Source organism: Micromonospora sp. NPDC127501, assembly GCF_040302185.1.
In the GTDB taxonomy this organism is placed as follows: domain Bacteria; phylum Actinomycetota; class Actinomycetes; order Mycobacteriales; family Micromonosporaceae; genus Micromonospora.
On sequence record NZ_JBEORJ010000005.1, the window covers coordinates 451095 to 508470 of the forward strand.

The 57376-nt window shown below is 71.9% G+C and carries 52 protein-coding genes and 1 tRNA gene (1 of these 53 running past the window's edge); 35 read left to right on the forward strand and 18 right to left on the reverse strand.

Annotated elements, in window-relative coordinates; all coding sequences use genetic code 11:
• The first annotated feature begins 57 nt into the window (after positions 1-57).
• Positions 58-360: a helix-turn-helix domain-containing protein gene (locus ABTW72_RS14825; protein ID WP_350858746.1), complete on the forward strand. Its 303-nt coding sequence runs from the start codon at positions 58-60 to the stop codon at positions 358-360.
• A gap of 233 nt (positions 361-593) precedes the next feature.
• On the opposite strand, the gene ABTW72_RS14830 is transcribed toward ABTW72_RS14825, so the two are convergent.
• Positions 594-669: transfer RNA gene (locus tag ABTW72_RS14830), tRNA-Arg, on the reverse strand.
• Positions 670-829: 160 nt separating this feature from the next.
• Here ABTW72_RS14830 and ABTW72_RS14835 point away from each other — a divergent pair.
• Positions 830-1525 (forward strand): hypothetical protein, encoded by a 696-nt coding sequence (locus ABTW72_RS14835; RefSeq protein WP_350858749.1) that lies wholly within the window; start codon positions 830-832, stop codon positions 1523-1525.
• A 21-nt stretch (positions 1526-1546) separates the two neighbouring features.
• Here the strand turns inward: ABTW72_RS14835 and ABTW72_RS14840 are convergent, their stop codons facing one another.
• Together ABTW72_RS14840 and ABTW72_RS14845 are read right to left on the reverse strand one after the other, a co-directional pair.
• A complete protein-coding gene (locus ABTW72_RS14840; protein ID WP_350858752.1) occupies positions 1547-2623 on the reverse strand; it encodes an alpha/beta hydrolase in 1077 nt (358 codons plus the stop codon).
• Between the two features lie 173 nt (positions 2624-2796).
• Complete coding sequence (locus ABTW72_RS14845) at positions 2797-3216, reverse strand: HPF/RaiA family ribosome-associated protein (RefSeq protein ID WP_091405546.1); 420 nt, start codon at positions 3214-3216, stop codon at positions 2797-2799.
• Between the two features lie 305 nt (positions 3217-3521).
• On the opposite strand from ABTW72_RS14845, the gene ABTW72_RS14850 reads away from it, so the two are divergent.
• From ABTW72_RS14850 to ABTW72_RS14860, 3 genes are all read left to right on the forward strand, one after another.
• The gene (locus tag ABTW72_RS14850) at positions 3522-4319 is read left to right on the forward strand and encodes a single-stranded DNA-binding protein (RefSeq protein WP_350858755.1); all 798 of its coding nucleotides are present in this window, start codon (positions 3522-3524) and stop codon (positions 4317-4319) included.
• Between the two features lie 294 nt (positions 4320-4613).
• Entirely contained in the window at positions 4614-5672 is a 1059-nt protein-coding gene (locus ABTW72_RS14855; protein WP_350858949.1) for a cobalamin biosynthesis protein, read from the forward strand.
• Entirely contained in the window at positions 5669-7228 is a 1560-nt protein-coding gene (locus ABTW72_RS14860; RefSeq protein WP_350858757.1) for a cobyric acid synthase, read from the forward strand. Before ABTW72_RS14855 ends, ABTW72_RS14860 begins: the two co-directional genes overlap by 4 nt.
• A 161-nt stretch (positions 7229-7389) precedes the next feature.
• Here the strand turns inward: ABTW72_RS14860 and ABTW72_RS14865 are convergent, their stop codons facing one another.
• On the reverse strand, positions 7390-7791 hold the full coding sequence (locus ABTW72_RS14865) for a rhodanese-like domain-containing protein (RefSeq protein WP_350858951.1): 402 nt from the start codon (positions 7789-7791) through the stop codon (positions 7390-7392).
• Between the two features lie 300 nt (positions 7792-8091).
• Between ABTW72_RS14865 and ABTW72_RS14870 the strand changes: the two genes are divergently transcribed.
• The 5 genes from ABTW72_RS14870 to ABTW72_RS14890 all read left to right on the forward strand — a co-directional run bounded on the left by ABTW72_RS14870 (position 8092) and on the right by ABTW72_RS14890 (position 13261).
• Positions 8092-8706 (forward strand): uridine kinase family protein, encoded by a 615-nt coding sequence (locus tag ABTW72_RS14870; RefSeq protein WP_350858760.1) that lies wholly within the window; start codon positions 8092-8094, stop codon positions 8704-8706.
• A 67-nt stretch (positions 8707-8773) separates the two neighbouring features.
• Positions 8774-9919, forward strand: a complete 1146-nt coding sequence (locus ABTW72_RS14875; protein ID WP_502892202.1) for a M48 family metallopeptidase — start codon at positions 8774-8776, stop codon at positions 9917-9919.
• Positions 9920-9955: 36 nt separating this feature from the next.
• Entirely contained in the window at positions 9956-11299 is a 1344-nt protein-coding gene (locus ABTW72_RS14880; RefSeq protein WP_350858954.1) for a dipeptidase, read from the forward strand.
• A gap of 77 nt (positions 11300-11376) precedes the next feature.
• A complete protein-coding gene (locus tag ABTW72_RS14885; RefSeq protein WP_030333429.1) occupies positions 11377-11583 on the forward strand; it encodes a hypothetical protein in 207 nt (68 codons plus the stop codon).
• 85 nt (positions 11584-11668) lie between these two features.
• Positions 11669-13261 carry an ATP-dependent DNA ligase gene (locus tag ABTW72_RS14890; protein WP_350858763.1) on the forward strand — a complete coding sequence of 531 codons (1593 nt, stop codon included), beginning with the start codon at positions 11669-11671 and terminating at the stop codon, positions 13259-13261.
• 10 nt (positions 13262-13271) lie between these two features.
• Here the strand turns inward: ABTW72_RS14890 and ABTW72_RS14895 are convergent, their stop codons facing one another.
• Positions 13272-14093, reverse strand: coding sequence for an SURF1 family cytochrome oxidase biogenesis protein (locus ABTW72_RS14895; RefSeq protein ID WP_350858766.1), 822 nt, complete (start codon positions 14091-14093; stop codon positions 13272-13274).
• 205 nt (positions 14094-14298) lie between these two features.
• On the opposite strand from ABTW72_RS14895, the gene ABTW72_RS14900 reads away from it, so the two are divergent.
• Positions 14299-15702: a cobyrinic acid a,c-diamide synthase CobB gene (locus ABTW72_RS14900; RefSeq protein ID WP_350858769.1), complete on the forward strand. Its 1404-nt coding sequence runs from the start codon at positions 14299-14301 to the stop codon at positions 15700-15702.
• Positions 15699-16268: a GNAT family N-acetyltransferase gene (locus ABTW72_RS14905; protein ID WP_350858772.1), complete on the forward strand. Its 570-nt coding sequence runs from the start codon at positions 15699-15701 to the stop codon at positions 16266-16268. The genes ABTW72_RS14900 and ABTW72_RS14905 overlap by 4 nt, the downstream gene beginning before the upstream one ends.
• A gap of 95 nt (positions 16269-16363) precedes the next feature.
• Here the strand turns inward: ABTW72_RS14905 and ABTW72_RS14910 are convergent, their stop codons facing one another.
• On the reverse strand, positions 16364-18493 hold the full coding sequence (locus ABTW72_RS14910; protein WP_350858775.1) for a transglycosylase domain-containing protein: 2130 nt from the start codon (positions 18491-18493) through the stop codon (positions 16364-16366).
• A gap of 121 nt (positions 18494-18614) precedes the next feature.
• Here ABTW72_RS14910 and cobC point away from each other — a divergent pair, with 121 nt between their 5' ends.
• The 3 genes from cobC to cobA are packed head-to-tail and all read left to right on the forward strand — an operon-like array spanning position 18615 to position 22085.
• Positions 18615-19700: an Rv2231c family histidinol phosphate aminotransferase CobC gene (gene cobC, locus ABTW72_RS14915; RefSeq protein ID WP_350858778.1), complete on the forward strand. Its 1086-nt coding sequence runs from the start codon at positions 18615-18617 to the stop codon at positions 19698-19700.
• On the forward strand, positions 19700-20800 hold the full coding sequence (gene cobT / locus ABTW72_RS14920; protein WP_350858956.1) for a nicotinate-nucleotide--dimethylbenzimidazole phosphoribosyltransferase: 1101 nt from the start codon (positions 19700-19702) through the stop codon (positions 20798-20800). Before cobC ends, cobT begins: the two co-directional genes overlap by 1 nt.
• 40 nt (positions 20801-20840) lie before the next feature.
• The gene (cobA, locus tag ABTW72_RS14925) at positions 20841-22085 is read left to right on the forward strand and encodes a uroporphyrinogen-III C-methyltransferase (protein ID WP_350858781.1); all 1245 of its coding nucleotides are present in this window, start codon (positions 20841-20843) and stop codon (positions 22083-22085) included.
• Positions 22086-22216: 131 nt separating this feature from the next.
• Here the strand turns inward: cobA and otsB are convergent, their stop codons facing one another.
• Positions 22217-24781 (reverse strand): trehalose-phosphatase, encoded by a 2565-nt coding sequence (otsB, locus tag ABTW72_RS14930; RefSeq protein WP_350858959.1) that lies wholly within the window; start codon positions 24779-24781, stop codon positions 22217-22219.
• Positions 24782-24822: 41 nt separating this feature from the next.
• On the reverse strand, positions 24823-26223 hold the full coding sequence (locus ABTW72_RS14935; protein ID WP_030333449.1) for an alpha,alpha-trehalose-phosphate synthase (UDP-forming): 1401 nt from the start codon (positions 26221-26223) through the stop codon (positions 24823-24825).
• Positions 26224-26540: 317 nt separating this feature from the next.
• Here ABTW72_RS14935 and ettA point away from each other — a divergent pair, with 317 nt between their 5' ends.
• The 4 genes from ettA (at position 26541) to ABTW72_RS14955 (ending at position 30114) form a co-directional block, all read left to right on the forward strand.
• Entirely contained in the window at positions 26541-28217 is a 1677-nt protein-coding gene (gene ettA, locus ABTW72_RS14940; protein ID WP_203123467.1) for an energy-dependent translational throttle protein EttA, read from the forward strand.
• A 12-nt stretch (positions 28218-28229) separates the two neighbouring features.
• The gene (locus ABTW72_RS14945; protein ID WP_091405490.1) at positions 28230-28676 is read left to right on the forward strand and encodes an acyl-CoA thioesterase; all 447 of its coding nucleotides are present in this window, start codon (positions 28230-28232) and stop codon (positions 28674-28676) included.
• Positions 28673-29398 (forward strand): DUF8185 domain-containing protein, encoded by a 726-nt coding sequence (locus tag ABTW72_RS14950; protein ID WP_350858786.1) that lies wholly within the window; start codon positions 28673-28675, stop codon positions 29396-29398. The genes ABTW72_RS14945 and ABTW72_RS14950 overlap by 4 nt, the downstream gene beginning before the upstream one ends.
• A gap of 131 nt (positions 29399-29529) precedes the next feature.
• Positions 29530-30114 (forward strand): type III secretion system chaperone family protein, encoded by a 585-nt coding sequence (locus tag ABTW72_RS14955; protein WP_350858789.1) that lies wholly within the window; start codon positions 29530-29532, stop codon positions 30112-30114.
• A 21-nt stretch (positions 30115-30135) separates the two neighbouring features.
• On the opposite strand, the gene ABTW72_RS14960 is transcribed toward ABTW72_RS14955, so the two are convergent.
• The 3 genes from ABTW72_RS14960 to ABTW72_RS14970 form a co-directional block, all read right to left on the reverse strand.
• Positions 30136-30525: a globin gene (locus ABTW72_RS14960; protein ID WP_350858792.1), complete on the reverse strand. Its 390-nt coding sequence runs from the start codon at positions 30523-30525 to the stop codon at positions 30136-30138.
• Positions 30526-30687: 162 nt separating this feature from the next.
• On the reverse strand, positions 30688-32073 hold the full coding sequence (locus ABTW72_RS14965; protein WP_350858795.1) for an MFS transporter: 1386 nt from the start codon (positions 32071-32073) through the stop codon (positions 30688-30690).
• A 233-nt stretch (positions 32074-32306) separates the two neighbouring features.
• Complete coding sequence (locus ABTW72_RS14970; RefSeq protein ID WP_502892208.1) at positions 32307-33299, reverse strand: mechanosensitive ion channel family protein; 993 nt, start codon at positions 33297-33299, stop codon at positions 32307-32309.
• A 480-nt stretch (positions 33300-33779) separates the two neighbouring features.
• Here ABTW72_RS14970 and ABTW72_RS14975 point away from each other — a divergent pair, with 480 nt between their 5' ends.
• A complete protein-coding gene (locus ABTW72_RS14975) occupies positions 33780-34316 on the forward strand; it encodes an HNH endonuclease (RefSeq protein ID WP_030488239.1) in 537 nt (178 codons plus the stop codon).
• 15 nt (positions 34317-34331) lie between these two features.
• Here the strand turns inward: ABTW72_RS14975 and ABTW72_RS14980 are convergent, their stop codons facing one another.
• The gene (locus tag ABTW72_RS14980; protein ID WP_350858798.1) at positions 34332-35927 is read right to left on the reverse strand and encodes a DUF6194 family protein; all 1596 of its coding nucleotides are present in this window, start codon (positions 35925-35927) and stop codon (positions 34332-34334) included.
• A 54-nt stretch (positions 35928-35981) separates the two neighbouring features.
• Between ABTW72_RS14980 and ABTW72_RS14985 the strand changes: the two genes are divergently transcribed.
• A complete protein-coding gene (locus ABTW72_RS14985) occupies positions 35982-36755 on the forward strand; it encodes a MerR family transcriptional regulator (RefSeq protein WP_350858801.1) in 774 nt (257 codons plus the stop codon).
• Here ABTW72_RS14985 and ABTW72_RS14990 read toward each other — a convergent pair.
• The 3 genes from ABTW72_RS14990 to ABTW72_RS15000 all read right to left on the reverse strand — a co-directional run bounded on the left by ABTW72_RS14990 (position 36698) and on the right by ABTW72_RS15000 (position 38636).
• A complete protein-coding gene (locus tag ABTW72_RS14990; protein ID WP_502892203.1) occupies positions 36698-37537 on the reverse strand; it encodes a class F sortase in 840 nt (279 codons plus the stop codon). The genes ABTW72_RS14985 and ABTW72_RS14990 overlap by 58 nt on opposite strands.
• 12 nt (positions 37538-37549) lie before the next feature.
• Positions 37550-38074, reverse strand: coding sequence for a hypothetical protein (locus ABTW72_RS14995; protein ID WP_350858804.1), 525 nt, complete (start codon positions 38072-38074; stop codon positions 37550-37552).
• 97 nt (positions 38075-38171) lie between these two features.
• On the reverse strand, positions 38172-38636 hold the full coding sequence (locus ABTW72_RS15000) for an Lrp/AsnC family transcriptional regulator (protein ID WP_112676060.1): 465 nt from the start codon (positions 38634-38636) through the stop codon (positions 38172-38174).
• A gap of 148 nt (positions 38637-38784) precedes the next feature.
• Here ABTW72_RS15000 and ABTW72_RS15005 point away from each other — a divergent pair, with 148 nt between their 5' ends.
• From ABTW72_RS15005 to ABTW72_RS15070, 14 genes are all read left to right on the forward strand, one after another.
• A complete protein-coding gene (locus tag ABTW72_RS15005; RefSeq protein WP_350858967.1) occupies positions 38785-39687 on the forward strand; it encodes a tryptophan 2,3-dioxygenase in 903 nt (300 codons plus the stop codon).
• A gap of 19 nt (positions 39688-39706) precedes the next feature.
• Positions 39707-41014 (forward strand): kynureninase, encoded by a 1308-nt coding sequence (gene kynU, locus ABTW72_RS15010; protein WP_350858807.1) that lies wholly within the window; start codon positions 39707-39709, stop codon positions 41012-41014.
• Positions 41011-42348, forward strand: a complete 1338-nt coding sequence (locus ABTW72_RS15015; protein ID WP_350858810.1) for an FAD-dependent oxidoreductase — start codon at positions 41011-41013, stop codon at positions 42346-42348. Before kynU ends, ABTW72_RS15015 begins: the two co-directional genes overlap by 4 nt.
• A 23-nt stretch (positions 42349-42371) precedes the next feature.
• On the forward strand, positions 42372-43853 hold the full coding sequence (locus ABTW72_RS15020) for a 2-hydroxymuconic semialdehyde dehydrogenase (RefSeq protein WP_350858969.1): 1482 nt from the start codon (positions 42372-42374) through the stop codon (positions 43851-43853).
• 20 nt (positions 43854-43873) lie between these two features.
• A complete protein-coding gene (locus ABTW72_RS15025) occupies positions 43874-44671 on the forward strand; it encodes a 2-keto-4-pentenoate hydratase (protein ID WP_091405443.1) in 798 nt (265 codons plus the stop codon).
• Positions 44668-45600, forward strand: coding sequence for an acetaldehyde dehydrogenase (acetylating) (locus ABTW72_RS15030; protein WP_350858813.1), 933 nt, complete (start codon positions 44668-44670; stop codon positions 45598-45600). The genes ABTW72_RS15025 and ABTW72_RS15030 overlap by 4 nt, the downstream gene beginning before the upstream one ends.
• A complete protein-coding gene (gene dmpG / locus ABTW72_RS15035) occupies positions 45597-46661 on the forward strand; it encodes a 4-hydroxy-2-oxovalerate aldolase (protein WP_350858816.1) in 1065 nt (354 codons plus the stop codon). Before ABTW72_RS15030 ends, dmpG begins: the two co-directional genes overlap by 4 nt.
• Positions 46658-47431: a 2-keto-4-pentenoate hydratase gene (locus tag ABTW72_RS15040; RefSeq protein ID WP_350858818.1), complete on the forward strand. Its 774-nt coding sequence runs from the start codon at positions 46658-46660 to the stop codon at positions 47429-47431. The genes dmpG and ABTW72_RS15040 overlap by 4 nt, the downstream gene beginning before the upstream one ends.
• Positions 47428-47850: a RidA family protein gene (locus ABTW72_RS15045; protein WP_091405437.1), complete on the forward strand. Its 423-nt coding sequence runs from the start codon at positions 47428-47430 to the stop codon at positions 47848-47850. The genes ABTW72_RS15040 and ABTW72_RS15045 overlap by 4 nt, the downstream gene beginning before the upstream one ends.
• Positions 47847-48371, forward strand: a complete 525-nt coding sequence (locus ABTW72_RS15050; protein ID WP_350858821.1) for a 3-hydroxyanthranilate 3,4-dioxygenase — start codon at positions 47847-47849, stop codon at positions 48369-48371. Before ABTW72_RS15045 ends, ABTW72_RS15050 begins: the two co-directional genes overlap by 4 nt.
• Positions 48371-49372 (forward strand): amidohydrolase family protein, encoded by a 1002-nt coding sequence (locus tag ABTW72_RS15055; protein ID WP_350858824.1) that lies wholly within the window; start codon positions 48371-48373, stop codon positions 49370-49372. The genes ABTW72_RS15050 and ABTW72_RS15055 overlap by 1 nt, the downstream gene beginning before the upstream one ends.
• Positions 49373-49495: 123 nt before the next feature.
• Positions 49496-50959 (forward strand): amidase, encoded by a 1464-nt coding sequence (locus ABTW72_RS15060; RefSeq protein WP_350858827.1) that lies wholly within the window; start codon positions 49496-49498, stop codon positions 50957-50959.
• Between the two features lie 57 nt (positions 50960-51016).
• A complete protein-coding gene (ctaJ, locus tag ABTW72_RS15065; protein ID WP_428842198.1) occupies positions 51017-51331 on the forward strand; it encodes an aa3-type cytochrome oxidase subunit CtaJ in 315 nt (104 codons plus the stop codon).
• Positions 51318-51725 (forward strand): DUF5130 family protein, encoded by a 408-nt coding sequence (locus tag ABTW72_RS15070; protein ID WP_350858830.1) that lies wholly within the window; start codon positions 51318-51320, stop codon positions 51723-51725. Before ctaJ ends, ABTW72_RS15070 begins: the two co-directional genes overlap by 14 nt.
• A gap of 71 nt (positions 51726-51796) precedes the next feature.
• On the opposite strand, the gene ABTW72_RS15075 is transcribed toward ABTW72_RS15070, so the two are convergent.
• From ABTW72_RS15075 to pepN, 3 genes are all read right to left on the reverse strand, one after another.
• Positions 51797-51982 (reverse strand): hypothetical protein, encoded by a 186-nt coding sequence (locus ABTW72_RS15075; RefSeq protein ID WP_350858833.1) that lies wholly within the window; start codon positions 51980-51982, stop codon positions 51797-51799.
• 52 nt (positions 51983-52034) lie between these two features.
• Positions 52035-55307, reverse strand: coding sequence for an RHS repeat-associated core domain-containing protein (locus ABTW72_RS15080; RefSeq protein ID WP_350858836.1), 3273 nt, complete (start codon positions 55305-55307; stop codon positions 52035-52037).
• A 249-nt stretch (positions 55308-55556) separates the two neighbouring features.
• A protein-coding gene (gene pepN, locus ABTW72_RS15085; protein WP_350858839.1) for an aminopeptidase N crosses the window boundary here: on the reverse strand, positions 55557-57376 show its 3' portion. The gene runs 730 nt beyond the window's last position; the window shows 1820 of its 2550 coding nt (coding positions 731-2550); its start codon lies beyond the right edge, outside the window; it ends in the stop codon at positions 55557-55559.

The window sequence follows — 57376 nt, forward strand, 5'->3', positions numbered from 1 at the left end:
CCACAACCCTTGGGCCCCGGTGCTTCCGAGCACCGGGGCCCTCGTGACGGAGGTTCCATGGCTCAACCCGATGACATGCTCGACGATGAGGACTACCCCGCCTACACGATGGGCCGTGCCGCCGAGATCGTCGGCTGCTCGCAGGACTTTCTACGCCGACTCGGCGATGCGAAACTGATCGACCCGCAGCGCTCCAGCGGAGGGCACCGCCGCTACTCCCGCTACCAGTTGCGCCTTGCCGCGCGAGCTCGGGAGATGTGCGACCAGGGCACAGACATTGCCTCGGCCTGCCGGATCATCATTCTTGAGGACCAACTCGAAGAGGCCCTTCGGCGCAATGAGCGCCACGAGCAGGGCTGAGCACACCCTCCGTGCGGGCCTGCCCCCGAGGTGAAGCCGAGCGCCATACGGTCCCTCCCGTCAGGGCAGGGGCCGTCTGTCGTCTGGGAAAAGGTCTCGGTCGTCTGGATGGGCGGGTTCGGCGGCAGCGCTCGATTGTGGTCCCGTGCCTGCGGCTTCCGGATGACCAACTCTCCAGGCGCGACCCTGGCCGTGGTGAGCTTCTCGGTGGAGCGGAAGCCGCAAGTCAGCGGTGGCGCGCCCGGCAGGATTCGAACCTGCGGCCTTGGGATTAGAAGTCCCCTGCTCTATCCGCTGAGCTACGGGCGCGTGTGGCGTGGATGTCGCGCCCAGAGGGTACCGCCGTCCCACTGCCCGACGGCGAAAAGGGTGCCCGCGTCCACGTTGCCGAGCAGAGTCTCACGTCCGCCTCGGAGTAGGCATCCGGGTTACCGCGGACCGGCCTGGCCGTGGACCGTACCTTTGGCTGGTGTTGCTGGATTCCGACGCCGAGAGCGACGTCGCCTACGAGCTGTGCCAGGTCGTCGGTCGCGCCATCCTGCCGTACCGGTCCTCGGGCGACTTCGGTACCGCGTTCTTCTTCCAGGGCGGCGACGACCCGGTGGGGGAGTCGCTGCTGACGGCGGCCGACCTGGTGGGCGGTTCGGGTGGTGAATTGGGCCTGCGGGCGAGCGTCACCGAGCCGGCGGGGGTGGCCCCGGCCGTCATTGCCGAGGCCGAGATCGTGCCCGGGTGGGCCCGCTTCCCGGGCGACGGGGTCGCGGTGTTGCCGACCGCTGGCCTGCACCGGTATGCCGGCGACGGCGGCTGGCGGTGGCGCGTCCAGCCGGTGCCGGCGGGGATCGCCGCCGGGCCCGAGGTGGTCGCCCGCCTCGGCGCCGACGCCAGTTCCGCCTTCGTGCTGGCCCATGGGGTACGCGAGGACGGGTCGCGGCCGCTGGAGGTCGCGATCGAGCGGGTGGTCCGCGACGGGGACGCCGTGCTGATCACCACCGAGCTGCCGCAGGGGTACGTCGGCGCGCCGGTCTTCATCGTTCAGGCAGAGCCCACCGGTGAGGTCTCCCCGTACTGCCTGGGCCTGGTCCTGCCCGGTGTCGGTGCGCACCCGGTGGCGACCTTCGACCGGATCCGTGCCGTCCTCCCGGCTACGCCCGGCGACGTCTGAACCGCGCGTCGTCCGGCCTGGTCAGCCGCCGAGCGTCGCCGCACCCGCCGCGTCGGCCGTCTGCGCGTTGGCCGGCGCTGTGTCGGCGTCGGCCGGGGAAGCGCCTGACCGTACGGCGTCGGTCGGCGCGGCGTCGGCCGGGGCGGTGGGGCCGGCGGCGAGGAACGCCTCGGCCCAGCGACCGACCTCGTCGAAGACCTTGTTCCGTACGGCGGGGCCGGAGAGCGTGAGGTCGTGCAGCCCGCCGTCGAAGCGGGCCACTGTGACGTGGCGGCCGAGGCGCGGCGCGTAGCGGACCATGTGCTCGACGTCCAGTACGGCGTCGGCCAGGGTCGCGTTGTCATGCCACTTGGTGCCCCGGAAGGACCGGGTCGAGCAGGCGAGCAGCACCGGCACCTGGATGTCCAGCCCGGCGCGCAGCCGGCGTTGCCCGGTGCGGATCGCGTTCAGCCAGCCGGCCCGGACCGGGAACCCGGCCAGCGGCTTCCACGCCAGGTCGTAGGTCCACTCGCCGCGGTGGTCGGAGTGGATGCTCTCGCCGTACACCGTGCCCAGCCCGAACGGGAGGATGCGGTGCGGCGCCCTGCGGCCCAGCCGGGACGCGGCGGCCGCGAGGGGCCGACGGACCGCCCAGGGGGCGTTCAGGTCGAAGAAGGGGCTGTTGAGCACCAGGCCGTCGATGGTGCCGGTGTCGCGGCGGGCGTCCGCCCAGAGCGAGATGATCAGGCCGCCGGTGGAGTGGCCCATCGCCAGCAGGGTGTCGTGCCCGTCGTCGGAGCGGATGATCTCGGCGGCGGCGTCCAGCTCGGGGAAGTAGTCGCTGATGTCGCGGCAGAAGTTGGGGGTCTGGGCGGGGAGCAGACTGCGGCCGTACTTGCGCAGGTCGAGCGCGTAGAAATCCCAACCTCGCTCGGCGAAGAAGTCGGCCAGGTGCGTCTGGAAGAAGTAGTCGACGAAGCCGTGCACGTAGAGCACGGCCCGTCCGGTGGGGCGCTCGGCCCGCCGCCGGACCAATGTCGCGACAACGGGGCCTTCGTCGTCGGTGCCCAGGTCGATCGTCTGCCGCTCGTACGGCGGCCCCAACACGTCCGGTTCCACGAACGCGACGCTACGCCGCCAACCTACCCAGCGGTAGCCCGCGCGTCCCGCTCGCCCCGCTCGCCCCGCTCGACCCACTCACCCCGCGATCTTGCACTTTCTGTCCCGACAAAAAGGGGCAACAGCCGCTGATCCGGAGCCGAAAGTGCAAGATCGCGGGGGTGGGGCGTGGGTCAGGCCGTTTCCGCGTCGGCGCGGGGGGCCGGGTTCTCCGACTCGTCGGCCTCCATCTGCGGCTGCGGGAGGTCACGCAGGTGCTTGTTGTGCCGCGGCTCCTGGCGGGTCTTGGCGTCGTTGAGCCGACGGCGCAGGTCGTCACGGACGTCGTTGAGGGCGGCGTGCAGGTCCTCCTCTGCGGAGGTGGTGACGATCTTCTGCCGGCCGGCGATCCAGCACTCCAGGGTGACCTTCTGACCACGCGCCTCCCGGTCCTTCACCGACACCTCCAGCTCGGTCGCGTCAGCGTGGAAGCTGGCGAGCCGGGCGTCGAGGGTGGCGAACTGCTCGGCGATCCAGTTGCGGTCGCCCTGGGAGAACCCGGCGCCCACCCGCAGGCACTCAGCCACGGTGGCCGGGTTCGCCACGGCGCTCATCGCTGCGCCTCGGAAGCGTTCGCGGAGTCGATGGTGGTGATCGTCATGGCGCTGACCTCTCGTCGACGTGGAGCTGTCGGTGGTGCGTTGATCAAGTCCTTACCCAGTTCGGGTGGCCTGGGAAACCGTGGACGGCGCGTCGGGCGGGTCGGGCGTACCACATGGGTGCGTGATCAGGGCGTTGTCCACAGGTGGGTTCGTCATCCACAGGTCGGGGATGGGCGCCTTACGAGGGGCGTCCTCAGTGTCGATGCTCGGTGTCGAGTCGACTCGCGCTGGCAGGCCCCGATCCCCCTGGAGGGACGATGTTCGACACTTACGTGACAATCGTCGGCAATGTGCTGACTACGCCCGAGTGGCGGCGTACGACCCAGAGCAACACCCTGGTGGCCAACTTCAAGGTCGCCTCGACCGCCCGCCGACTCGATCGCGACAGCGGCCGCTGGGTCGACGGCAATTCGCTCCGCGTCCGCGTCAACTGCTGGCGCAAGCTCGCCGAGGGGGTGGCGGCCTCCGTCATGGTCGGCGATCCGGTGGTGGTCTGCGGGCGGCTCTACACCCGCGACTGGACCGACGACGGCGGTAACCACCGCACGCTCTACGAGCTGGAGGCGGTGGCCGTCGGCCACGACCTGTCCCGGGGTCGCGCCCGCTTCCTGCGCAACCGGCCGAGCATGGCGACCAGCACCGTCGAGGACGCGGAGGCCGAGAGCCGGGTGCACGGCGAGCCCACCGAGCCGGTGCCGGCCGGGCAGGCGCCCGTGCTGCCCGACGACCGTCCGCTGGACGACGACTTCGAGCTGCCCGACTACGCGGAGCTGCGGACCAGCCCGTTCGGCCACGTCGCGGCGGGCGACGACAGCTCCCCGAGTGGCGGGGTCTTCGGTGACGGCGGAGCGCCCGCGAACGCCGGGCAGGCCGGGCAGGCCGACGTTCCGCCGGACCTCGACGACGAGTTGGCCCCTCCGCCCGAGGCGGACGACGACAACGCCGACGGTGACCTGGACATCGAGTTGGGGCCGGTGCCCGACGAGGGGCAGCCGGAGCCGGCGCAGCCCGGTCGAGGGCGGCGTGGTCGGGGCCGGATCCCGCAGCCAGCCTGACCGATCGGCTCGGCCGTCGCGGGTTGGGCGGCGGTCGAGCTGGCCAGGGCGCCGTCTCGGTCGCGGGTGCTGCGGCGAGAAACGGCATACCCGGCACGGCGCGGTGCGGCACGACGGGGGCGGGGTGGCGGCGCGACCAGCGTCGTCACCCCGCGTGACGGGACGTTGGCGGGTTGGTCTCCGTTCGCTCCACGGGTTCTCGTTGCCGGTGCGGGACCGTGGACTGCGCTGGTTCACGGAGTGCTCGTCTAGGCTGGCCGGCCGGAGGTGGTGCGGGTGCGACGGACAGCGCCGATGGCGAACGCGGTGGGGCTACTGGCCGGGTACGCACTGGACAGGGTGCTCGGCGACCCCCGCCGGTGGCATCCGGTGGCCGGCTTCGGGCAGGCCGCGGGCGCGCTGGAGCGCCGCCTCTACCGCCCGGACCGAACGGCGGGTACCGCATTCACCGCGCTGGCCGTCGGCGGGCCGGTGTTGCTCGGGGCGGTCGCCGCGGCGGCCACCCGGCACCGGCCGGTGACCCGCGCGGTGCTGGTGGCGGCCGGCACGTGGACAGTGTTGGGCGGCCGCACGCTACGGCACGAGGCGACCGTGATGGGTCGTACGCTGCGTGACGGTGACCTGCCCGCAGCCCGGCGACGCCTCGGTCACCTCTGCGGGCGGGACCCGTCGACGCTGGGCGAGTCGGAGTTGGCCCGCGCCACCGTCGAGTCGGTCGCGGAGAACACCTCCGACGCGGTGGTCGCTCCGCTGCTCTGGGGTGCGGTCGCCGGTCTGCCCGGGCTGCTGGGCTACCGCGCGGCGAACACCCTCGATGCGATGGTCGGGCACCGGTCGACGCGCTACGCGCGGTTCGGCACACCGGCCGCTCGGCTGGACGACGCGCTCAACCTCGTGCCGTCCCGGCTGACCGGGCTGCTCACCATCGCCGTCGCGCCGGTCGCGCACGGGGACCGGCAGCGCGCCTGGCAGGTGTGGCGGCGGGACCGCAACGACCACCCGAGCCCCAACGCCGGTCAGTGCGAGGCGGCGATGGCCGGTGCGCTCGGGGTCCGCCTCGGTGGTCGAAACGTCTACTTCGGGCGCTCCGAGGTACGGCCGTTCCTCGGCGACGGTCCCCGCCCGGAGGCGCGGCACCTGAAGCGGGCCGCCCGGATCTCCGGCGCGGTGGGGCTGGCCGCCGTCGGGTTGGCCGCCGCGTACCCGGTGACGCTCGGCCGGCTGGTTGGCGCGGTGAGCAGGCGTGCGCTGATCGGCGCGGTGGGCCGGCGAGGGCCCGTAGAGGCGGCCGGAGGGCGTGGGCTGGTTGGCGTGGCCGGGGCCGTCGGGGTGCGACGGGGGAGTGGGCGGTGAGCGGCGGGCTGCTGGTGGCCGGCACGACGTCCGATGCCGGCAAGAGCGTGCTCACCGCCGGCATCTGTCGTTGGCTGCACCGGCAGGGCGTGAAGGTGGCGCCGTACAAGGCGCAGAACATGTCGAACAATTCGGCGGTGGTCGTCGGGCCGGACGGGCGCGGCGGCGAGATCGGGCGCGCCCAGGCCATGCAGGCCGCGGCGTGCGGGCTCGCACCCGACCTGCGGTTCAACCCGGTGCTGCTCAAGCCGGGCAGCGACCTGGCCAGTCAGGTGGTGCTGCTGGGCGAGGCGGTCGACACGATCACCGCGGGCACCTTCCGGCAGCTACGCCCCCGGCTCGCCGAGACCGCGTACACCGCACTGGCCGAGCTGCGTGAGACGTACGACGTGGTGATCTGCGAGGGCGCCGGCAGCCCCGCGGAGATCAACCTGCGGGCCGGTGACTACGTCAACATGGGGCTGGCCCGGCACGCCAACCTGCCCACCATCGTCGTCGGCGACATCGACCGGGGCGGTGTCTTCGCCTCGATGTTCGGCACCGTGGCACTGCTCGACCCGGCCGACCAGGCGCTGATCGCCGGCTTCGTGATCAACAAGTTCCGGGGTGACCTCGGGCTGCTCCAGCCGGGTCTGGACATGCTGCGTCAGGTCACCGGCCGCCCCACGTACGGGGTGCTGCCCTGGGCACTGGACCTGTGGCTCGACGCGGAGGACTCACTCGCCTACGGCCGGGTGCTCGGCCGGCCCGCCGCCCCGCACGGGAGCGAATGGCTGGACGTGGCCGTCGTCCGCCTACCCCGGATCAGCAACGCCACCGACGTGGAGGCGCTCGCCACGGAACCGGGCGTCCGCGTACGCCTCACCATCGAACCGGCCGAACTGGCCGCCGCCGACCTGGTCGTCCTGCCCGGCTCCAAGTCCACCGTCGCCGACCTCGGGTGGCTGCGCGAAACCGGTCTTGCCGACGCGGTGGCCACCCATGTGGCGGCCGGCAAGCCCCTGCTCGGCCTCTGCGGCGGTTTCCAGATGCTCGGCCGCGCCATCCACGACCCGGTGGAGAGTCGGCAGGGCAGCGTGCCGGGTCTCGGTCTGCTGCCCATCGACATCACCTTCGACCCGCGCAAGACCGTCCGGCAGTCGGTGGGCACCGGCCACGGTGGCCTCCCGGTGCGGGGCTACGAGATCCACCACGGGTACGTCTCGCAGGCCGACCCGGGCCTGACCCCGCTGCTGACCAGCGACGACGGTGTCGGAGAGGGCGCCGTTCTCGGCGTCGTGCACGGCACGCACTGGCACGGGGCGTTCGAGTCCGACGAGTTCCGCCGGTGGTTCCTCACCGAGGCGGCTCGCCTGGCCGGCCGCAGCGGGTTCCGGGTCGCCCCGGCCACCAGCTTCGCCGCCGCCCGGGAGCGCTCGCTCGACCTGCTCGGCGACCTGGTCGAGGAACACCTGGACACCGATGCCCTCTGGCGTCTCATCGAAGCCGGCCCACCCGCCGGCCTCCCCTTCATCCCACCCGGCGCTCCACCAACCGCCACCTCGTCCCAGCACTAGCTGCACCGCCCAGCCCGCCACCGTCGCCCGCTGTGAATCCGCCAACCCCGGTCGATCATGGAGCTGTGGTGCCCGTTGTGCCTCGAACAGCCCTTTTGTCCCCAGCACAACTCCATGATCGCTGGGGTGGGTGGGGTGGGGTGGGGGCAAGGTCGGGGGAGTCAGGGGCGGATGTCGGCGGGACGGTCGGTGGTGGGCAGGCCGGCGGCGAGCCAGGCGTCCACGCCGCCGATCATGTCGGTGGCCCGGCGCAGCCCGAGGGTCTGCAGGCTGGCGGCGGCAAGGCTGGAGCTGTAACCCTGTCGGCACACCAGGATGATCTCCCGGTCGTACCCGGTGGCTTCCGGGATCCGCCAGGCGCTGGCTGGATCGAGGCGCCACTCCAGTACGGTCCGGTCGATGACGACCGCGCCCGGCAGGTCGCCCTGTTCGCGGCGCTGTGGTTCGGTACGGGTGTCGACCAGCAGCGCGCCGCCGCGGACCGCCTCGACGGTCTGCTGCGGAGTCAGTCGGTGCAGCCCGGCGCGGGCCTGTTCGAGCAGGGCGTCTATACCGGGGCTCATCACGTCTCGGAGCACCACCCGATCATGCCGATTCGGTGGCACCCCGGGCGGCGAACGGGCCGCCCGTCACCCGTCGCCGCACCAATTCCCCCGGACGTGACGGTGGCCGGCCGGGGCGGTCAGCCGGACGTGTCAACGTGGCCCACGCCGACCCCGCAACCGGCACGATCGACACGGGCTGACAGGGATATCGCGACTTCGATGAACCCGAGTCGATCAGCCTGCCCACCAGCGGTGGCGGCATACTTCGGTCATGCACCACGGGAGGCTGCGCTGAACCCGGGAACTGGCCGACCGACCGTGGCGGTTGTCGAGGCGTACGCCGAACTGGCTCGTCGGGTGCTCGCGGGCCCGGCGCGGTTGGGGCGGACCCGGCTGGTCGCTGTCGACGGGCCGAGCGGCGCGGGTAAGAGCCGGTTCGCCGCGCAGCTCGCGGATGCCCTGGCGGGGCCGCTCGGCGGCCGACCGCCGGTGGTGCACACCGACGACCTGCTCGACGGGTGGGACGACCAGGTCACCTTCTGGCCCCGGCTCGACGAGGGGGTGCTCGCCCCGCTGCGCGACGGGGAGCCGGGCGCCTACCGGCGGTACAGCTGGGTCCGGCAGTGTTTTCTGGCCCGGCCGATCTCGGTGCCGGTGGCTCCGGTGCTGGTGGTCGAGGGGGTCAGCACCGCCCGGGCGGTCGTCCGGCCGGAGCTGACGCTGGCCGTGTTCGTCACCGCGCCCGCGTCGCTGCGGCTGGCTCGCGCGGTCGCCCGGGACGGGCCGGAGATCCTGCCCGAGCTGCGCCGCTGGCATGACGGGGAGCGGGCGCACTTCGCCGTCGACGAGACCGCGACCCACGCCGACCTGTTGGTGGATGGCGCGCCGACACTGCCGTACGACGCGGACCGGTACTACGTGCGGCTTCGCTGAGCGGGGCATGGACGTGCGCCACCGACTGCGGCACGATGCGGAGAGCTACGGCGAACGGGGAGCCACCATGACGGCAGCGGACGCGCCAGCGCGGCGTCGGATCACCCTCACCGGCATCAGCTCGCGGGCCTGGGAGCATCCGGCCGACCGGGGTGCCCTGGTCGCGCTGCGCGAGCTGCGCGGTTTCGACGACGTGGTGCGGGCGTTCTTCGGGATGTGGAACGAGCGGGGGTTCCGGCTGTCCGTGCTGGCCTCCGGCATCCGGGTCGACCACCGGCAGTACCCGGCGGTGTGGCAGCGATACACCGAGGCCGCGGCGGCGCTCGACGTGGCCGAACTGCCCGAGCTGTACGTGACCCAGTCGCCCTGGTTGGGGGCCGAGGCAGTCGGGCTGGAACGGCCGTTCATCGTTCTGAACTCCGCCTGCGTGCAGCAACTCGACGAGGGCGAGCTGCGCTGCCTGCTCGGCCACGAGTTGGGGCACGTGGGCAGCGGGCACGCGGTCTACAAGACCATGCTCATGATCCTCACCCGGTGGGCGGCCAACCTGAGCTGGTTGCCGGTCGGCGCGATCGCGCTGCGCGCCATCATCGCGGCGATGCTGGAGTGGTGGCGCAAGGCGGAACTCTCCGCCGACCGGGCCGGCCTGCTCGCCGGGCAGGATCCGGCCGCCGCGCTGCGGCTGCTGATGAAGCTCGCCGGCGGCGGTGACCTGTCCCAGGTCGACACCACCGCCTTCCTGGAGCAGGCCGCCGAGTACTCCGGTGGCGGCGATCTGCGCGACAGCCTGCACAAGATCCGGATGACCGCGTGGAGCACCCACCCGGTGCCGGTGGCGCGGGCGGCGTCGCTGCGCCAGTGGATCGACTCCGGGGCGTACGGGCAGGTGCTGGCCGGGGACTATCCCCGCCGCGAGGACGACAGCTCGACAAGCGTCTCCGAGGAGATCAAGGCGGCGGCCGCGTCGTACCGGGAGGAGTTCAGCCGTTCCACCGACCCGCTGGTCGGGTTGCTGCGCCGGCTCGGCGACGGCGCGAGCGACGTCGGCGAGTGGGTGGGCGGCACCGCCGGTCGGGCCCGTTCCTGGATGGACGCCGCCACCGAGGCCGCTGGCCGCGCACACCGCGCCGGGCGGGCCGCACCGGGCGCGCGGGCCGGCGCAGGCCCCGCGGACAGCGGTGACGGTACGGGCTCCGCCGGCACGCCCCGGTAAGGCCGGCATACGATGCCGGTCATGACCTCACCGATCATGTCCGAGTCCGAGGTGCGGGCCGCCGTCGAGCGGGAGATGCCCGGCGTCCGGGCCGACCTGGAGCGCCTCGTCCGCATTCCCGGCATCGCCTTCGACGGCTTCGACCACTCGCACGTGGAACGCTCCGCCAAGGCGGTCGCCGAACTGCTGCGCGGCTGTGGCCTGGACGTCGACATCGTGCGATCCGGCGGCCAGCCGGCGGTGATCGGCCGTCGGGCCGCCCCGCCCGGTGCGTCCACCGTGCTGCTCTACGCCCACCACGACGTCCAGCCGGTCGGCGACCGGTCGCTGTGGGAGTCCGACCCGTTCGAGCCGGTGGAACGGGACGGCCGGCTCTACGCCCGGGGCGCGGCCGACGACAAGGCCGGCATCATGGCGCACGTCGCGGCGCTGCGCGCGTACGGTGACGCGCTGCCGGTCGGCGTGGTCCTCTTCATCGAGGGCGAGGAGGAGTACGGCTCCGACTCGCTGGAGCAGTTGCTGGCCGAGCACCGCGACGAGCTCACCTCCGACGTCATCGTGATCGCCGACTCCGGCAACTGGGACATCGGCGTACCGGCGTTGACCACCTCGCTGCGGGGCATCGTCAACTGCTTCGTCGAGGTGCGCACGCTGGACCACGCGGTGCACAGCGGCATGTTCGGCGGTGCCGTGCCGGACGCGCTCACCGCGCTGGTCCGGCTGTTGGCGACGCTGCACGACGACGCCGGTGACGTGGCCGTGGACGGCCTCGTCGGCCGGGAGGGCGCCACCGTCGACTACCCGGAGGACCGGGTCCGGGCCGAGGCGGGGCTCGCGGACGGCGTGCAGTTCATCGGCACCGGCCGGATCACCGACCGGCTCTGGACCAAGCCGGCGCTGGCCATCCTCGGTGTGGACGCGCCGTCCACCGGCGAGGCGCCCAACGCCCTGGTCCCGGCCGCGAAGGCGAAGCTCAGCGTCCGACTCGCCCCGGGCGACGATCCCAAGCGGGCGTACGCGGCGCTGCGCGCGCACCTGGAGCAGCACGCGCCGTGGGGTGCGCAGGTGACTGTCACCTTCGAACACGACGGCGACCCGTGCGTGATCGACGCGTCCGGGCCGATGTTCGATGCCGCCCGTTCGGCCTTCCGGACCGCCTGGGACGGCACCGCCCCGGTCGACATCGGCGTCGGCGGCTCGATTCCGTTCATCGCCACCTTCCAGGAGATGTTCCCGAAGGCGGCGATCCTGGTGACCGGTGTGGAGGACCCGCACGCCCGCGCGCACGGCCCGAACGAGAGTCTGCACCTGGGGGAGTTCGCCCGGGTCTGCCTCGCCGAGGCGCTGCTCCTGCGCAACGTGGCGGCGGTCGGCGGTTAGGTGTCAGAACGACAACTTTGGGCCTGATCTGGGAGTTTACGGCGTGTCGGATGGTCGGCTGTTATAGCCTTTCGTACATGAGTACGAACGAGGTGATGGCCCGGTTGGGGGCCGCTGTCAGCGCGCTGGGAGATGTCGACGTCTCCGCGTGGTCCGAGGACACGCTCAACGAACAGCTCGGTGAGCTCTCCGCCGCCCTGGTCGCCCTCGACTCGGTGCTCTCCCGGGTCGCCGGCGAGGTCCGGGCCCGAGGGTTGCGCATCGAGGAACCCGTCTCCGCCTGAACCGTCGTCCGCGTGAGTGGGCGGCACCCTGCCGACACCGCCCGGGCACGGCAATGCCCGGGCGGTGTCGGAGGTGACTGGCAGGATGAGCTGCGTGCGGTTCCTCGATCTGGCAGCCACCTCCGCCGCCGTCGGTGCCACCAGCGGCCGACGGGCCAAGGTGGAGCTGCTCGCTGACGCGCTGCGCCGGCTCGACCCCGACGAGGTCGAGGCCGGCGCCGGCTATCTCGCCGGTGAGCTGCGCCAACGACAGACCGGCGTCGGCTACGCGAGCCTGCGTGACCTGCCGCCACCGGCCGCCGAGCCGACGTTGACGGTGGCCGCCGTGGACGCGGCCGTCGCGCAGATCGCCGCGGTGCACGGCTCGGGCTCACAGGCTCGGCGTCGAGCGCTGCTCGGTGCCCTCTACGCGGCGGCGACGGCCGACGAGCAGCGGCTGCTCACCGGCCTGTTCAGTGGCGAGCTACGGCAGGGCGCCCAGGCCGGGCTCCTCGCGGACGCGGTGGCCCGGGCCGCCGAGGTGCCGGTGGCGGCGGTCCGCCGGGCGTTGCTGCTCGCCGGTGATCTCCGGGCCGTGGCGGTGGCCGCGCTGGCCGGAGGGGCCGCCGAGTTGGCCGGGTTCGGTCTGCAGGTCGGCCGCCCGCTGGCGCCGATGCTCGCGCAGAGCGCCCCCTCGGTCGACGAGGCCCTCGCCGCGACCGGCACGCCGGCGGTGGTCGACGTGAAGCTCGACGGCATCCGCATCCAGGTGCACCGCTCCGGCACCGACATCGCCGTGTTCACCCGCAGCCTCGACGAGATCACCACCCGGGTGCCCGAGGTGGTCGCCGCGGTCCGTGCCCTGCCCGGTCGGGAGTTGGTCCTCGACGGCGAGGCGATCGGCCTGGACGAGACCGGCCGCCCACTGCCGTTCCAACAGACGTCGAGCCGGGCCGCCCGACGCACCACCCCCAGCACCACCGGGCGCACACCGGTCGCCCCGGCGGTGCTCGCGGCGGCCGCCAGCACGGGCGCGACCGTGCTCACCCCGTACTTCTTCGACCTGCTGCACCTCGACGGCGAGGATCTGATCGACCTGCCCGGCCGGGAGCGGTGGGCCGCCCTCGCCGGTTCGGTGGATTCGTCGCTGCTGGTTGGCCGGATGGAGGTCGACGGTCCGGAGCAGGCCGCCGCCGCGTTCGCCGCCGCGCTCGACGCCGGGCAGGAGGGCGTGGTGGTCAAGGCGCCGGACGCCCCCTACGACGCCGGCCGGCGCGGTGCCGCCTGGGTCAAGGTGAAACCGCGACACACCCTCGACCTGGTGGTGCTCGCCGTCGAGTGGGGCAGCGGCCGGCGCAAGGGCTGGCTGTCCAACCTGCATCTGGGTGCGCGTGACCCGCGCACCGGTGACTTCGTCATGCTCGGCAAGACGTTCAAGGGCCTCACCGACGAGCTGCTGCGGTGGCAGACCGAGCGGTTCCTCGACCTCGCCGTGGAACGCGGCGACTGGGTGGTCCGGGTCCGGCCCGAGCAGGTGGTGGAGATCGCCTTCGACGGGGTGCAGACGAGTTCGCGCTATCCCGGTGGGATGGCGCTGCGGTTCGCCCGGGTGGTGCGCTATCGCGACGACAAGTCCGCCGCGGAGGCGGACACCATCGACGCGGTCCGTGCCATCCACGCCGGCCGCGTGACCGGCTGACCGGGCGAGGTCAGGCGGAAGCGGTCGGCGTCGGCTCGGCGGCCCGGTCCAGCGGAGCCGGGGCGGTGCCGATGCCGGCGGCCCGGCGGGCCTCCCGACGGGCCACCCAGCCATAGCCGAAGAGGGCCATCACCGCGAACAGCCACCACTGCACGACGTAGCCGAAGTTCTGCCAGTTGTTGGCGTGCCCCACCGGCACCGCCTTGAACACCGGATCGGCTGCCGGGGTCTGCTCGTCGAGCAGCAGATACGCACCGTAGACCGGGTAGGGAAGCTCGCCGGCCAGCCGCGACACCCCGATCCGCCGGATCTCCAGCAGCCCGTCGCGTCGGGCCACCGCGCCGGCGCCACTCTCGGTCTCGTGCACCCGACCGACCACCGTCACGTCGCCGGTCGGCGCGGCCGGCACCGACGGCTGGGCGGTCGCCCCACCGGGCGCGGGCGGGATCCAGCCCCGGTCCACCAGCAGCGCCGTGCCGTCGGCGAGCACCAGCGGCGTGAGCACCTCGAAACCGACCCGGCTGTCCACCGTCCGGCCACGGACCAGCACGGTGTTCGTGGGGTCGTACCGGCCGGTGACGGTGACCCGGGTCCAGACCTTGTCCTCGGCGGGAGCCGGACCGGCCGTCCCCGCGCCGCCGGCGGGAGCGCGCAGCGCGTCGGCGAGCGGCACGGGAGCCATCCGCTGGCCCGCGTCGATCCGCTCGTTGACCTCGGTGCGCCCCCGGTAGCGGTCCAGCTGCCAGTTGCCGAGGAACACCATGACGGCGGCCGCGACCAGGGTCAGCGCGAGAGCGCCCAGCCAGCGTGGGCTCAGCAGGAACCGGTACACGGCACCGAGGCTACTCGTATGACCGGCGCCACTGACCTGGACCGGCCGGACCGGGCCGGGGCCGACGCCCCGGGGCGCTGCCAGGGCCGGGCCGCCCACCCCGGTTGGCGGTGCTCGCGCCTCCAGCCGGGCGGGTATCGTCACGCCGACGGATCGGCCTTGGTCGTCCCGTCGCGTACCCGCCGCCGCTCGCGAGGAGTCGATGATGACCGTCGTGCCGCGCCTGGTGCTCAGCGCGCCGTCCTCCGGACACGGTAAGAACGCGCTGGCGATCGGGCTGCTCGCCGCCCTGGCCGAGCGAGGGGTCGACGTCGCCGGGTTCAAGCTCGGGCCGGACCACGTCGACGCCGCCTACCTCGGCCTCGCCTCCGGTCGGCCGGGTCGGGTGATCGACCCCCGACTCGTCGGCCTCGACCGGCTGGCCCCGCTGGTGGCGCACGGCGCCGCCGATGCCGGGCTGGCCGTGGTGCAGGGCAGCATGGGGCTGTACGACTCGGTCGGTGGCCGTCCCGAGCAGGAGTCCACGGCCGCCGCGGCCGCCGCGCTGCGCAGCCCGGTGGTGCTCGTTGTCGACGTGGCCGCGATGGGTCAGTCGGTGGCCGCACTGGTGCACGGTTTCCGCTCGTACGACGAGCAGTTGTGGCTCGGCGGGGTGATCCTCAACCGGGTGGCGTCGTCGCGACACGAGGGGATGCTGCGCGAGGCGTTGGACGACGTGGGGGTGCCGGTCTACGGCGCGCTGCGTCGCCAGGACCTGCCGGCGGTGCTGCCGTCGCGGCGGCACGGGGTGGCACCGGTGGTCGACGACTCGGCCGACGCCGTCCGTGCGGTCCGCCGGCTGGGCGAGGCCGTTGCCGCCACCGTCGACCTGGAACGGCTGCTCGGCCTGGCCCGCTCCGCCCCGCCGCTGCCGGCGCCGGCCTGGTCTCCCGAGGAGGCCCTCGGCACGTTCACACCCCCGGCGAACCGCCCACTGGTGGCGGTGGCCGGTGGGCCGGGCGGCAGCTTCAGCCACCCGGAGACGACCGAGTTGCTCCGGGCCGCCGGGGCCGAGGTCGTCGTCGTCGACCCGCTGCGCGACGAGGCGCTGCCGGTCGGCACCCGCGCGCTGGTCGTCGGCGGTGCGCTGCCCGAGGCGTACGCCGAGCAGTTGTCGGCCAACCGGCGGCTCTGCATCGCGGTGGCCGAGTTGGCGCGGACCGGGCGTCCGGTCATCGCCGAGGGCGCCGGGCTGCTCTGGCTGGCCCGGGAACTGGACGGGCTGCCCATGTGCGGTGTCCTGGACGCGGTCGGCGTCAGCCGCGACGGGGTGGTGGCCGGCTACCGGGAGGCGACCGCCCAGACCGACAGCGTGGTCGCCGCCACCGGCACGGTGCTGGTCGGGCACAAGGCACACCGTGCGGTGCTCACCCCCCGCGCCGGTCAGCGCCCGGCCTGGAGCTGGGACGGCGGCGCGCCGGAGGGCTTCGTCTGGCGTAACGTGCACGCCTCACAGCTCACAGTGCACTGGGCGAGCCATCCGGAGACGGCGGCCCGGTTGGTCGCCGCGGCGGCGGCCGATCCGACGAGCGAGGTGGTACCCGCGCAGCCGGGCGAGGTGTCGGTGTGATCGGTCAGGTGGCGGTGCGCCGATTCCCGGCGTTGACCGTCTCCACCCCGCGTACCGAGGTGCGTCAGCTCACGGCGGCCGACGCGGCGGCGGCCGGGGAGATCTTCGCCGACAAGCTGACCCGGCGTTGGCTGCCGCTGCCCGACGACTCCGGCCCGATCGACGGGCTGGCCTGGTGCACCGATCTGGCCCGGCAGCGGCGCGACAGCGGGGAGGGCGACCACTACGCGGTGCTCCGGCGGGAGGACGACCGGGTGGTGGGCTCGCTGTGGACCCGGCGCACCGACTGGGGCGCCCGCCTCACCGAGATCTCCTACGCGATGGCGGCGCACGCGCGGGGCTTCGGCTTCGCCGCCGAGGCGGTCGACGCGGTGGCCATCGCGCTGATCCTGGAGCACGGCTTCCAGCGGGTCGAACTGCGGGTGGCTCCCGGCAACCTGGCCTCGCGTCGGGTCGCCGAGAAGGCCGGGTTCAGCTACGAGGGTCTGCTGCGCAACGCCGGGTTCGTCAGCGGCGGCCGGGTGGACCTGGAGCTGTGGTCGTTCGTCGCCGCCGACCTGCGCTGAGCCGCGCCGACCTGCGCTGACCTGCGCCGACCTGCGCTGAGCCGCGCCGGCTCCCGCCGAGCCCCGCCGACCTGCGCTGACTCCCGAGCCGCCGGTCAGCCGACGATGGCGTCCGACGGTGGGGTGAACTGGCGGGTCGGGGTGCCCTTCAGGCCGTCGCGCAGGGTCTCCGAGACCGCCTTGATCGGGATCTGGGACTGCCCGTCACCGACCGCGTTGAACGGGTTGTCCGGGTCGGAGATGAAGCTCGCCGCGGCCAACTCCGGGGTGTAGCCCACGAACCAGGCCGACCGGGTGCTGTCCGTCGTACCGGTCTTGCCGGCCACCGGCCGTCCGACGGTGCCCCGCACGCTGTCGGCGGTGGACCATCCGCCGCAGCTGCCGCGCGCCGGGGTGTCTCCGGTCGGGCAGCGGGCCGCGTCGGTGGCCGCCCGCGCGGCGTCCGCGCTCACCACCTGCCGGCAGCGCGGCTTGGCCACCTCGCGGTGCAGACCGCCCGGAGTGGCGTACGTGGCGGGTGTGCCGTCCCGGTTCATGATCGCTTGCACCGGGATGGCCTCGCAGTAGCGGCCGTCGGCCGCGATGGCGGCGTACGCGTTCGCCATCTCCAGCGGGGTGGCGTCGGAGACGCCCAGGGTGAACGCACCCCACTTCTTCGCCTTGGCCGGGGACGCCTGTTCCCGGTCGACGTCGGTGCGCCACCGCAGCCCGAGCTGTTCGGCCAACCGGACCGCCCGGTCCGCGCCGACCTTCTCCTCCAGCCACACGAAGTACGTGTTGACCGATTTGCCGAAGCCGGACCACATGGTCTGCTGGCCGGTCATGGCACCGCTGGCGTTGGAGGGCGCCCAGCCGTCGTACACGGCCGACTTGTAGCGGTGCGGCGCGTTGAAGGAGGTGGAGAGGGGCATCCCCGAGTCCAGCGCGGCCAACATCGGGAACATCTTGAACGTCGACCCGGCCTGGTAGCCGGCCAGGTCACCGCCGCCGAGCAGGGGTGCCACAGTGTTCGGGTAGTTGGCCTTCACCTTCGGCCCGGCCTCGGGGTTGGAGCTCTGCGGGTTGTCGGCCAGGTTCAGCGAGTACGTCCGGTTCACCGCCATGGCCTTCACCCGCCCGGTGCCCGGCTCGGAGACCACGATGCCGTTGGCGAACGGACTGCCGGTGGCTTCCTTGGCGCCGACGCTCTTCTCCGCCGCCTCCTGGACCTTCGGGTCGAGGCTGAGCACGATCCGGTAGCCGCCCCGGCGCAGGTTGTCCATCCGTTCCAGCCGGTTCGCCCCGAACGCGGGCTGCGCGCTCCACCAGTTCTTCAGGTAGTCGCAGGCGAAGCCCCAGCTGTTGTACTTCTCCGCCACCGCGGCGCAGTCGTGCGGTGGGGTGGTCAGCTTGAGCCGGATCGGTTCGGACTTGGCGGCGGCAGCGGAGTCGGGGGAGAGGTAGCCGAGTTGGCTCATCCGGTCCAGCACGTAGTTGCGCCGCCCGGTGGCCTCCTTCTGGTCGGAGTCGGCCGGGTCGTACTCGGAGGGGGACTTGACCAGTCCGGCGAGGGTGGCGGCCTCGACCGGGGTGAGGTCCTTCGGGGTCTTGGAGAAGAAGATCTCGCTGGCCGCGTAGATGCCGTACGCCCGGTGTCCGAAGTACGCCGAGTTCAGGTAGCGCTCCATGATCTGTTCCTTGCTCAACTCCTTCTCCAGGTCCAGCGCCATCCGCATCTCCTTGACCTTGCGAACGCTGGTCTGCTGGGTGGCTTCCTGGACCTCCTTGGGCGTGGTCGCGCTGTCCCGCAGGGCCATCCGGACGTACTGCATGGTCAGCGTCGAGGCGCCCTGGGAGCCGCCGGAGCGGGCGTTGGAGACGAAGGCGCGGGCCACGCCCTTCGGGTCGACGCCGTGGTGCTGGTAGAAGCGGGAGTCCTCGGCGGCCACGATCGCCTGCTGGATGTTCGGCGACATGTCCGACAGCTTGGTGTACTGCCGGTATTCCTCGTAGAACATGGTCAGCACGGTCTTGCCGTCCGGGCCGTAGACGTACGAGGTCTCGGCGGGCAGGGCGGTCTTCAGCACCCGGGTCTTCTGTTCCACGGCGTGCGCGGTGGCTTTCGCGCCGAGCCCGGTGAGGGCGACCAGTGGATAGGCGACGGCGGCGATCACGATTCCGGCGATCAGCCCGGCGCGGAGGAGAGGGACGAGACGACCAGCGGCAGCAAGGGGTCGGTTGCTCACCTGGTCAAGTTATGACATTTCCGATTCGTACATGAGAAGAACTCTTAAACCGGCGAGTGGTGACGCGGCTTACGCCGAGATCGACTGTCCCACCGGCCGCCTTCCCGGCAGGATCGCGGACATGTCTGATCAGCCGAGCGCTGTCGCCCCACCCACCGGGGTCGAGCCGGACCTCGCCCACCACGGCGACGCGGAGGCGACCGCCGGCCTGATCGACCTCGCCGTCAACGTCCGCCGGGCGCGGCCTCCCTCCTGGCTGGCCGACCCGATCGCGGCGACCCTGACCGACCTGGCCCGGTATCCGGACCCGGCGACGGCCCAGGCGGCGGTCGCCGCCCGACACCGCCGTCACCCGAACGAGGTGCTGCTCACCGCCGGCGCCGCCGAGGGTTTCGTGCTGATCGCCCAGGCGCTGCGCGGCGTGCACCGCCCCGTGGTGGTGCACCCTCAGTTCACCGAGCCGGAGGCGGCGCTGCGGGCCGCCGGACACCCGGTCGAGCGGGTGCTGCTCGACGCCGCCGACGACTTCCGGCTCGACCCGTCCCGGGTGCCCGCCGACGCCGACCTCGTGATGATCGGCAACCCGACGAACCCGACCTCGGTGCTGCACCCCGCCCGGACGGTGGCCGCGCTGGCCCGCCCCGGCCGGGTGCTGGTGGTCGACGAGGCGTTCGCCGACACCACCATCGCCTCCGGGCACCCGGGCGAACCGGAGTCGCTGGCCGAACGCCGCGACCTGCCCGGCCTGCTCGTGGTGCGCAGCCTCACCAAGACGTGGGGCCTGGCCGGCCTGCGGATCGGCTACCTGCTCGGCGCCGCCGAGCTGCTGTCCCGGCTGGCCGCCGTCCAGCCGCTCTGGGCCGTCTCCACGCCCGCGCTGGCGGCCGCGTCGGCCTGCGCCAGCGCCGTCGCGGTCCAGGCCGAACGCGCGATCGCCGCCGACCTCGCCGCCGACCGCGAGCACCTGGTCGCGTGCCTCGCCGAACTGCCCGGTGTACGCGTCGTCGGCCGGCCCGCCAGCGCGTTCGTCCTGCTGCACCTGCCGGGCGCGACAGCGATCCGGGACGCCCTGCGCGAGCGCGGCTGGGCGGTGCGCCGAGGCGACACGTTCCCCGGCCTCGGGCCGGACTGGCTGCGGGTCGCGGTACGCGACCGAAACACCACCGACGCGTTCATCGACGTGCTGCGCGAGACCATGGAGGCATGATGCTGGAGACCACGATCGCGGCGATCCGCGCGGCGGACGAAGCGGCCATGGCCGCGGCCCGGGAGCTGCAGGGCCGGCTGACCAAGCCGGCGGGATCGCTGGGCGCGCTGGAGGAACTTTCGGTACGCCTCGCCGGCCTGGCCGGAGTCTGCCCACCACCGCTGCCCGAGCCGGCCGCGGTGGCGATCTTCGCGGGCGACCACGGGGTGCACGCCCAGGGGGTCAGCCCCTGGCCGCAGGAGGTCACCGCGCAGATGATCGGCAACTTCCTGGCCGGTGGAGCGGTGGTCAACGCGTTCGCCCGGCAGGCCGGCGCCTCGGTCACCGTGGTCGACGTCGGCGTGGCCACCCCGCTGCCCACCGACCCGGCCACCGAACCGGCCGTGCTCGACCCGGCTGTGCTCGACCCGGCTGTGCCCCGGCTGGTTGTCGCATCCGTCCGCCGGGGCACCCGCGACCTCACCGTGACCGCCGCGCTGACCCGGGACGAGGCGCTGGCGGCGGTGCAGACCGGCATCCGGATCGCCGACGAGCTGATCGACGCCGGTGCCGGCATCCTGCTCACCGGTGACATGGGCATCGGCAACACCACCCCGGCCGCCGTGCTGATCGCCGCGTTCACCGGCGCCGACCCGCTCGACACCACCGGTCGGGGCACCGGGGTCGACGACCCGACGTACGCGCACAAGGTGGCGGTGGTGCGGGCCGCGCTGGCCCGGCACACCCCCGACCCGGCCGACCCGCTGGGGGTGCTGGCCGCCGTCGGTGGTCTGGAGCACGCCGCACTGGCCGGGCTGATCCTGGGGGCCGCAGCGCGTCGCACGCCGGTGCTGCTGGACGGCGTGATCGCGGTCTCGGCCGCGCTCGCCGCCGCCGCCTTCGCCCCGGCGGCGGTCGGCGCCATGGTCGCCGGCCACCGCTCGGCCGAGCCCGGTGCCACTGTCGCGTTGCGCCACCTCGGCCTCGACCCGCTGATCGACCTGGGGCTGCGCCTCGGCGAGGGCACCGGCGCGCTGCTGGCGTTGCCCGTGGTCACCGGCGCGGTCCGGGTGCTGCACGAGGTGGCGACCTTCGACTCCGCAGGGGTGGCCGAGAAGTGAGCACGCGCAGCGAACGAGCCGTCCGCCTCGGTGGTGCGGCGTGACCTCCAGTCCGTACCCCCTGGGTTTGCGGCTGCACGGGCGGCGGGTGGTCGTGGTGGGTGGCGGCGCGGTCGCCACCCGGCGCGTACCGGCGCTGCTGGACGCCGGTGCGGACGTCCTGCTGGTGGCCCCGGAGCTGACCCCGGCGTTGCGCGCCCGGGCCGACGCGGGTCGGCTGCACTGGGTGCCGCGCCGGTTCGTGCCCGAGGACCTGGACGGCGCCTGGCTGGTCCAGGTCGCGGTCGACGACCCGATGGCGGCGGCCTCGGTGAGTGCCGTCGCCGCCGAGCGGCGGATCTTCTGCGTCCGGGCCGACGACCGGACGGCCGCCACCGCCTGGACCCCGGCGGTGACCCGGCACGGCCCGGTCACTGTGGCGGTGCTCGGCGGCGGCGACCCGCGCCGGGCGATGACCGTCCGCGACGCGATCCGCGACCTGCTCGCCGTTCGCCTGGCACCGGACGGGATCGCTGGCCCGCCCGACGTTGCCAGTGGGACGACCGATGGGCGGCAGGCCGGGCGGGTGGCGCTGGTCGGGGCGGGGCCGGGGGACCCGGAGCTGATCACCGTGAAGGGCTGGCGGCTGCTCACCGAGGCCGACGTGGTGGTCGCCGACCGGCTGGTGCCCGGGCTGCTCCTCGACGAGTTGCGCCCGGACGTCGAGCTGGTGGACGCCTCGAAGATCCCCTACGGCCCGTCCCGGGCCCAGGAGGAGATCAACCAGATCCTGGTCGACCGGGCCCTGGCCGGCGCCTTCGTGGTGCGGCTCAAGGGCGGTGACCCGTACGTCTTCGGCCGCGGCGGCGAGGAGTTGCTGGCCTGCGCGGCCGCCGGCGTGCCGGTGACCGTGGTGCCCGGGGTGACCAGCTCGATCGCCGCGCCGGCCGCGGCCGGCATCCCGGTCACCCATCGGGGGGTGGCGCACGAGTTCACTGTGGTCTCCGGGCACCTGGCACCCGACGCGCCAGCTTCGCTGGTGCGCTGGGACGCCCTCGCCGGTCTGCACGGCACCCTGGTGATCCTGATGGGTTTGAAGAACCTCGCCGCCATCACCGCCACCCTGATCGCCCACGGTCGGTCGCCGCAGACGCCGGCCGCCGTCGTCCAGGAAGCCACCACCGGCACCCAACGGGTCCTGCGGTCCACGCTGGGCGAGGTGGCCGCCGATCTGTTGGCCGCCGAGCTACGCCCGCCCGCCGTCGTCGTGGTGGGCGACGTGGTCGACGCCCTGGGCCCGCACTGACCCTGGTCGATCAGGGAGTTGAGGCGCCAAGCTTGTAGCGGTAGCGGATGATTTGTCGCCCACCACAACTCCATGATCGACGAGGCAGGGCCGGAGCAGGAATGCTCCGGCCCTGCCTCACGTACTGTCGACTACTGCTTGAGCATGTTGTCCAGCAGCAGGGCACAGCGGATCAGACCGAGGTGGCTGTACGCCTGCGGGTGGTTGCCCAGGCCGCGCTCGGCGAGCGGGTCGTACTGCTCGGGGAGCAGCCCGGTCGGGCCGGCGGTCAGCACCATCTGCGCGAACAGTTCCTCGGCGTCGGTGCGGCGACCGGTGCGCAGGTACGCCTCGATCAGCCACGCCGTGCAGATGTGGAAACCGCCCTCACGGCCGGGCAGGCCGTCGTCCCAGTGGTAGCGGTAGACGACCGGGCCGCTGCGCAGGTCCGCCTCGATCCGCAGGACGGTGGACAGGAAGCGCGGGTCGTCGCCCGGGAGCAGGCCGGAGAGGCCGATCCAGAGCGACGAGGCGTCCATGTCCTCGTCCCCGTACGCGACGCTGTACGCCTCGACGTCGGAGTGCCAGCCGTGCTCCAGCACGTTGGCGCCGATCCGGTCGCGCAGGTCCTTCCACTCGGGCCGGTCCTCGCCGCCGTGCTCGCGCATCACGTGCAGCGCGCGGTCGACGGTCATCCAGCACATCACCTTGGAGAAGACGTGGTGCCGGGGCGGCAGCCGGGCCTCCCAGATGCCGTGGTCGGGCTCGTGCCAGCGGCGGCGGACCGCCTCGACCATGTTCTCCAGGACCCGCCACTCGTCATCGCGGACCGAACCGCGAGCGTCGGCGACGGCCGCGATCAGGTCGGCGATCGGGCCGAAGACGTCCAGCTGCAACTGGTGGTTGGCGAGGTTGCCGACCCGGACCGGCCGGGAGCCGGCGTACCCGGGCAGCGTGTCGATGACCGCCTCGGCGCCCAACTCGTAGCCGTCGATGGTGTAGAGCGGGTGCAGTCGCTCCGGGTGCCCGCCGGTGCGCTCGATGCAGCCGTCCACCCAGCGCAGCAGCGCCTCGGCCTCCTCGACGGAGCCCAGGTCGACGAGTGCGCGGGCGGTCAGCGCGGCGTCGCGAAGCCAGCAGTAGCGGTAGTCCCAGTTGCGGACGCCGCCCAGCTCCTCGGGGAGCGAGGTGGTCGCCGCGGCCAGGATCGAGCCGGTGGCTTCGTGGCAGAGCCCGCGCAGGGTGAGAGCGCTGCGCGCGACCAGGTCCCGGGCGGTGGACGGCAGCCGCAGCGAGGCCACCCAGTCCTTCCACGGCTGCTCGGCGGCGGCCTGCCGCTCGTGGATCGGCACCCGGTGGTGCTCCAGGCTGTGCGTGCCGAAGCGCAGCTCCAGCACGACCTGACCACCGGCGGCGGAGAGGTCGACGATCGCCTTGGCGGTCTCGTAACCGCCGTCGTTGCCGACCTCCCACTCCACGCCGGGTGCGTAGAGCGCGACCGGTTCGTTGGAGCCGAGCACCAGCAGGCCGTCGCCGAGGGGCTGCAACTGCACGGCGACCTGACCGAACTCGGGCCTCGGCGCGAACTCCACCCGGGCCTTGCCACTGCCGGTCAGCACCCGGACCAGGGTCGAGTCGCCGGTGATGACGGCCGGGCTGTCGTCCGGGGTGGTCTCCCGGGCGGGCTTGTCCAGCCAGTCGGTGACGGTGAGCCCGGACCAGCGGGTCTCCACGGTCATCGTGCCGGAGCGGTAGCGCTGGCCCAGCGGGATGCCGCCACGTTCCGGGGTGATGCTGAAGTGGCCGGCCGGGCTGCCACCGACCAGGTCGGCGAAGATCGCCGCCGAATCCGGCTTGGGGTGGCAGAGCCAGCTCACCTTGGCCTCGGGGGTGAGCAGAGCGACGGTACGACCGTTGGCCAGCATGGAGTGCCGTTCGATCGGCACCGCCCGCTCACCGAACAGCCAGTGCCGCCGGGTCTCCAGCAGCAGCGCCAGCGCGCGGGCGGCTTCCAGCGGGTCGGCCACCCGGTAGCTGGCCTGGGTGTCGCCGGGGCCGATCTTGATGCCGAGGTCGGGACCGTGCAGGTGGCCGAACCCGTTCTCGTCGGTGACGTCGTCGCCGATGAACAGCACCGCGCTGGAGGCGAGCTGGGTCCGCAACTGGTCGAGTGCGGTGCCCTTGTGGGTGGCCACCACGGAGAGTTCGATGACCTCCTTGCCCTGGGTCACCGTGACGCCGTCGAAGGTGGCCGGCCCGTTGCGGACCGCCTCGATGGCGGCTGCGGCGACCTGCGGGTCGACCCCACGGGTGTGCATCGCGACGCTCGCCGGTTTGCGTTCCAGCCGGATGCCCGGGTGCTGGGCGGCGATCTCACGCAGCGCGTTGCGGACCTGGGTCCGCACGGCGACCAGCTCGGGGGAGAGCCGCTCCACGAAGCCGATGTCGAACTCGGAGCCGTGGCTGCCGACGAGGTGCACCTCGCTGGGCAGCCGCGAGAGTGCGGCCAGGTCGCGCAGCGCCCGACCGGAAACCACCGCCACGGTGGTCTGCGGCAGCGCGGCGAGCGCGCGGACCGCGGCCACCGACTCGGGCAGCGGGACAGCCGTGCTCGGGTCCTCCACGATCGGCGCCAGCGTGCCGTCATAGTCGCAGGCGACCAGGAGCTGGGGGACCCGGGCGATCCGGCCGATGGCGGAACGCAACTCAGGGTCCATGACCCCGGTGGCGATTGCCGCCCCATCGTTGACGGACGTGTTCACTCGGCCTCCGCCTCGGGAACTCCGAGCTCCGAGAGGAAAGACTTGGCCCAGTGGCCCACGTCGTGGGTACGCAGGTGACGTTGCATTGTCCGCATCCGGCGGCGTGCCTCGGTTTTCTCCACGTGCACTGCCCGGAGGAGGGCGTCCTTGACCGCGTCCGGGTCGTGCGGGTTACACAAAAATGCCTGGCGAAGCTCGGTGGCGGCGCCGGCGAACTCACTGAGTACGAGCGCACCACCCTGGTCGGCACGTGATGCTACGTATTCCTTCGCCACGAGGTTCATTCCGTCTCGCAGCGGGGTCACCATCATCACGTCGGCAGCAACGTACATCGCCGCCAGCTCACTGCGACTGTACGACTGATGGAGGTAATGGACTGCCGGCACGCCGACCCTGCCGAACTCGCCGTTGATCCGACCGACCTCGCGCTCCACCTTCACCCGTAGTGCCTGGTAGTGCTCCACGCGCTCGCGGCTGGGCGTGGCGACCTGAACCATGACCGCGTCGGGAACTGTCAACTTTCCGTCAGCCAGCAGCTCCCGGAAGGCCTTGAGCCGCAACTCGATGCCCTTGGTGTAATCCAGCCGGTCCACGCCCAGGATTATCGTCTTCGGGTCGCCCAACTCGGCGCGAATCTGCTTGGCCCGGGCCTGGATCGCCGGATCGGCGGCCATCCGCTCCATCTCCTGGGTGTCGATGGAGATGGGGAAGGCACCCGCCTTCACCTGCCGACCGTCGACCTGGATCATCTGCCCCTCGTAGCGCAGCCCGAGCAGGTGCCGGGCCAGCCGGACGAAGTTCTGCGCGGCCAGCCGCTGCTGGAAACCGACCAGGTCGGCGCCGAGCAGACCGCGCAGGATCTCGGTACGGAACGGCATCTGCATGAACAGCTCGATCGGCGGGAACGGGATGTGCAGGAAGAACCCGATCCGCAGGTCCGGGCGGAGCTCACGGAGCATCGCCGGCACCAACTGGAGCTGGTAGTCCTGCACCCAGACCGTCGCGCCCTCGGCCGCCACGTCGGCTGCGGCCTCCGCGAACCGGGCGTTGACCAGGCGGTACGCCTCCCGCCACCGGCGCTTGTAGGCCGGCGTCTCCACCGCGTCGTGGTAGAGCGGCCAGATCGTCGCGTTGGACTGGCCCTCGTAGTAGCGCTCCAACTCCTCGGCGCTGAGCGGGACCGGGTGTAGCCGGATCCCCTCCAGGTCGAACGGCTCTGGGGCCGCGCCGGTGCCACCGGCCCAGCCGACCCAGGTGCCCTTGTGTTCGGCGAGCACGGGATGCAGCGCGGTGACCAGCCCGCCAGGGCTGCGTCGCCACTGCCGGCCCTCGGGTGTGCTCACCTCGTCGACCGGCAGACGGTTCGCCACTACGACAAAGGAGCTACGGACGGTCACGATCGGCCACCTCCGGGTACTGACGGGTCCACCGCGATGAGCGTACTGAGCGTAGCTGCGGCGTCTTGTGCCCCGTGCCGGAGTCTCCTACCCGCCTCGGTGCGACCGAATCCTAGAGGTGATCTTGTCGACAGCCCGTGGCTCGCGGCCGCTTGCGTACTCCTGGGGCGGGGTGATGTGGGCGAACCGCGCCGTACCTGTCAGGATTGACGATGGCGTGCGCGTGGCCGGCTCCCCGGCCGGCGGCGGCGGGCGGTCTTCGCAGCCCGCGCCGCGCCGCCGATCAGCGACAGCAACCGACGGAGGTAGCCCGCACCGTGGCCCAGTACATCTACGTTCTGGAAAAGGCGCGCAAGGCGCACGGCGACAAGGTCGTGCTCGACAACGTCACGTTGAGCTTCCTGCCGGGGGCCAAGATCGGTGTGCTCGGTCCGAACGGCGCCGGTAAGTCCAGCCTCCTCAAGATCATGGCAGGGCTGGACAAGCCGAGCAACGGCGAAGCCCGACTCATGCCGGGTTACACCGTCGGCATGCTCGCCCAGGAGCCCCCGCTCAACGAGGCCAAGACCGTGCTCGGCAATGTCGAGGAGGCGGTCGCCGAGACCAAGGCCAAGCTGGAGCGGTTCAACAAGATCGCCGAGCAGATGGCCACCGACTACTCCGACGAGCTCATGGAGGAGATGGGCAAGCTCCAGGAGGAGCTTGACCACCTCGACGCCTGGGACGTCGACTCCAAGCTCGAACTGGCCATGGACGCGTTGCGCTGCCCGCCGCCGGACGCCGACGTGACCCAGCTCTCCGGTGGTGAGCGTCGCCGGGTCGCGCTCTGCAAGCTGCTGCTGGAGGCGCCCGACCTGCTGCTGCTCGACGAGCCCACCAACCACCTGGACGCGGAGAGCGTCTCCTGGCTGGAGCAGCACCTGGCGAAGTACGCCGGCACCGTCATGGCGATCACCCACGACCGGTACTTCCTCGACAACGTGGCCGGCTGGATCCTGGAGCTGGACCGCGGCCGGGCGATCGGGTACGAGGGCAACTACTCCACCTACCTGGAGAAGAAGGCCGCCCGGCTGGCCGTCGAGGGCCGCCGCGACGCCAAGATGAAGAAGCGCCTCACCGAGGAGCTGGACTGGGTCCGCTCCAACGCGAAGGCCCGGCAGACCAAGTCCAAGGCCCGCCTGGACCGGTACGACGAGATGGCCAGCGAGGCGGAGAAGACCCGCAAGCTGGACTTCGAGGAGATCCAGATCCCGCCGGGTCCGCGCCTGGGCAGCACGGTGATCGAGGCGCAGAACCTCAGCAAGGGCTTCGGCGACCGGCTGCTGATCGACAACCTGTCGTTCTCGCTGCCGCGCAACGGCATCGTCGGCATCATCGGTCCCAACGGCGTCGGTAAGACCACGCTGTTCAAGACCATCGTCGGGCTGGAGGAGCCGACCAGCGGGTCGGTCCGGGTCGGCGAGACGGTCTCGCTGTCGTACGTCGACCAGAACCGTGAGGGCCTCAACGGCGACAAGACCGTCTGGGAGGTCGTCTCCGACGGACTGGACTACCTGATGGTGGGCAAGGTCGAGATGCCGTCGCGGGCGTACATCGCCGCGTTCGGCTTCAAGGGCCCGGACCAGCAGAAGCCGACGAAGGTGCTCTCCGGCGGTGAGCGCAACCGGCTCAACCTGGCGCTGACCCTGAAGATCGGCGGCAACGTCATCCTGCTCGACGAGCCGACGAACGACCTGGACGTGGAGACGCTGTCCAGCCTGGAGAACGCGCTGCTGGAGTTCCCCGGCTGCGCCGTGGTCATCTCGCACGACCGGATGTTCCTGGACCGCGTCGCCACGCACATCCTGGCCTGGGAGGGCGACGACCAGGACCCGTCCAAGTGGTTCTGGTTCGAGGGCAACTTCGAGGCGTACGAGAAGAACAAGATCGACCGCCTCGGCGCGGAGGCCGCCCGGCCGCACCGGGTGACCTACCGCAAGCTGACCCGCGACTGACCGGCCGAGAAGGTGTCTGACCGCTTCGTCTACCACTGCACCCTGCGCTGGTCCGACCTGGACGCGTACGGCCACGTCAACAACTCGCGCTTCCTCACCCTGTACGAGGAGGCGCGGGTGGCGTTGATGTTCGCCGGCGGCCGGGCCTGGGGCGTCGGCTCGTTCGCCGACGGGGTGGTGATCCGCCGACACGAGGTCGACTACCTGCGCCCGGTCGACTACGCGCTCGGTCGGGCCACCGCGGAGGCGGCACCCACAGTGCGGATCGAGCTGTGGGTGGAGGAGATCCGGGCCTCCCGGTTCACCGTCGCCTACGAGCTGTACGACGGCGAGGTGCTGGCCAGCCGGGCCCGCTCGGTGCTGGTGCCGTTCGACCTGACCCGCCAGGTGCCCCGGCGGATCACCACCGAGGAACGGGACTTCCTGCTCACGTACGCACCGCAGGGCGGGGCGGCGTGACCCGGCCGGGCACCGCCGAGCCGGGCCGGACGGCGGCGTCCACCCACGGTGTCGCCGGGGTGGCGGACGCGGGCGCCTTCCTGGCCCGGCTGGTCCGGTTGGATCCGGTCGCGCCGGTCCGGCTGCGGCCGGCCGGCGCACCGGGCCGGGTCGCCCTGTGGGCCCGGCTGCCGTGGCAGGTCCTGGTGGTTCGCACGGTTGCCGGTGGGCCGGCCGAGGACGCCACGGTGGCAGCCGCGGAGCTGCTCGCCGAGCTGGAGCGGGGCGGCACGACCCTGCCGACCCGCCGGGACGCCCAGTGGCTGTGGCCGCTGCCGCCGACGCGGAGCCACCAGGTGGAGGCGCTGCCCGTTGCCGAGTTGCGACGGATCGCCGACGCGGCGGCGGGCACCCTGCGGACGGCGAGCGAGCAGGGTGTGGCCGGCCGTGCCGTGGGCCAGCGGGCCCTGCGTGACGCGTTGCTCGACCACGTGGCGGTGCTGATCACCCCGGACGGGACGCCCGCCGCGCCGGTCGAGGTGCCGCAGCGGCTGGTGCAGGGGGTGGTCCGGATGGGCTTCCTCGGCCCCGCCCACGGCTCGGCGGCTGGCGAGGGCGGGGACGCCGTTCAGGTGCGGGTGGCCGGTCGTTGGGTCGGCCTGGTGGGACCGCACGGAGCGGCTTGGTTGCAGAAGGCCACGGATCTTGCCGTGACACCTCTGAGCTCTCGTCCGAACGGATGACCCCGGATCATTCTTCTGGTCAGGGGCGGTCGTTGGGGGGGTGCTTCAACCCGGCTGTCCGGGTACCGTCCATCCTCGGATCCAACGCACCGTAGGCGACTGGATCCGCTGGGGAGTGAGGTGCGCGAGCGATGCCGTGGTGGTCATGGCGCCCCGGTCCCGCCGACGGCGGCGATCCGGAAACCCGAAGCGGGATCACAGTCGATAGCGCGGTCCGGATCGGGCCGCCCAGCCCTCGCCAGCCGGGGGACGACTGCCCGTCCAACGAGCGGCCTGTGCTGACCGAGATGCCCGCCACCGTCGAGCCGGTGAGTCTGAGCCGGGTCTGTGACGCGCTCGATCTGCTCGACGTGCGTTACCTGGCCGACGGCGACGGCAACCTGCTGGCGATGTGGGAGCGGCACGCGGTGCTGGTCACCCTCGAAGGGCCGGAGGACGAGATCCTGGTCATGCGGGCACGCCCGCACGCCACGGTCCCGCCGGACTGGGCCGACCGGGCGTACCGGGTGGTCAACGAGTGGAACCACACCCGCCGGTTCTGCAAGGCGTACATCGGTGACCCGACCGAGCGCGGTCAGCTACCGATCTACGCCGAGCTTCAGGTGCCCCTGGGTGCCGGCACACACGACGCGCTCCTGGTCGAGATGCTCGACTGCGGCGCGGCGGTCGCCACCAGCTTCGTGGACTGGCTGCACGACGAGGGCGCGCTGCTCTGACGCCACTTTGGGTGGGGTGGGTCAGCGGCCGTCGGCCGGGTCGTCCTCGACGTTGACCATGAAGTACGCGGCCCGCTCCAGGTAGTCCCAGAGGGTGCTGGCGATCTCCGGCTCAAGGTCGAGCCGGTCCACGGCGCGGCGCATGTTCCGCAGCCAGGCGTCCCGTTCGGCCGCGCCGATCCGGAACGGTGCGTGGCGCATCCGCAGCCGCGGGTGCCCGCGCTGAGCGGAGTACGTGTTCGGCCCGCCCCAGTACTGCATCAGGAACAGTGTCATCCGGTCCGCGGCCGGGCCCAGGTCCTCCTCCGGGTACATGGGCCGCAGCAGGGGGTCGGTGGCGACGCCGGCGTAGAACTCGTCGACCAGCTTGCGGAAGGTGGGTTCGCCGCCGACCGCTTCGAAGAGGGTCATCGACGCACCGGGACGGTCGGATTCACCTGCGGAAGTCACCGTTCCATCCTGCCAGGTGCGTCCGGTGCCGACCCGACCCGCACGGCGTGCGTCGGATCACGCCGGGTCGACGACCTCGAATATCGGGCACCCGGCCCGTACGGGTGGACGTCGGTTCGACGGTCAGGTGACCGCGTGCCGGCGGTGGCCGTCACCGGCATGCGGGTCGGACCTGCCTTCCACCGGGCGGTCGCTGGCCGGGGCGCCGGGCCCGGAGGGCGGCGGAGCGGCGTTGGCCAACGCGGCGGCAGTGATCGCGTCGTCCACCGTCTGCCGGTCCGGCCACCGCAGCGTGGCCACCGTCATCAGCACCACCCCGGCTGCGCTCCAGACCCCCACCACGACCGGAATGGGGAACCGTTCGGCGAGCATCCCGGTGACCAGCACAGCGAGGCCCTGGATGACCTGTATGCCGGTGGCCATCACCCCGAAGGCGCGGGCTCGGAAGCCGTTGGGCAGCGCCTGGACGAACAACCCGTTGGCCATCGGCATCATGCCGGCGACGGCGAACCCGCAGAGCGCGGCGAGCAGCGCGACCACCAGCGGCGGGGGGTCGAGCAGCACCGGTACGAGCACCAACGGGGCGAGCACCGCGAGCGGCCGCATCAGCTTCAGTCGGCGAGCCGGCCCGAACAGGCGACTCACCAGCAACCCACCGAGGATGAAGCCGATCGGGTTGGCCACCATGATCGCTGCTTGTGCGGTGCCCGCGCTCACCGCGCCACGGCTCTCGTCGTTGGCCCAGGCCGCGGCCAGACCTTCGGGAACGATCGAGAAGAGCATCGAACTGAACACCAGCACCGCGATGGCCCGCAGCACCGGTGTGCGGAACACGATGCCGAACCCCTGGCGGGTCTCCTGCAGGAGGTGGCTGCGGTGCTCCGGGTTGATGACCGCCGGGCGGTGGCGCACACCGAGGCGAACCAGCAGCGCCGAGACACCGAACGTGGCCGCGTTGAACAGCAGCGCCGCCTCCGGGTCGACGGCGGCGACAGCGGCGCCGAAGACGTACCCCACGACCTGCGCGGCCTGCCCGACACTGCTGTTCAGCGACAGCCCCAGCACCAGTCGGTCCCCGGTGAGCAACTGCGGGATCAGCGCGGACTTCGCCGCCTGGCTCGGCGGGTTGGCCAGCGTGGCGGCGAAAATGAGCACCAGCACCGCCTGGTACGGCAGGGCCGGAATGGCGATGAGCAGCATCAGCGCCATCCGGATGATGTCGCACGCCACCATCACCCGTCGGAACGGGTACCGCTCCGCGAGTGCGGCGAGCACGGGACCGCCGAGCAACCAGGGCAGGAAGCTGACCGCGAAGGCGGCCGCGGAGAGCGCGACGGACCGGGTCTGCTGATAGACGAGCAGGGTGACGGCGGCCTTCGCGACGTAGTCGCCGACCCAGGAGAGAGCGCCGGCCACGAACACAGCCCGAAACTCGTGCTGGCCGAAGACTTCGCGGAATGTGGCGGGCCCTTCCGCGGAAGGTCGCTCGTCAGGCACCGTCGCCTCCATCGGCCCCGGCTCGGCCGCTCGTGGCAGCCCGGCCGGAAGCGCTCGTCAGATCTACGGATCAGCGAGGATGTGATCACGCTTTGGTGTGAACGCGTGCTCCGGATTCTGCCCGATCGTCTGACAACTAGCTAGGTCGAACGGGTCGTTCGTCGCCTCCCCGACTGAACGAACGGACGATACCCGAGGGGCCGGCCGGCTCGCGACCCCTGAATTGCCGGACAGTGTCGGCGGTGTCAGGTGGCGCCACCCTGACCGGTCTCACCCTCGGGCAACGGCCGGGTCGACAGACCGGGATAGATGCGGGCCGCAGCGATCTGCGCGGTGATTCCCGAATTCTCCAGCGCCTCGGCGAGACGCCGACGCAGTTCCCGGCCCACCGCGAACTGCCCGTCCGCGGTGGTCTTCACCACGGTGCGGATGACCGCGCCGTCCACCGTCACCTGCTCGACACCCAGCACCTCGGGCGCCTCCACGATCTCCGGTGACAGCTCCGGGTCCATGGCGACCGAGGCGGCAGCGGTCCGTAGCACCGCCGTGGCCTCCTCGGTGCTGTTGAAACCGATCGGCAGGTCCACCACCACGAGAGCCCAACCCTGGCTCTTGTTGCCCACCCGGATGATCTCGCCGTTGCGGATGTACCAGAGCACGCCGCGGCCGTCGCGCACCGTGGTGACCCGCAGGCCGACCGACTCGACCACGCCCATCGCCTCGCCCAGGTCGACGTTGTCACCCACGCCGTACTGGTCCTCGATCAACATGAAGAGGCCGGCGATCAGGTCCTTCACCAGGCTCTGCGCGCCGAAGCCCAGCGCGACGCCGGCGATCCCCGCGCTGGCCAGCAGCGGAGCCAGGTCGAAGCTGAACTCCCGCAGGATCATCAGCAGCGCGATGCCGAAGACGAACGCGGTGGTCAGGCTGCGCAGCACCGACCCGATCGCCTCGGCCCGCTGCCTCCGTCGCTCGGGCACGAACTCGGCCGGGTCGACCGCGGCGGTGGGCACCCGCTCGCGCAGCGGCCGCAGCATCGTCGGCACCGCACCGTCGGTGGTCGTCCGAACCAACCGGTTGATCGTCCGGTGCAGTGCCCAGCGGGCCACCATCGCCAGTGCCAGGATCAGCAGCACCCGAAGTGGTTTGAGCAGGATCCAGTAGCTGCCCTCGGCAAACCAGGACGACCCGGTGATCCGGTAGATCCACTCGCAGGAGGTGCTGCCCTGGCAGTTCACCGAGACGGCGTCGGACAGGGCTAGGGGCGTCACACTGGCGGCACTCACCCTGTCTTCGTACCGCAAGGGGGACGAGCGGCCGTCGCCGACCCACCGGCCGGGTGACACCGACCGCCGAGGGCAGGATGCTCATTCCCTCCCCTGGCACCGCGGCGCGTAGCCGTTCGTACTCCGCCCGACCACCGATCGCCGCCCGGTCTGCGGGGTGAGCGACGTGGTGCACGGCCGGTCCGGCACCGGTGATGACCGGCGGCGGGGGTGTCACACGTCGGCGTCCGCCCAGGCCGGAGCAGTTGCCCGTCCCGGCGTGGGTGATCCGCTTACCAGAAGAGAGATTAGTACGTGCAATCCGGGGTCCGATCAGGGACTATTGGCGCAACGGACGTCGGTGATCGGCCCGGCGCCGACCGTGTGGGCCCCTGTGCCCGGCCCCGGTCGGCGGCGGTCCCCAGCAGCCGCTGAACCGGGAGGGTGAGCGCGATGCCTGACATAAGACCCACGGTGGGCTCCGGCGCGTTGGTCCTCAACGCCACCTACGAGCCGCTGTGTGTCGTGTCGGTGCGTCGCGCCGCGATCCTCGTCCTCTCCGCCAAGGCGGTCTGCGTCGCCGACGGTGACGGCATCCTGCACAGCGCCCGGGACGCGCTCCCGGTGCCATCCGTGGTCCGGCTGACGCGCTTCGTCCGGGTGCCGTACCGAACGCATGTCGGGCTGTCCCGCCGGGCGATCTTCGCCCGGGACGGGTGGCGGTGCGCCTACTGCCGGGGCCCGGCCGAGACCATCGACCACGTCTTTCCGCGCAGTCGCGGTGGCCGGCACGCCTGGGAGAACGTGGTCGCCGCGTGTGCCCGGTGCAACCACACCAAGGGCGACAAGACGCCGGCCGAGATGGGATGGCGGTTGCACGCGTTGCCGGCCCCGCCGAAGGGCACCGCCTGGCGGGTGCTGGGCCACCGCGCCCCCGACCCCCGCTGGGCCGACTGGCTGGACCTGCGGGAGCCCGAGGCAGCCGCCTGACCACGTAGGGCGTGGTCAGGCTCCGGATTGCGGCCGGATTGCCCGGCGCGCTGCGCGTTCGTGGCGGTCGACCCCTCGGCGGTACGCGATCGCGAGTAGCCGGTCGATCTCGGGCAGCAGTTGCGGACCGGGCATGACGACGCTGGCGAAGCCGTACTGTGCGTAGCCCGGGTGCGGCACGAAGGTGTCCAGTCGGGCGAAGTCGAACTCGTGCCGGTGCTCCTCGAACGCCTTGGGCGGGAAGCCGAACAGCCGCTCGAACTCGGCCCGGCCCAGGTCCAGGTTGAGGCGGAAGACGCCGGGGCGGTCAAGCTGTGCGGCCTCGTCGAAGCCGGGCACGTCGTGCTCGACGATGGTGGCGAACGGCTGGCGGTGGTCCGGGCCGACGAAGAAGAACCGGTCGCCCCAGGCCGCCTCGGGTGATCCGTTCTCCTCGCTCGCCACGACCTGCTCGACGCCGGGCAGGGCGGCGATCCGATCGGCGAGCACGGCCGTGTCGACACCGGTCGGGACGTGCAGGACCGCGTCGGCGTGTTCGACGGTGGCCTGGTCCAGCGGGAAGTAGCGGTAGTCGTGCGTTCGCTGCTCGGCCGCGGCGATGTCGGACGTCGGCAGGTACCGGGGAAGGCTGGTCTCCTGCTGGAGTCGACCCTCGTAGGTCGAGGCGGCGGGGGGCCCGATGCCGAGCGCCGGGCTCGCGCCGAGGCTGCCGGCGATCACCGCGTACCGGTCGCCCAGCAGCGACGCGATGATGGCGCCGGCGCCGGCCCATGACACCGTCGTGTCGGCCAGCGTCATCGTGCTCAGGTGACGCTGGAGGTGCGTGTTGTGCGCGAAGACCAGTGTGGGCCCGCGGTGTGCCTCGGCCGATCGGATCGCGAGCAGGTTCTCGGCCATCAGCGCGTCCCGGACCGCGGCCAGGCGGGCGAAGCGTTCCTCCTGGGCCAGTGGTGCGGCGGCTGCGGCGTGGTAGCGCAGCAACGCGACAGCGGCCGTGGCGTGCACGAACGCCGCCCCCCAGCCCGCTGACTTCCACGGCGCCCGCAGGTACAGCTCGGTCAGCAGGTCGTCGGCGAGCACCCGCAGTCGCTGGGCGTCGGTCGAGCGTCCGACCGATCGGCCGGGTTCCCAGATCGCTGCCGTGGCACTCCACCGCACCTCGTCCCCGATCAGGTCGTCGATCTCGCCAGCCCGGTCCAGGTCGAGGAACTCGCAGACCTGGTTGAGGTGGCGGCGCGGGCTCGGGGCGCTCTCCAACTCCACCGGGGCGTCGAAGCCGTGGAACGTCAGGCGCTCGGCGGCCGGCCGTCCGGCGTTCCACTCCCGCATCCGGAGCAGGAGATCGCGGTTGGCCGGTGCCGCCCCGAATCCGTGGCTGAACCCTTCGGCGAGCGCCCGTTCGAGCGTCACGGCGGCGATGCCCTGCACGAACTCGTCGGCGAGCAGCCCGGCCGTCCGGTCGCTCTCCACGGCGATCGAGCGGTAGCCGTGCTCCGCCAGCGACAGAAAGGCCTCGTTGCGGAGTTGGAGGAAGGCGGACTCACCGTGCGTCGGTTCGCCGAGCGCGAGCAGCTCCGGGGATACCGCCAACAGGTCGAGAAAAGGTGGCATTCCATGAACCGTATCGTTGAACCAGCGGTTGAGACTCACGACTGATGGAGCGCGGTGACAGGCACGAAACCTTCAAACCCGGGGGTACGCCGACCGGTCGACCTCGCGCGCGCCCATGGTCTCTCCGCGCAGGCCGTGCGCAACTACGAACGGGACGGCGTCCTGCCGCCGGCCCAGCGCACGCCGAACGGCTACCGTCGCTTCACCGAGCTGCACGTCAAGGCGCTGCGTGCCTACCTCGCGTTGATCCCGGGCCACGGCTATGCGGCCAGCGGCGAGATCATGCGGGCCGTCAACCGGGGTGAGATCGACACCGCGCTGCGCACCATCGACCAGGGTCATGCCCTGCTCCAGCGCGATCGGGAAACCCTGGACGCGGTCGAGGCGGCGGTGGCGACGCTCACCGGAACGAGACCGCAACCGCAGAGCCAGAAAGCCGTGCCGATCAGCGTGCTGGCTCACCGGCTCGGTCTACGGGCGGCCACGCTGCGCAAATGGGAGCGGGCCGGGGTGCTGCGACCGGTACGTGATCCGGTGACCCACTACCGGCTCTATCTTCCCGACGACGTCCGGGACGCCGAACTGGCCCACCTGTTGCGCCGCGGTGGATACCGGCTCGACCACATCGCCGGCGTGCTGCGTCGAGTGCGCGACGCCGGCGGTGCCGAACCACTCGCCGCCTCGCTGCGCCAGTGGCGGCAACGGCTCACCGAACGAGGCCGGGCCATGCTCACGGGGGCCGCCCGGCTCGCCGAATACGTCGACGCCGGTCAGCCGCCTGAACGCGCCTTGACCAGCGAGGCGAAGACCACCACGTTGTCCGCGTAGCCGGTCTCGCCGCCGACCCACTGGCCGCCGCAGGTGATCAGTCGGAGGCTCGGGCGACTGAAGTCGCCGTACACCTCGTCCACCGGCAGCCGGCCCTTGTCGAACTTCTCCACCGAGTTGACCTCGAAGACCGCCACGCGCTGGTCGGTGCGGGTGACCTCGATCTCGTCACCGGAGCGCAGCTCGCGCAGTTTGTGGAAGACCGCCGGTCCGCTCGTGGTGTCGACGTGCCCGACGATCACGGCCGGGCCGTACTGGCCCGGGGTGGGCCCCTGGTCGTACCAGCCGGCCTCCTGGGCGCGGGCCGCGTCCGGCACGGCGATCGTGCCGTCCGGGGCGATGCCCACGTCGTGTACGGGCGCCCGCACGTCGATCTTCTCGATGGCGAGGCTGGTGGGATGGCTGGCCGGCAGTACCGGGAACTTCTTCGGCGGCGGTCGCAGGCCGGCGCTGAGCCGGTCCGGCAGCAGGCTCATTCCGGTCACCTGCTCGACGCCGAGCATCGCCACGATCAGCACCATCAGCGCGGCGATGGCCAGCACCGGCAACCCGGGGCTCGTACCGAACCGGTGTCGGGCCGACGGCGGCCCGGCCGGGCGCCGCGGCGGCAGCGGGCCGGCGGCCGGATCGGTGGTGGTGACGCTGGCCGACACGGCCTGCCCGGCGACCCGGCGCAGCCGTCCGGAGACGCGGGCCACCAGCCGGCCCGACGCGCGCAGCGCCGGCCCGGCCCGGAGGCGGACGCGGCGATCCCGCCGCGCACGCGCGGATCTGCGGGTCATGGGTGATCCGGCTCAGGAGCCGGCTCCCGGTCGACGTCGGCCGCCGGCCATCCCGAGCACGATCGCGGTGGCCACCAACGCCACGCCACCGAGCACCAGCAGCGAGCCGGTGCCGCGCCCGCCGGCCATCCCACCGCCACCGGTCGCCGGGCCCTTGCTGGGTGAGGCCATGTTCAACACGGTCAACGTGGTCGACGACGTCTGGCCGTTCTCGCAGCGCAGGTCGACCGGGTAGTCACCGGCCGGCTTGTCCCTCGCAATGGTGGCCTGCCCGGTCAGGAAACCCCTGTCCGGTTTGAGCATCACGTGCCCGAACGCGTCGGAGTGCACGCTGGACTGTCGGTTGTTGTTGTCGTTGTCGCAGCTCGCCTTGATGTTGACCCGGCTGCCGGCCTGGGCGCTGTTCGGTGTCACCTCGACGAAGACGTTCTCACCGGCTCGCGCCGGCGCGACCGACAACAGGACGAACGCCCCGACCAGCCCCACCAGTGTCAGTACGGACGAGAGCGCGCGGTTGATCGTGCGGATTGCCTGCATGATTTCCCCCCAACCGGCGACGACCGCCGGAACCCTCCCCTGGGCACGCCGGCTGCTTTCCCGTTGGCGCGGGGGCAAACCCGCAGGGTGGGCGGGGTCAGCGGGGGCGGGGGACGGGCCCGGTGGCGGGGAGGGGGGTGACGGGGTGCCAGTTCAGCGGGGAGGAGAGGACCATCGTGCTCGACGGTTGGCCGTACGGGGCGAGACGGTCGATGACCCCCTCGAACGCACCGATCGAGCCGGCCGCCACCTTCAGCACGCTGCACGCGTCCCCGGTGATCCGGTGGATCTCCAGGATCTCCGGCCAGTCGGCCACGGCCGGGTCGTGCAGGATGCACCGTGCGCCGTAGCAGGACATCCGGATCAGTGCGACCACGGTACGGCCGGCGCGGCTCAGGTCGACGTGGGCGTGGTAGCCCGTGATGATCCCGGCCTCCTCCAGCCGGCGGACCCGCTCCGCGACCGACGGTGGGGACAGGTGCACCCGGCGGGACAACTCGCTGAAGGAGAGCCGCGCGTCGGCCTGCAACTCGCGCAGCAGCGCCCAGTCCATGTCGTCCACGCTCAGACCTTACTTTCGTGAACCGACTTCGCCTAGTTGCCTTTGGTTTGCCAGGCGAAGGTGCCGAGAGCCGTTGATTCGGCATTCCGCAGGCCGATCCGGCCGCGAGATCATGACGTCGGCAGGTCCGGGGGAGGGAGACGAGATGGTGGATCAGACGGAGCGGCGGGCGCCGAACCGCCGTGCCACGGTGCAACCGGTGACCCCCGGGCAGCGCGCCGCGCAGGCGGAGCGCACCGGTGGTGAGCCGACCCTGGAGTTCGCCGACATGGTGCCGTACGACGCGTACGTGCAGGCCAGCGCCCTGCACAAGATGCAGCACCCGCTCAGCAGCGACCCGGGCGAGATGTCCTTCCTGATGGTCAGCCAGATCATGGAGCTGTACTTCGGGCTGACCTGCCACGAGCTGCGGGAGACTCAGCGGCTGATCCGCGCCGACCAGATCTGGGAGTCGCTGGCCCCGCTGGGCCGAGCCAAGCTGCACCTGGAGGGGCTCAACGCCGCCTGGCAGGGCCTGCGCTGGATGAGCCCGGCCGACTTCAACCGGTTCCGCAATCTGCTCGGTGAGGCCTCCGGCTTCCAGTCGGCGATGTACCGGCAGTTGGAGTTCCTGCTCGGGCTGCGCGACCCGACGCTGATCCGTCCGTTCCGCCGGCAGGCCGAGGTGCATGCCGAGCTGAGCGCCGCGCTGGCCACTCCGAGCCTCTGGGACGATGTGCTCGCGCTGCTCGCCCGGCGCGGCTTCGACCTCCCCGCCGACCTGCTCGACCGGGACGTGGCCGTCGAACACGACCCGCACCCGTTGGTCGAGGCGGCCTGGGTACGGATCTACGACGACGCCAGCCCGGACAATCACCTGCGGCTGCTCGGCGAGGCGCTGAGCGCTGTCGCCGAGGAGTTCGGCGACTGGCGCTGGAACCACGTCAAGGCGGTGCAGCGGACGATGGGTGCCAAGGTCGGCAGCGGAGGCTCCGCCGGCCTGGCGTGGTTGCAGCGCAGCATGGCCCGGGTGGTCTTCCCGGAGCTGTGGTCAGCCCGCACCGCGATGTGACCGGAGAGCGAGAAGAGCAATGACGACCCCTCAAGCCGAGCCGCTGGGCCTCGCCACCGCCGAAGCGGAAGCGCGTCGCCGGGACGAGGCCGACCCCGGCCACCGGCACCTGTTCCACGTGCCTCCGGCCGACGGCGGCGACCACCCCGAGTCGGCGTATCTGGCCGGCAACTCGCTCGGCCTGCAACCTCGGGCCACCCGCGACGAACTCCTGGCCGACCTGGACGCGTGGGGGCGGCTCGGCGTCGAGGGGCACCTGGAGGCGGAGCGCCCCTGGCTGCCGTACCACGAGTTGTTGACCGGGCCGGCAGCGCGACTGGTCGGCGCCCGGCCCGCGGAGGCCGTGGTGATGAACTCGCTCACTGTCAACCTGCACCTGCTGATGGTGAGTTTCTACCGACCGGCCGGCGCGCGCACCCGCATCGTCATCGAGGACGCCGCGTTCCCCTCGGACAGCTACGCCGTGCGCAGCCAGGCCCGGTTCCACGGCCTGGACCCGGACGACACAGTGGTCCGGTTGCGTCCGCGCGCGGGTGAGGACGCCCTGCGCACCGAGGACGTGACCGACTACCTGGCCGCCGAGGGCGACCGGGTGGCGCTGCTGCTGCTCGGCGGGGTCAACTACCTCACCGGTGAGCTGCTGGACATCCCGGCGATCACGGCTGCCGGCCGGGCCGCCGGCGCGGTGGTCGGTTGGGACCTGGCCCACGCGGTCGGCAACGTGCCGCTGGCCCTGCACGACTGGGACGTCGACTTCGCCGCCTGGTGCTCCTACAAGTACCTGAACTCCGGCCCGGGCGCGCTGGCGGGCGTCTTCGTGCACGAGCGGCACCTCGGCGACGAGAACCTGCCCCGGTTCGAGGGATGGTGGAGCACCGCTGCGGCCACCCGGTTCGAGATGACGCCGGTGTCCCGGCCACCGGCCACTGTGGAGGCCTGGCAGATCTCCAACCCGCCGATCTTCGCGATGGGTCCGGTGCGTACCTCGCTGGAGCTGTTCGACGCGGTGGGGATGAGCGCACTGCGCGCGCGCAGCCAGCGCCTCACCGGCTGGCTGGAGTCACTGCTCGACGAGGTGACCGTCGGCCGGCCGCTGCGGGTGGTCACCCCGCGCGACCCGGCCCGCCGAGGCTGCCAGCTCTCCGTGCGTATCGGTTCCGGCAGCGCCAACGAGCTGACCAAACGCCTACGGTACGAACACGGGGTCATCGCCGACGCCCGCGAACCCGACGTCGTGCGGTTCGCCCCGGTGCCGCTGTACTCCACGTACCTCGACTGCTGGCGTGCCGCCGCAGCGCTCGCCGCGACGGTGGGGGCGACCTCATGACCGCGCGGCGCGACGAGATCGCGATCATCGGTGCCGGGTTGGCCGGCTGCCTGGCGGCCTGCTTCCTGGCCCGGCGTGGCTACCCGGTGGCCCTCTACGAGCGCCGCTCCGACCCGCGCGCCGGCACCGCCGAACGCGGTCGCTCGATCAACCTGGCGCTCTCCGAGCGCGGCCTGGACGCGTTGCGCCGCATCGGGCTGGCCGAGCAGGTGATGACCGACGCGCTGCCGATGCGCGGCCGGATGATCCACCCGGTCGAGGGCGAGCAGCAGTTCCAGTCGTACAGCGCGGCCGGCGACCGGGCGATCAACTCGATCAGCCGGGGTGCGCTGAACAACGCCCTGCTGGACGAGGCCGCCGCGCTGCCGGGCGTGCGGGTCGTCTTCGACCACCGGCTGGTCGGGCTCGACCCGACCGACGGCGCCCTGAGCTTCGAGACCCCGCAGGGCCCGGTCGCGGCGAAGGCGTCGGTCGTGCTGGGTGCCGACGGAGCCGGCTCCGCGGTGCGCGGGCAACTGCTCGCGTACGGGCTGCTGGAGGAGAGCGTGGACTTCCTCGACTACGGCTACAAGGAGCTGACGATTCCGCCGCTGGGCGGGGACTTCGCCCTGGACCCGGACGCGCTGCACATCTGGCCGCGCGGCACCTCGATGATGATCGCGCTGCCGAACCCGGACCGCTCCTTCACCTGCACGCTGTTCTGGCCCAACGACGGTGCGGGCAGCTTCGCCTCGCTGACCAGCCCGGCGGAGATCGAACGGCACTTCACCGAGCACTACCCGGACGTGGTCCCGCTGGCCCCGAACCTGGTCGACGACTACCAGCACAACCCGGTGGGCGTGCTCGGCACGGTGCGCTGCACCCCGTGGCAGGTCAACGGGAAGGTCGGTCTGCTCGGCGACGCGGCGCACGCCATCGTGCCGTTCTACGGCCAGGGCGCCAACTGCGCCTTCGAGGACGTGGTGGAGCTGGACCGCTGCCTGGACGAGTGCGCCGACGACTGGTTGGCGGCGCTGCCGTTGTTCCAGCGGCGCCGACAGGAGAACGCCGAGGCCATCGCGACGATGGCGCTGACCAACTTCGTGGAGATGCGGGACAAGGTCGCCTCCCCGGTGTTCCAGACCCGCCGGCGGGTGGAGCACGCACTGGAACGGGCACTGCCCGGCCGGTACGTTTCCCAGTACGAACTGGTGTCGTTCTCCACCACCCCGTACGCGGAGGTTCGCCGCCGGGTACGCCGCCAGCACCGGGTGCTCGGGGCGGTCGTCGGCGGGGCCGCGCTGCTGCTGGTCGGCGCGATCGGTGCGGCACTGAGCCGAGGGAGGCGGGCATGACCGGCAACTGGGATCCGCAGCTGATGGCCGGCCACGCGCCGAATGGCCCGCAGCGGTTGCGTAACTTCGTCGCCGGCGAGTTCGTCGACGGCGGACGTACGTTCGCCAAGGACAGCCCGGTCACCGGGGAGCAGGTCTTCGAGGTGGACGAGGCGTCGCAGTCCATGGTGGACGACGCGGTGGCCGCCGCCCGGGCGGCACTGCGGGGGCCGTGGGGCCGGATGGGGGAGCGCGAGCGCGCCGAGGTGCTGCGTCGCGTCGCCGACGAGTTGGAGCGCCGCTTCGACGACCTGGTCACCGCCGAGGTCGCCGACACCGGCAAGTCCATCGCCCAGGCCCGCACCCTGGACATTCCGCGGGGCGCGGCGAACTTCCGGGCGTTCGCGGAGATCGTGGCGACCGCCCCCACCGAGTCGTTCACGACGGTCACCCCGACCGGCGGCCGGGCACTCAACTACGCGCTGCGCAAGCCGGTCGGCGTGGTTGCGGTCATCGTGCCGTGGAACCTGCCGCTGCTGCTGCTCACCTGGAAGGTGGCTCCGGCGCTGGCCTGCGGCAACGCCGTCGTGGTCAAGCCCAGCGAGGAGACTCCCGCCTCGGCGACGGTGCTCGCCGAGGTGATGGCCGCCGCTGGCGTACCGGCCGGGGTGTTCAACCTGGTGCACGGCTTCGGGCCGGACTCGGCCGGCGAGTTCCTCACCCGCCACCCGGGCGTCGACGCGATCACCTTCACCGGCGAGTCGGCCACCGGCGGCGCGATCATGCGGGCCGCCGCCGACGGGGTGAAGGCGGTGAGCTTCGAACTCGGCGGCAAGAACGCCGGCCTGGTCTTCGCCGACGCCGACCTGGACGCCGCGGTGGCCGGCTCGGTGCGGTCCAGCTTCACCAACGGCGGGCAGGTGTGCCTCTGCACCGAGCGCATCTACGTGCAGCGCCCGGTCTTCGAGGAGTTCACCGCGCGGCTGGCGAAGCGGGCCGGCGAGCTGGCGTACGGCTGGCCGACCGACGAGGCCACCGCCACCATGCCGCTGATCTCCCACCAGCACCGGGCGAAGGTGCTCGGCGCGTACGAGCTGGCCCGCTCGGAGGGCGCCGAGGTGCTCACCGGTGGCGGCACGCCCACCTTCGGCGACACCCGCGACGGCGGGTCGTACGTGCAGCCGACGGTGCTCACCGGGCTCGGCCCGGACGCCCGCACCAACCGGGAGGAGATCTTCGGCCCGGTGGTGCACGTCGCGCCGTTCGACACCGAGGACGAGGCGTACGCCCTCGCCAACGGCACCGAGTACGGCCTGGCGGCGACCGTGTGGACCCGGGACGTGGGCGTCGCGCACCGGGCCGGCGCCCGGCTCGACGCCGGCATCGTCTGGGTCAACACGTGGTTCCTGCGTGACCTGCGTACCCCGTTCGGCGGGGTGAAGGCGTCCGGGATCGGTCGCGAGGGCGGCGTGCACTCGCTGAACTTCTACTCCGAACTCACGAACGTCTGCGTGGACCTGTCGTGAGCCGTAGCGAGGGAGCGGGCATGGAAGCTGACATCGAGGCCGCCAACCGGGAGTTGGCCGACGCCCGCAGCACCGGCAAGCCGTGCGCGCCGCTTCGGGGCCGGCTGCTGCCGGAGGGCGACGTCGAGGCCGCGTACCGGGTGCAGCAACTCCAGGCGCGGGCCTGGCAGGGCCGCGGCGAACGCCGGGTCGGCGCGAAGATCGGGTTGACCTCCCGGGCCGTGCAGGAGACCTTCGGGGTGTTCCAGCCGGACTTCGGCATGCTGACCGACGCCATGGCGGTCGGCGACGGGGTCGAGGTGCCCATCGACCGGCTGCTCCAGCCCCGCGTGGAGGCGGAGATCGCCTTCGTGCTCGACAAGGATCTCCCGAACCCGCAGCTCACCACTGTCGACCTGATCCGCGCTGTCGACCACGTGCTGCCGGCGATCGAGATCGTCGACTCCCGGATCGCCGCCTGGGACATCTCCATCGTGGACACCGTCGCCGACAACGCCTCCAGCGGGCTCTTCGTGCTCGGCACCACGCCGCGCCGGCTCGCCGACGTGGACCTGCGACTGTGCGGAATGGTGCTGGAACACGCCGGCGAGCCGGTCTCGGTGGGCGCGGGCGCCGCCTGCCTGGGCAACCCCCTGCACGCCCTGCAGTGGCTGGCCGGCACCCTGGCCCGCGCCGGCGACCCGCTGCGCGCCGGGGACGTGGTGCTCTCCGGCGCGCTCGGTCCGATGGTGCCGGTCACCCCGGGTGCCGCGTACGAGGCCCGGATCTCCGGACTCGGCTCGGTGCGCACGAGTTTCAGCAAGGGAGACAACCAGTGACCGGTGTGGCGGTGCTCGGTTCCGGCAACATCGGCACCGATCTGATGATCAAGGTGTTGCGGGTCAGTGAGAGCCTGCGCATGGTGGCGATGGCCGGTATCGACCCGGCCTCCGACGGCCTGGCGCGCGCTCGCCGGCTCGGCGTCGCCACCACCGCCGACGGCGTCGACGGGCTCGTGGCGATGCCCGAGTTCGCCGACGTCGAGCTGGTGTTCGACGCCACGTCGGCCGGCGCGCACCGACGCCACGACGAGGTGTTGCGCGCCCACGGCCGCACTGTGGTCGACCTGACCCCGGCCGCGCTCGGCCCGTACGTGGTGCCGCCGGTCAACCTCGACGAACACCTGCACCAGCCCAACGTCAACATGGTGACCTGCGGCGGGCAGGCGACAGTGCCGATCGTCGCCGCGGTACGCCGGGTCACCCCGGTGGCGTACGGGGAGATCGTCGCGTCGATCGCGTCGAAGTCCGCCGGGCCGGGCACCCGGGCCAACATCGACGAGTTCACCGAGACCACGGCCCGGGCCATCGAGGTGGTGGGCGGTGCCGAGCGGGGCAAGGCGATCATCGTGCTGAACCCGGCGGACCCGCCGCTGCTGATGCGGGACACCGTCTACTGCCTCTGCCCGGACGCCGACGCCGACACCGCCGCCATCGCCGCCTCGGTCACCGAGATGGTGGCGGCCGTGCAGGAGTACGTCCCCGGCTACCGGCTCAAGCAGGACGTGCAGTTCGACCGGGTCGAGGCGTACCTGCCGACGCTCGGGCGGCGGCTCACCGCTCTTCAGGTGTCGGTCTTCCTGGAGGTCTCCGGCGCCGGGCACTACCTGCCCGCGTACGCCGGGAACCTGGACATCATGACCTCCGCCGCGCTGCGCACCGCGGAGCGGCTGGTCGCCCTGCGTTCTTCGGAGGTGGCCGCGCCATGACCGAGCTGTACATCCAGGACGTCACGCTGCGCGACGGCATGCACGCCATCGCCCACCAGTACACCGTCGAGCACGTACGCACCATCGCCGCCGCGCTGGACGCCGCCGGGGTGGCCGCGATCGAGGTGGCACACGGTGACGGCCTCGCCGGCTCCAGCGTCAACTACGGCCACGGCGCCGCCAGCGACGCGGAGTGGATCTCGGCGGCGGCCGAGGTGCTGACCACGGCGAAACTGACCACCCTGCTGCTGCCGGGCATCGGCACGATCGCCGACCTGAAGGCCGCGAAGGCGCTCGGGGTGACCAGCGTCCGGATCGCCACCCACTGCACGGAGGCGGACATCTCCGCCCAGCACATCTCCTGGGCCCGGGAGAACGGCATGGACGTGGCCGGCTTCCTGATGATGTCGCACATGTCCGATCCGGCCGGGCTCGCCGGGCAGGCCAAGCTCATGGAGTCGTACGGGGCGCACTGCGTCTACGTCACCGACTCCGGCGGCCGGCTGCTGATGTCCGACGTGGCGCAGCGGGTCGACGCGTACCGGCAGGTCCTCGCCCCGGAGACGCAGATCGGCATCCACGCCCACCACAACCTGTCGCTCGGGGTCGCCAACAGCGTGCTCGCCGTCGAGCACGGCCGGGTCACCGGGTCCGCGCCGGTCGGCCCCGACGCGGTGCACGGCCGGACCGTCCGCGTCGACGCCTCCCTCGCGGGCATGGGCGCGGGTGCCGGCAACGCCCCGCTCGAGGTCTTCGTCGCGGTCGCCGAGCTGCACGGCTGGAAGCACGGCTGCGACGTGTTCGCGCTGATGGACGCCGCCGACGACATCGTCCGCCCGCTCCAGGACCGGCCGGTCCAGGTGGACCGGGAGACGCTCTCCCTGGGGTACGCCGGCGTCTACTCCAGCTTCCTGCGGCACGCCGAGCGGGCGTCGGCGAAGTACGGCGTGGACGTCCGGTCGATCCTGGTCGAGCTGGGCCGTCGCCGGATGGTGGGCGGTCAGGAGGACATGATCGTGGACGTGGCACTCGACCTGGCCGACAAGGAGCAGCAGTCATGATCGGCGTGGACATCGTCGGGATCGCCGAGAAGCTGGGTGCGGCGGCCGACACGGCCACCGCGATCCCGCAGCTCGCCGCCGAGACCGGCCTCGATGTGGACACCGCGTACGCCGTGCAGGCCGCGCTGCTGCAACGCCGGCTCAACGCCGGTGAGCGGCTCGTCGGGTTGAAGATGGGGCTGACCAGCAGGGCGAAGATGGCCCAGGTCGGCGTGGACGAGGTGATCTGGGGGCGGCTCACCAACGCCATGCGGGTGCCCGACGGCGGCGCCGTGGACCCGGCCGCGTACATCCACCCCCGGGTCGAGCCGGAGGTGGCGTTCCTGCTGGACCGGTTGCCCGAGCCGGGCGAGCCCGTCGGCGACTTCGCCACGGCGGTCCGCGCGGTCGCCCCGGCCATCGAGTTGATCGACTCCCGGTACGCGGACTTCCGTTTCTCGCTGCCGGACGTGGTCGCGGACAACACCTCGGCCGCCGCCTTCGTGATCGGGCCGTGGTCGCCGGTGCCGGCGGGGCTGGACAACCTGGGCGTGCTGCTGGAGGTCGACGGGCGGGTGGCGCAGGTCGGCTCGACGGCGGCGATCCTCGGTGATCCGCGCCGGGCGCTCGACGAGGGCATCCGACTGGCGGGCCGGCACGGGGTGCGGCTGGAGTCCGGCTGGGTCTTCCTGGCCGGTGCCGCCACCGCCGCTGTGCCGCTGCGTCCCGGCGCCCACGTCCGTGCCGTCGTCGAGAAGCTCGGCACGGCCTCGCTGCGGGCGTCGTCGTGACCGCCCGGGTGGTGGCCGGGAAGGCCGTCCCGCGGGGAGCCTTTCCACACGTCAAGGTCGCCGGCGGGTTCGTCTTCGTCTCCGGCACGTCGTCGCGGCGGCCGGACAACACCTTCGCCGGTGTCGAGGTGGACGGGTTCGGCACCACCAACCTCGACATCCGTGTGCAGACACGGGCCGTCATCGAGAACGTGCGGGATCTGCTGCGTTCGGTCGGCGCGGACCTCACCGACCTGGTCCAGGTGACGACGTATCTGGTCAACATGAACGACTTCGGTGGTTACAACGAGGTGTGGGCCGAGTTCTTCGACGCCTCCGGACCGACCCGTACGACGGTGGCGGTGCACCAGCTGCCGCACCCGCACCTGCTGATCGAAATCCAGGCCGTGGCCCTTCTTCCCTCGGGAGGTCAGTCGTGAGTGAGATCGCCGAGCCGTTCAGCTTTCCGGGCTGGATCGCCGACAACCAGCACCTGTTGAAGCCCCCGGTCGGCAACAAGGAGATGTTCCCCGGCGGGGACGACTTCATCGTGATGGTGGTGGGCGGGCCCAACCAGCGCACCGACTTCCACGTGGACCCGTACGAGGAGTTCTTCTACCAGGTCAAGGGCAACATGCACATCAACCTGGTCACCCCGGAGGGGCCGCGTACGGTGCACGTGCGCGAGGGTCAGATGTGGATGTTGCCGCGCAACACCCCGCACTCGCCGCAGCGGCCGGAGGCCGGCTCGATCGGCGTGGTCGTCGAGCGGGTCCGCGAGGAGGGCACGCTGGAGACGTTCCAGTGGTACTGCCCGGAGTGCGGCAGCAAGGTGCACGAGGTCGAGTTGCAGGTCCGCGACATCGCCGCCGATCTGCCCCCGGTGTTCCAGGCGTTCTACGAGGATGAGCAGGCGCGCACCTGCGCCGACTGCGGCACCCTGCACCCGGGCAAGGGCTGATGCCCGCAGGCGTGGTCGACGTGCACACGCACGTCGTACCGAAGGGTTGGCCGGACCTCGGCGCGGCGTGCGGCGGGTCCGGCTGGCCGTGGTTGCGGGTCGACTCCGAGCGCGCGGCCATGATCATGGTGGGGGAGACGGAGTTCCGCCCGGTCGGCGCCGAGTGCTGGGACGCGTCGCGCCGACTGGCCGACATGGACGCCGACGGCGTGGCCGTGCAGGTGGTCTCGCCCACCCCGGTCTTCTTCAGCTACGACCGCCCGGCCGACCAGGCGGTGAAGGTCGCCCGGATCTTCAACGACCTGACCCTGGAGGTCACCGCGGCCGGAGGAGACCGACTGGTGCCGTTCTGCCAGGTGCCGCTCCAGGACCCGGACGCCGCCTGTGCCGAGCTGGACCGCAGCCTCGCCGCCGGGCACGTGGGCGTGGAGATCGGCAACCACGTCGGCGACCGGGACCTGGACGACGCCGGCGTGGTCACCTTCCTTCAGCACTGCGCCGAGGTGGGCGCACCCGTCTTCGTCCACCCGTGGGACATGCCCGGCGGGCCGCGACTGGACCGCTGGATGGCCCGTTGGCTCACCGGGATGCCCGCCGAGACGCACCTGTCGGTGCTGGCGCTGATCCTCGGCGGGGTCTTCGACCGGGTGCCCGAGACGCTGCGGATCTGCTTCGCGCACGGCGGCGGCAGTTTCCCGTTCTGGCTCGGCCGCGCCGACAACGCCTGGCACCGCCGGGGCGACCTGGTCCGGGGCGCGTCCGCCGGCCCGCCCAGCAGCTACCTCGACCGGTTCAGCGTCGACTCGGTGGTCTTCGCGCCGCCCGCCCTGCGGCTGTTGGTCGACACGCTGGGGGAGGACCGGGTGCTGGTCGGCAGCGACTACCCGTACCCGCTGGGCGAACGGCCGGCCGGCGCTGTGGTTCACGCGGCCGACTTCCTCAGCGACGACCAACGCGACAAGCTCCTGTCCACCAACGCGCTCCGTTTCCTGCACGGCTGACAGCGCCGGGTTCGAGATCTGCGGCTCGACACGTCAAGCGGGCGTCAGGCGTCCGGTGGGTCCGTTCCCGGTCGCCAGCGCGTGTCGGCTGCGCGAACGACCGACTGCCGGCAGGATGACGGCATGGCCGAGCCGCACGACCTGACCGCGTTGGAACAGGCCGCCGCGATGACCCGCGGCGAGCTGTCCAGCGTCGACCTGGTCGAGCATTCCCTGCGCCGGGTGGCGGCGCTCGGCGACACCGTGGGCGCGTTCGTCACCGTCACACCGGACCTCGCCCGGCAGGCCGCGCGCGCCGCCGACGCGGTGCCGATCGGGGAGCGCGGCCCGCTGCACGGCGTGCCAACCGCGATCAAGGACCTGACGCTCACCGCCGGGGTGCGCACCACCTTCGGTTCGGCCGCCTTCTTCGACTTCGTCCCGCCGGTCGACGCCGACGTGGTCCGCTTCATCAAGGCCGCCGGCCTGGTCAGCCTGGGCAAGACGACCACCTCCGAGCTGGGCTGTTCGCTCTACTCGGAGGGCCGGGTCGCGCCGCCGGCCCGCAACCCGTGGCAGTTGGCGTACACCGCGGGCGGGTCCAGCGGCGGCGCGGCGGCGGCGGTCGCGGCCGGGCTGGTCCCGGTCGCCCAGGGGTCCGACGGCGGTGGGTCGCTGCGCATCCCGGCGTCGCTCTGCGGCCTGGTCGGCTACAAGCCCAGTCGGGGCCTCGTCTCCGGCGGGCCGATCGGCTCCGGCGCGTTCGGCCTGCCCACCAGTGGCCCGCTCGGGCGGACGGTCACCGACGTCGCGGCACTGCTCGACGTCATGGCCGTCCCGGTCCCCGGCGAGCCCTACCTGCCGCCGGCCGCGCCGTCCGGCGGCTACCTGGCCGTCGCGCGCCGGGCCGAGCCCGGCCCGCTACGCATCGGCCGGTTCACCACGCCGATGCTCGCCGACGAGCCGGTGCATCCCGACTGCGTGGCCGCCGTGGACCGGGCCGCCGCGCTGCTCACGGCGGCCGGCCACGAGGTGGTCGAGGTGCCGCCGCCGCTCGGGCCGGCGGCGTGGCCGCTGTTCGAGATCCTCTGGTACGTCCTGGCGCTCACCCCGGTGCCACCGCAGCGGGAGGCGGAGCTGCTGCCGTTGACCCGGCTGCTCCGGGCCCGGGGCGCCGAACTCTCCGCCGGCACCCTGTCCGCCACCCTCGGGGAGTTGCAGGCGCAGGTGCGCCTCGGTGCCCGCCGCACCGCCGGCTGCGACCTGCTCCTCTGTCCCACCCTGGCCACACCGCAGGCACCCGTCGGCTGGTTCACCGCCGACGCGGACCCGGCCGCAGACTTCGACCGGCAACGCCGGTTCTCGCCCTACTGCGCCATCTTCAACGTCACCGGCGATCCCTCCGTCTCCCTGCCGCTGGGTACCACGACCGACGGCCTGCCCGTCGGGGTGCTGCTCACCGGCCGGTACGGCGACGACGCGCGGCTTATCGCTACCGCTGCGCAACTGGAGAACTCCAGTGACGGATGGGATCGGCACCCCGCAATCTGGCGGGCCGCCGACTCCGCTAACGTGAATGGCGACGGAGTCGGGCGGTCGGCAGCATGATCGTCCATCCGACCCGGTTGTTCAAGGTCGTCCTTCTTCCGCCTGGGGGCGTTGGGATTGTCTGTTACCGAGACGTTGCTGGTCTTCGTCGGCATCCCGTTGGCCGCTGTGCTGGTCATCGCCGGCCTGTCGTACGCCGGTAGCCGTGGGGGTGCCACCGGCGGTGGCGGTGGCGCCAAGCGCTACCGCCCGGGCCGGCCCTTCGACTTCACTCCGGTCTGGTTCCTGGGCCGTCCGGAGCAGCTGGCCGACTCGGCCGGCACCGCGCTGACGGCGGGGGCGCAGGCGCCCGCGCTGACCAGCCACAAGCTTGAGCAGGCCAGCGTCGAGGCGCCGGCCGGTGGAACCGGAGGCGCAAGTGACCGTTGGTGAGAAGCAGACCGGGTCGGAAAATCCGCCCGAGGTGCTCGACGGGCCGTTCTCGACCCGCCAGCTGCTGCGCATCGACGAGGCCCTGCGCCTGGCCGACAAGGGCACCGGGCTGGTCTTCTCGGTCTTCGTCGGTGGTCTCGACGAGCCGATCCGCGAGCACGCCCAGCGGCTGCACCGTCAGCTCGCCGAGCCCGACAAGTCGGTGCTGATCGCCGTGTCGCCCAACCAGCGGCAGCTGGAGATCATCACCGGACGGTACGCCCGCAAGCGCATCCCCGACACGTACGCCAAGCTGGCCGCGCTCTCCATGGTCGGCGCGTTCAGCGGCGGTGACCTGGCCGGGGGCATCATCAACGGCCTCGACCAGCTCGCCAGCCACGCCGGCAGGGGCTGACCCAGTCGTACGACGAACCCCGGCCCGCTGATCGCGGACCGGGGTTCGTCGCGTGCTGGCCTACCGCGTGGTCAGCGTTGGCCGCTGCGGGACCGGAGTCGGGTGAGCGCGAGGCCGAGAGGGACGGCCACCGCGCTGGCGGCGACCCAACTGACCAGACCGACCCAGATCGGGCTGTCGTTGAGCACCGCCAGCAGGACGCACACCGGCAGCAGTCCCAACACCGCCGCGAGCACCGGTCGTTGCGACGTTTTCATCTGCGTGTCCTCCTTCGTCACCGTGTCGACCACTACCCGTGGACTCGCGCCGTCAGTCCTTCTCGGCCTCGTCGGTCAGGTACTTGGTGACGACGCCACCGACGCAACCGCCCACCGCACCGAGGGCCCCGCCGGCCAGGGCACCGGCGACTCCTCCGGTCGCCCCACCGATCGCCCCGGTGATGAGGCCGCCGGCCGCCCCGATCGCGCAGGACTCGCCGTAGTCGACTTCCAGGCCGGTGGGGTCGAGGTAGTTCACCGGGTTCGCGGCGGCGTAGGCGTACCGGTTGCCGGTGGCCGGGTCCCCGAGGAAGGCGAGGCTGTCCTGCTGGGTGAAGCGACCCGTCGCCGGGTCGTACCAGCGACGGCCGAACTTGGTGAGGTCGTCGCTGCGCAGACCAGCGGCGAACCCGAGCGCGTTCTCCTCGGTCTCGTCGCCGTTGTCGACGGTCTTGACCACCTTGCCGTACGGGTCGTAGGTGTAGGAGGCGGCCAGTGAACCGTCGTACTTGACCAGGGCCACCACCGACCCGAGTCCGTCGAGGACGTAGAAGTAGTGGTGGAAGACCCCGTTCGTCTTCGCCCGGAAGCCCAGCGGAGTGCCGAGCTGGTCCCGCTCGACGTAGTGCCTGCTGTACGAGCTGGGCACCGTGTAGCTCTGCAGCATCGGCTGGCCGTTCTGATCGTCCAGCCCGTAGAGGTACCGGTGCTCGAACGACGGGGTGGTCTTCCAGCCGAGCTCGATCTGGTCGGGTCCGCTGTACTCCCAGGTCACCGACGCGTTCGTCGAGTCCTTGCCGCTGGTGAGCTGTCCCGCGGCGTTGTAGACGAAGGAGCGTGCGGCCGACCCGCTCTTCTGGTTGCCGGCCCCGTCGTAGCTGTAGCCGGAACTGGTGATCTGGTTGCCGGCGTTGTACGTCAGCGTCTGCGTGGTGGTGCCGTCGACCTTGACCGAGGTGCGGTTGCCGTTGCTGTCGTAGGCGTAGTCGTAGGTCTTGCCGTCGATGCTGGTGGCCTTGGTGAGCCGGTTGCCCTGGTCGTAGGTGTAGATGCTCACCGCGCCGGCGCGGTGGTGGTCGGTCTGCCACTGCCGCAGGCCGGTGTCGTCGGTCTTGACGGTGGAACAGGCGGCGGTGCCGACTCGCTTGGCGTAGCAGTAGGACACGTCGAAGACGGTGCTGGCCGTGCCGGACTGCCAGCGCTTACTGGTGGTACGGGTGATCCGTCCGGACTGGTCGTACGCGGTGACCGTCTCGGCCACTGTCACCGAGGAGACGGCGAGTCTGGTGGCGGTCCGCCGCCCGTCGTCGTCGTACTCGAAGGTGTAGGTGCCGTTGGCGGCGACCAGCTTGGTGAGCAGGTTGCGGGCGTTGTACGTGTAGAACGAGCTGCCCCGCTGGTCGCGCAACTCGACGAGGTTGCCGACCGGGTCGTAGATGTACTGGTGGGTGGCCTGACGGCCGACCAGCCGGTTGAGCCGATCGTGCGCGAAGTTCTGGTAGCCGTTGCCGTCCTCTCGGGCGTAGACGTTGCCGGCGGCGTCGTAGGTGTACGAGACGTCGGGCGTCGCGTCCGAGTAACTGATCTTCGTGACCCGGTCGTTCTTGTCGTAGTCGAAGTGAGTGGTGCGACCGGCGCCGTCGGTGGCCTCGTGCACCCGGCCGAACTCGTCGTAGTTGATCGTGCGGACGCCCAGCGAGGTGCCGCTCGGGGGAGTCACGGAGATCAACTGCTTGTTGGAGTCGTACTGGTAGGTGGTCTTGTTCGTGCCGTTGCCCGGATCGGTCGAGGACTTCACAGTGCCGTCGCTGTTGTACTCGATCTTCGCCTCGGCGGCCTGGGCGTCCTTCGAGGACAACCTGTTGCCCGCTCCGTTGTACGTGTAGGTGCTGGTGTTGCCCTGCGCGTCCGAGCTGGACGACGGTTGGAAGTTCGCCGTCGGGTTGGTGGGCGTGGCGGAGTTCGCGTACGAGTAGGCGATGTCCGCGCCGGTCGGCGCGGCAGAGGCGGTCAGCGACTGCCCGCCGTTGGCCGCGTACCCGTTGCTGGTGACGCCGCCCGTGCCGTTGGTGGAGGTCAGCACGTCGTTGTACGGCGTGTAGGAGTTCTCCCGCGTCTTGCCCTCCGGGTCAACGGCCTTGGTCACCCGCTTGTCGGAGTTGATCGTGTAGGTGGTGCGCGGCACGGAGGTGACCGGCTGCGACTGGTTGGTGTTGGCGTCGGCGATCAGCGTCTGCGTGGCGGAGGGGTACGCCCAGCGGGTGACGGCGGTCGCTCCCGGCGCGTCTTCCTCGTCGATGACCCGCTGGATCGAGGTGACCCGGTGCGCGGAGTCGTAGGTGAGGGTGGCGACGGAACCCACGTCCGAACCCCTGATCCCGCTGGAGATCTTCGTGATCCGGTGTGACGAGTCGTAGGCGAAGCGGACGTCGTCCTCGGTCAGCGAGCAGATCTCGGTGAGATCGCCGTTGGCGTTGTACGCGTACTCGACGCGCCGGTACAGGCCGCCGTCGCCGTGCTGCTCGATCTTCGAGATGTAGCCGTGGCTGCCGTAGACCACAGTCGCCGTGCGCACGGCCTGGGTGCCCCGGTCGGAGACGACAGTGGTCAGTCGACCGTTGCCGTCATAGGCGTAGTCGGTGACGTTGTCGTTGCGGTCCAGGCTGCGGTCCAGCAGCCCGGCGGAGGTGAAGTACAGCCGCCGTCCGCTCTCGTGCTCGGTCAGTTTCCAGCCCGAGCCGTCGGTGACGAGGGTCGCCTTGAACTCGTTCGGCGTGGTGTAGCCGGACCCGTTGGGCGTGAACCGTCCGACCACCCCGTCCGAGGCGACGTAGGTGACGGAGTTGTCGTCGGCCTTGATCAGCTTCACGTCCACGCCGGTGCGGGTCCGCCAGCCGTGACCGAGCGATCCGGTCGACAGCCCGCTGCCGGTGAACAGGCTGTTGTACGCAGAGCCGAGAACGAGATCGCGGGCGATGCCGGGCAGGACCAGGTCGGTGCTGCGGATGAGCAGGTTGCCCGAGCCGGTGTTGACCTCAGCGGTCACCCGGTCGGTCAACGCGAAGCTGGTGAACGAGCCGTTGCGGACCGGGCCGGTGCCGACCGGCACCGAGATCGGACCGGCGAGCATGCTGACCGGCGCGCTCGAGGGGCCCAGCGCGATGGCGGCGGACGAGCCGGGTGAGCCCGGTTGCGCCGGAGCCGAGATGCGTTCGGTGGTGGACTCCGGGCGACTGAGTGCGGCGGTGGCAGGCGCCGTCGGTACCGTGAGGACCGATGCGGTGACGATCAGTAGTGTCCAGAACGCGCGATGGCGTAAGGCCACGGTTCCCTCCCGTGCGTTGGTGGCGACAACGCACGAGATCGTCACACATCGATTACTTGATGCGTGGCAACCATTCGGATCTTTTGTCAGGGACCCGGAAAGTTCCGTCGATGCGTACCAATGCCAATGACCGCGTGTTATTGGCCGGTCACAGAAGCGACGAAAGTCGGGTCTTCGGACGGGACCACGAAACGGCCCGGGGTCGGCGCGGGCTCACACCCACGCCGGCCCCGGGCCGGACAACGCTGCTCAGGCGCTCTGAGCGTCCTTCGCGCGGGCCTTCAGCGCCCGCACCACACCGTCGCGGCCCTCGGCCACCAGTCGACGCAGCGGGGCGGGGTGCCCGTCACCGGCCAGCCACGCGTCGGTGGCCGCGACCGTGTCGTCCTCCACCAGGTAGGTCGGGTACGCCAGCTGGGCGAACTCCTGCGCCGGCTCGCTGTCCCGGGTGGCCCACACCTGCCCGACCGCCGCAAAGTACCGCTCCCGGTACGGGGCGACCAGCTCCACCTGCGCCGGGTGGGCGAAGCCCTGCAACAGGGCCCGGTGCCGCCAGTTGGGCAGCGCGTCCGGGCCGGTGAGCAGGGCCCACACGGCGGCCTTGTTCTCGGCCGTCGGCATCAACGCGTGCGCGTACGCGGCCTCCCGCTCACCGCTGGCCGTGCGGTCGCTGCTCAGCTCCGCCTCGATCTCCGCGGTGCCGGCGGCACCGTTGGCCACCAGCGCGGCGAGGACCGACCAGCGCAGCTCGGTGTCGACGGTCAGCCCGGCCGGCATGCCGGTGCCGTCCAGCCAACCGCGCAGCGTGGCCAGGTCTTCGTCGGAACGGACCGCCGAGGTGAACGCGCGGGCCCAGGCCAGCTGGAACCCGCTGCCGGGCTCGGCGGCGGCGAGTGCGTCGCGGGCGGTACGGGCCAGGTCGGCCCAGCCGGTCGGCGCCCAGGCCGGGTCGGCGTACAGGGTGAGCGCGGTGGTCGCCTGCCGCAGGGTGGCGGTGACCAGGTTGATGTCGGTCTCCGCGGGCAACCCGCTCAGCGTCAGCGCCACGTAGTCGCGGGCGGACAGCTCGGCGTCGCGGATCATGTCCCACGCGGCGGTCCAGCAGAGCGCGCGGGCCAGCGACGAGTCGAAGCCACCGATGTGCTGCACCACGGTCGCCATCGAGCGCTCATCGAGGCGCAGCTTGGTGTAGCTGAGGTCGTCGTCGTTGAGCAGCAACACGTCTGCCGCCCGGACGCCACGCAGCGGGGCGAGATCCGTGTGCTCGCCGGTCACGTCCACCTCGTACCGCTCACGACGGACCAGCCGCCCGTCGGTCAGGTCGTACAGGCCCACGCCGATCCGGTGCGTCCGCAGCGTCGGGTACGCCGCCGGGGCCTCCTGCCGCACCAGCACCCGCTCGTACGTGCCGTCGGCCCCGATGGTCACCTCCGGCCGCAGCGTGTTGACCTGCGCGGTCTCCAACCACTGCGCGGCGAACTTGCGCAGCTCCCGCCCGGACGCGGCCTCCAGCTCGGTGAGCAGGTCGTCGAAGGTGGCATTGCCCCAGGCGTGCTTGCCGAAGTAGGCCCGCAGCCCGGCCACGAACGGCTCCTCACCCACGTACGCGACGAGCTGCTTGAGCACGCTCGCGCCCTTGGCATAGGTGATGCCGTCGAAGTTGACCTCCACGGCCTCCATGTCCGGCATCTCGGTGTAGACCGGGTGGGTGGAGGAGAGCTGGTCCTGCCGGTAGCCCCAGTTCTTCCGGATGGACAAAAAGGTCGTCCACGCCTCGGTGAACCGGGTCGCGTTGGTGTTGCACCAGTGGCTGGCCCACTCGGCGAACGACTCGTTCAGCCACAGGTCGTTCCACCAGCGCATGGTGACCAGGTCACCGAACCACATGTGGGCCAATTCGTGCAGGATCGTGTTGGCCCGCTGCTCGTACTCGAAGTCGGTGACCTGCGAGCGGAACAGGTAGTGCGACTCCGCGTGGGTCACGCAGCCGAAGTTCTCCATCGCGCCGGCGTTGAAGTCGGGCACCCAGAGCTGGTCGTACTTCGGCAGCGGGTAGCGCACGCCGAACT

What these genes read in the sequence shown, in the direction of transcription:
- ABTW72_RS14825 (WP_350858746.1), top strand. Translation starts at nt 58, where the DNA reads ATGGCTCAACCCGATGACATGCTCGACGATGAGGACTACCCCGCCTAC.
- ABTW72_RS14845 (WP_091405546.1), bottom strand. Translation starts at nt 3,216, where the DNA reads ATGAGCGCCGTGGCGAACCCGGCCACCGTGGCTGAGTGCCTGCGGGTG.
- ABTW72_RS14850 (WP_350858755.1), top strand. Translation starts at nt 3,522, where the DNA reads ATGTTCGACACTTACGTGACAATCGTCGGCAATGTGCTGACTACGCCC.
- ABTW72_RS14855 (WP_350858949.1), top strand. Translation starts at nt 4,614, where the DNA reads ATGGCGAACGCGGTGGGGCTACTGGCCGGGTACGCACTGGACAGGGTG.
- ABTW72_RS14865 (WP_350858951.1), bottom strand. Translation starts at nt 7,791, where the DNA reads ATGAGCCCCGGTATAGACGCCCTGCTCGAACAGGCCCGCGCCGGGCTG.
- ABTW72_RS14875 (WP_502892202.1), top strand. Translation starts at nt 8,774, where the DNA reads ATGACGGCAGCGGACGCGCCAGCGCGGCGTCGGATCACCCTCACCGGC.
- ABTW72_RS14880 (WP_350858954.1), top strand. Translation starts at nt 9,956, where the DNA reads ATGTCCGAGTCCGAGGTGCGGGCCGCCGTCGAGCGGGAGATGCCCGGC.
- ABTW72_RS14885 (WP_030333429.1), top strand. Translation starts at nt 11,377, where the DNA reads ATGAGTACGAACGAGGTGATGGCCCGGTTGGGGGCCGCTGTCAGCGCG.
- ABTW72_RS14890 (WP_350858763.1), top strand. Translation starts at nt 11,669, where the DNA reads ATGAGCTGCGTGCGGTTCCTCGATCTGGCAGCCACCTCCGCCGCCGTC.
- ABTW72_RS14900 (WP_350858769.1), top strand. Translation starts at nt 14,299, where the DNA reads ATGACCGTCGTGCCGCGCCTGGTGCTCAGCGCGCCGTCCTCCGGACAC.
- cobC (WP_350858778.1), top strand. Translation starts at nt 18,615, where the DNA reads ATGTCTGATCAGCCGAGCGCTGTCGCCCCACCCACCGGGGTCGAGCCG.
- cobT (WP_350858956.1), top strand. Translation starts at nt 19,700, where the DNA reads ATGCTGGAGACCACGATCGCGGCGATCCGCGCGGCGGACGAAGCGGCC.
- otsB (WP_350858959.1), bottom strand. Translation starts at nt 24,781, where the DNA reads ATGGACCCTGAGTTGCGTTCCGCCATCGGCCGGATCGCCCGGGTCCCC.
- ABTW72_RS14955 (WP_350858789.1), top strand. Translation starts at nt 29,530, where the DNA reads ATGCCGTGGTGGTCATGGCGCCCCGGTCCCGCCGACGGCGGCGATCCG.
- ABTW72_RS14960 (WP_350858792.1), bottom strand. Translation starts at nt 30,525, where the DNA reads ATGACCCTCTTCGAAGCGGTCGGCGGCGAACCCACCTTCCGCAAGCTG.
- ABTW72_RS14965 (WP_350858795.1), bottom strand. Translation starts at nt 32,073, where the DNA reads ATGGAGGCGACGGTGCCTGACGAGCGACCTTCCGCGGAAGGGCCCGCC.
- ABTW72_RS14975 (WP_030488239.1), top strand. Translation starts at nt 33,780, where the DNA reads ATGCCTGACATAAGACCCACGGTGGGCTCCGGCGCGTTGGTCCTCAAC.
- ABTW72_RS14980 (WP_350858798.1), bottom strand. Translation starts at nt 35,927, where the DNA reads ATGCCACCTTTTCTCGACCTGTTGGCGGTATCCCCGGAGCTGCTCGCG.
- ABTW72_RS14990 (WP_502892203.1), bottom strand. Translation starts at nt 37,537, where the DNA reads ATGACCCGCAGATCCGCGCGTGCGCGGCGGGATCGCCGCGTCCGCCTC.
- ABTW72_RS14995 (WP_350858804.1), bottom strand. Translation starts at nt 38,074, where the DNA reads ATGCAGGCAATCCGCACGATCAACCGCGCGCTCTCGTCCGTACTGACA.
- kynU (WP_350858807.1), top strand. Translation starts at nt 39,707, where the DNA reads ATGACGACCCCTCAAGCCGAGCCGCTGGGCCTCGCCACCGCCGAAGCG.
- ABTW72_RS15015 (WP_350858810.1), top strand. Translation starts at nt 41,011, where the DNA reads ATGACCGCGCGGCGCGACGAGATCGCGATCATCGGTGCCGGGTTGGCC.
- ABTW72_RS15020 (WP_350858969.1), top strand. Translation starts at nt 42,372, where the DNA reads ATGGCCGGCCACGCGCCGAATGGCCCGCAGCGGTTGCGTAACTTCGTC.
- ABTW72_RS15025 (WP_091405443.1), top strand. Translation starts at nt 43,874, where the DNA reads ATGGAAGCTGACATCGAGGCCGCCAACCGGGAGTTGGCCGACGCCCGC.
- dmpG (WP_350858816.1), top strand. Translation starts at nt 45,597, where the DNA reads ATGACCGAGCTGTACATCCAGGACGTCACGCTGCGCGACGGCATGCAC.
- ABTW72_RS15040 (WP_350858818.1), top strand. Translation starts at nt 46,658, where the DNA reads ATGATCGGCGTGGACATCGTCGGGATCGCCGAGAAGCTGGGTGCGGCG.
- ABTW72_RS15055 (WP_350858824.1), top strand. Translation starts at nt 48,371, where the DNA reads ATGCCCGCAGGCGTGGTCGACGTGCACACGCACGTCGTACCGAAGGGT.
- ABTW72_RS15060 (WP_350858827.1), top strand. Translation starts at nt 49,496, where the DNA reads ATGGCCGAGCCGCACGACCTGACCGCGTTGGAACAGGCCGCCGCGATG.
- ABTW72_RS15075 (WP_350858833.1), bottom strand. Translation starts at nt 51,982, where the DNA reads ATGAAAACGTCGCAACGACCGGTGCTCGCGGCGGTGTTGGGACTGCTG.